This is a genomic window from Cohnella herbarum (genome assembly GCF_012849095.1).
Taxonomy (GTDB): domain Bacteria; phylum Bacillota; class Bacilli; order Paenibacillales; family Paenibacillaceae; genus Cohnella; species Cohnella herbarum.
The window spans coordinates 1903162-1960832 of sequence record NZ_CP051680.1 but is presented as its reverse complement, the minus strand read 5'-3'; the positions used below and the strand labels follow the sequence as shown (position 1 = coordinate 1960832).

Annotated in this window: 71 protein-coding genes and 2 pseudogenes (2 of these 73 only partly in view); 69 read left to right on the top strand and 4 right to left on the bottom strand. The window is 44.4% G+C overall.

What is annotated here, in order from left to right; all coding sequences use genetic code 11:
• A protein-coding gene (locus tag HH215_RS08715) for a type II toxin-antitoxin system prevent-host-death family antitoxin (protein WP_169279541.1) crosses the window boundary here: on the bottom strand, positions 1-77 show its 5' portion. It extends 208 nt beyond the left edge of the window; 77 of the gene's 285 nt are visible here — the first part of the coding sequence; it begins with the start codon at positions 75-77; its stop codon lies off the left edge, out of view.
• A gap of 142 nt (positions 78-219) precedes the next feature.
• On the opposite strand from HH215_RS08715, the gene HH215_RS08710 reads away from it, so the two are divergent.
• From HH215_RS08710 to HH215_RS08455, 51 genes and pseudogenes are all read left to right on the top strand, one after another.
• Positions 220-798, top strand: coding sequence for a histidine phosphatase family protein (locus HH215_RS08710; protein ID WP_169279540.1), 579 nt, complete (start codon positions 220-222; stop codon positions 796-798).
• Between the two features lie 683 nt (positions 799-1481).
• Complete coding sequence (locus HH215_RS08705; protein ID WP_169279539.1) at positions 1482-2822, top strand: alpha/beta fold hydrolase; 1341 nt, start codon at positions 1482-1484, stop codon at positions 2820-2822.
• Between the two features lie 212 nt (positions 2823-3034).
• Positions 3035-3373, top strand: coding sequence for an ArsR/SmtB family transcription factor (locus HH215_RS08700; RefSeq protein WP_169279538.1), 339 nt, complete (start codon positions 3035-3037; stop codon positions 3371-3373).
• A gap of 88 nt (positions 3374-3461) precedes the next feature.
• A complete protein-coding gene (locus HH215_RS08695; RefSeq protein ID WP_169279537.1) occupies positions 3462-3977 on the top strand; it encodes an SRPBCC family protein in 516 nt (171 codons plus the stop codon).
• An 83-nt stretch (positions 3978-4060) separates the two neighbouring features.
• Positions 4061-4558 (top strand): SRPBCC family protein, encoded by a 498-nt coding sequence (locus tag HH215_RS08690; protein WP_169279536.1) that lies wholly within the window; start codon positions 4061-4063, stop codon positions 4556-4558.
• A gap of 30 nt (positions 4559-4588) precedes the next feature.
• A complete protein-coding gene (locus HH215_RS08685) occupies positions 4589-4927 on the top strand; it encodes a DUF1801 domain-containing protein (protein WP_169279535.1) in 339 nt (112 codons plus the stop codon).
• Between the two features lie 173 nt (positions 4928-5100).
• Positions 5101-5385 carry an HAD hydrolase-like protein gene (locus HH215_RS08680; protein WP_169279534.1) on the top strand — a complete coding sequence of 95 codons (285 nt, stop codon included), beginning with the start codon at positions 5101-5103 and terminating at the stop codon, positions 5383-5385.
• Between the two features lie 31 nt (positions 5386-5416).
• Positions 5417-5740 (top strand): DUF3024 domain-containing protein, encoded by a 324-nt coding sequence (locus tag HH215_RS08675; RefSeq protein WP_169279533.1) that lies wholly within the window; start codon positions 5417-5419, stop codon positions 5738-5740.
• A 117-nt stretch (positions 5741-5857) separates the two neighbouring features.
• Positions 5858-6367: pseudogene (locus HH215_RS08670) on the top strand (suppressor of fused domain protein); the annotation flags it as partial.
• A gap of 80 nt (positions 6368-6447) precedes the next feature.
• Positions 6448-6909, top strand: a complete 462-nt coding sequence (locus tag HH215_RS08665) for a GyrI-like domain-containing protein (RefSeq protein ID WP_169279531.1) — start codon at positions 6448-6450, stop codon at positions 6907-6909.
• Positions 6910-7338: 429 nt separating this feature from the next.
• Complete coding sequence (locus HH215_RS37010; protein WP_217362311.1) at positions 7339-8013, top strand: class I SAM-dependent methyltransferase; 675 nt, start codon at positions 7339-7341, stop codon at positions 8011-8013.
• 98 nt (positions 8014-8111) lie between these two features.
• The gene (locus HH215_RS08655) at positions 8112-8429 is read left to right on the top strand and encodes a hypothetical protein (protein ID WP_169279530.1); all 318 of its coding nucleotides are present in this window, start codon (positions 8112-8114) and stop codon (positions 8427-8429) included.
• Positions 8430-8528: 99 nt separating this feature from the next.
• A complete protein-coding gene (locus tag HH215_RS08650) occupies positions 8529-8954 on the top strand; it encodes an NUDIX hydrolase (RefSeq protein WP_169284302.1) in 426 nt (141 codons plus the stop codon).
• 61 nt (positions 8955-9015) lie between these two features.
• On the top strand, positions 9016-9249 hold the full coding sequence (locus HH215_RS36330) for a hypothetical protein (RefSeq protein WP_254450559.1): 234 nt from the start codon (positions 9016-9018) through the stop codon (positions 9247-9249).
• A 32-nt stretch (positions 9250-9281) separates the two neighbouring features.
• Positions 9282-9803 carry a GNAT family N-acetyltransferase gene (locus HH215_RS08645; protein WP_169279529.1) on the top strand — a complete coding sequence of 174 codons (522 nt, stop codon included), beginning with the start codon at positions 9282-9284 and terminating at the stop codon, positions 9801-9803.
• A 65-nt stretch (positions 9804-9868) separates the two neighbouring features.
• Positions 9869-10249: a DUF4362 domain-containing protein gene (locus tag HH215_RS08640; protein WP_169279528.1), complete on the top strand. Its 381-nt coding sequence runs from the start codon at positions 9869-9871 to the stop codon at positions 10247-10249.
• Positions 10250-10363: 114 nt separating this feature from the next.
• Positions 10364-10843, top strand: a complete 480-nt coding sequence (locus HH215_RS08635; protein WP_169279527.1) for an immunoglobulin-like domain-containing protein — start codon at positions 10364-10366, stop codon at positions 10841-10843.
• Between the two features lie 46 nt (positions 10844-10889).
• Positions 10890-11240: a hypothetical protein gene (locus HH215_RS08630; RefSeq protein ID WP_169279526.1), complete on the top strand. Its 351-nt coding sequence runs from the start codon at positions 10890-10892 to the stop codon at positions 11238-11240.
• Between the two features lie 495 nt (positions 11241-11735).
• Entirely contained in the window at positions 11736-12086 is a 351-nt protein-coding gene (locus HH215_RS08625; protein WP_169279525.1) for a VOC family protein, read from the top strand.
• 89 nt (positions 12087-12175) lie between these two features.
• On the top strand, positions 12176-13525 hold the full coding sequence (locus HH215_RS36845) for a PhzF family phenazine biosynthesis isomerase (protein ID WP_310735573.1): 1350 nt from the start codon (positions 12176-12178) through the stop codon (positions 13523-13525).
• A gap of 68 nt (positions 13526-13593) precedes the next feature.
• Complete coding sequence (locus HH215_RS08610; RefSeq protein WP_169279524.1) at positions 13594-14100, top strand: 8-oxo-dGTP diphosphatase; 507 nt, start codon at positions 13594-13596, stop codon at positions 14098-14100.
• Positions 14101-14132: 32 nt separating this feature from the next.
• Entirely contained in the window at positions 14133-14663 is a 531-nt protein-coding gene (locus HH215_RS08605; RefSeq protein ID WP_169279523.1) for an AAA family ATPase, read from the top strand.
• Positions 14664-14848: 185 nt separating this feature from the next.
• On the top strand, positions 14849-19498 hold the full coding sequence (locus tag HH215_RS08600; protein WP_169279522.1) for a GLUG motif-containing protein: 4650 nt from the start codon (positions 14849-14851) through the stop codon (positions 19496-19498).
• 179 nt (positions 19499-19677) lie between these two features.
• Positions 19678-20238: a GNAT family N-acetyltransferase gene (locus tag HH215_RS08595; RefSeq protein WP_169279521.1), complete on the top strand. Its 561-nt coding sequence runs from the start codon at positions 19678-19680 to the stop codon at positions 20236-20238.
• Between the two features lie 445 nt (positions 20239-20683).
• Positions 20684-21264 (top strand): annotated as a pseudogene (locus HH215_RS37005) (DJ-1/PfpI family protein).
• A 75-nt stretch (positions 21265-21339) separates the two neighbouring features.
• Positions 21340-21594 (top strand): hypothetical protein, encoded by a 255-nt coding sequence (locus HH215_RS08585; protein WP_169279520.1) that lies wholly within the window; start codon positions 21340-21342, stop codon positions 21592-21594.
• Between the two features lie 547 nt (positions 21595-22141).
• Positions 22142-22351, top strand: a complete 210-nt coding sequence (locus tag HH215_RS08575; RefSeq protein WP_310735570.1) for a DUF4177 domain-containing protein — start codon at positions 22142-22144, stop codon at positions 22349-22351.
• Positions 22352-22649: 298 nt separating this feature from the next.
• Positions 22650-23090 (top strand): hypothetical protein, encoded by a 441-nt coding sequence (locus tag HH215_RS08570; protein WP_169279518.1) that lies wholly within the window; start codon positions 22650-22652, stop codon positions 23088-23090.
• A 36-nt stretch (positions 23091-23126) separates the two neighbouring features.
• Positions 23127-23657, top strand: coding sequence for a GNAT family N-acetyltransferase (locus HH215_RS08565; RefSeq protein WP_169279517.1), 531 nt, complete (start codon positions 23127-23129; stop codon positions 23655-23657).
• A gap of 325 nt (positions 23658-23982) precedes the next feature.
• On the top strand, positions 23983-25092 hold the full coding sequence (locus HH215_RS08560) for a glycoside hydrolase family 172 protein (protein WP_169279516.1): 1110 nt from the start codon (positions 23983-23985) through the stop codon (positions 25090-25092).
• Between the two features lie 78 nt (positions 25093-25170).
• Positions 25171-25476, top strand: coding sequence for a PH domain-containing protein (locus HH215_RS08555; protein ID WP_169279515.1), 306 nt, complete (start codon positions 25171-25173; stop codon positions 25474-25476).
• A gap of 106 nt (positions 25477-25582) precedes the next feature.
• Positions 25583-26053, top strand: a complete 471-nt coding sequence (locus HH215_RS08550; protein ID WP_169279514.1) for a hypothetical protein — start codon at positions 25583-25585, stop codon at positions 26051-26053.
• 29 nt (positions 26054-26082) lie between these two features.
• Positions 26083-26820, top strand: a complete 738-nt coding sequence (locus tag HH215_RS08545; protein ID WP_254450419.1) for an SDR family NAD(P)-dependent oxidoreductase — start codon at positions 26083-26085, stop codon at positions 26818-26820.
• Between the two features lie 225 nt (positions 26821-27045).
• A complete protein-coding gene (locus tag HH215_RS08540; protein ID WP_169279513.1) occupies positions 27046-27498 on the top strand; it encodes a GNAT family N-acetyltransferase in 453 nt (150 codons plus the stop codon).
• A 28-nt stretch (positions 27499-27526) separates the two neighbouring features.
• Complete coding sequence (locus HH215_RS08535) at positions 27527-28012, top strand: GyrI-like domain-containing protein (protein WP_169279512.1); 486 nt, start codon at positions 27527-27529, stop codon at positions 28010-28012.
• 31 nt (positions 28013-28043) lie between these two features.
• Positions 28044-28454 carry a DUF1801 domain-containing protein gene (locus HH215_RS08530; RefSeq protein WP_217362287.1) on the top strand — a complete coding sequence of 137 codons (411 nt, stop codon included), beginning with the start codon at positions 28044-28046 and terminating at the stop codon, positions 28452-28454.
• Positions 28455-28466: 12 nt separating this feature from the next.
• Entirely contained in the window at positions 28467-29147 is a 681-nt protein-coding gene (locus HH215_RS08525; protein WP_169279511.1) for a class I SAM-dependent methyltransferase, read from the top strand.
• 26 nt (positions 29148-29173) lie between these two features.
• The gene (locus HH215_RS08520) at positions 29174-29707 is read left to right on the top strand and encodes a hypothetical protein (protein ID WP_169279510.1); all 534 of its coding nucleotides are present in this window, start codon (positions 29174-29176) and stop codon (positions 29705-29707) included.
• A gap of 58 nt (positions 29708-29765) precedes the next feature.
• On the top strand, positions 29766-30224 hold the full coding sequence (locus tag HH215_RS08515; protein WP_169279509.1) for a RidA family protein: 459 nt from the start codon (positions 29766-29768) through the stop codon (positions 30222-30224).
• A 27-nt stretch (positions 30225-30251) separates the two neighbouring features.
• Complete coding sequence (locus HH215_RS08510; RefSeq protein ID WP_169279508.1) at positions 30252-30674, top strand: NUDIX hydrolase; 423 nt, start codon at positions 30252-30254, stop codon at positions 30672-30674.
• Between the two features lie 56 nt (positions 30675-30730).
• Positions 30731-31390 carry a hypothetical protein gene (locus HH215_RS08505; protein WP_169279507.1) on the top strand — a complete coding sequence of 220 codons (660 nt, stop codon included), beginning with the start codon at positions 30731-30733 and terminating at the stop codon, positions 31388-31390.
• 20 nt (positions 31391-31410) lie between these two features.
• Positions 31411-31938 (top strand): GNAT family N-acetyltransferase, encoded by a 528-nt coding sequence (locus HH215_RS08500; protein ID WP_169279506.1) that lies wholly within the window; start codon positions 31411-31413, stop codon positions 31936-31938.
• 41 nt (positions 31939-31979) lie between these two features.
• Entirely contained in the window at positions 31980-32525 is a 546-nt protein-coding gene (locus HH215_RS08495; protein WP_169279505.1) for a GNAT family N-acetyltransferase, read from the top strand.
• A gap of 43 nt (positions 32526-32568) precedes the next feature.
• Positions 32569-33432 (top strand): YfiT family bacillithiol transferase, encoded by an 864-nt coding sequence (locus tag HH215_RS36830; RefSeq protein ID WP_310735568.1) that lies wholly within the window; start codon positions 32569-32571, stop codon positions 33430-33432.
• A gap of 45 nt (positions 33433-33477) precedes the next feature.
• Positions 33478-33948 (top strand): GNAT family N-acetyltransferase, encoded by a 471-nt coding sequence (locus HH215_RS08485; RefSeq protein WP_169279504.1) that lies wholly within the window; start codon positions 33478-33480, stop codon positions 33946-33948.
• Positions 33949-34037: 89 nt separating this feature from the next.
• Positions 34038-34298 carry a DUF2164 domain-containing protein gene (locus tag HH215_RS08480; RefSeq protein WP_169279503.1) on the top strand — a complete coding sequence of 87 codons (261 nt, stop codon included), beginning with the start codon at positions 34038-34040 and terminating at the stop codon, positions 34296-34298.
• A 39-nt stretch (positions 34299-34337) separates the two neighbouring features.
• Entirely contained in the window at positions 34338-35219 is an 882-nt protein-coding gene (locus HH215_RS08475) for a class I SAM-dependent methyltransferase (protein ID WP_169279502.1), read from the top strand.
• 53 nt (positions 35220-35272) lie between these two features.
• Positions 35273-35977, top strand: a complete 705-nt coding sequence (locus tag HH215_RS08470) for a VOC family protein (RefSeq protein WP_169279501.1) — start codon at positions 35273-35275, stop codon at positions 35975-35977.
• A 5-nt stretch (positions 35978-35982) separates the two neighbouring features.
• A complete protein-coding gene (locus HH215_RS08465) occupies positions 35983-36711 on the top strand; it encodes a YqjF family protein (RefSeq protein ID WP_169279500.1) in 729 nt (242 codons plus the stop codon).
• 28 nt (positions 36712-36739) lie between these two features.
• The gene (locus HH215_RS08460; RefSeq protein WP_169279499.1) at positions 36740-37249 is read left to right on the top strand and encodes a hypothetical protein; all 510 of its coding nucleotides are present in this window, start codon (positions 36740-36742) and stop codon (positions 37247-37249) included.
• Positions 37233-37430, top strand: a complete 198-nt coding sequence (locus tag HH215_RS08455; protein WP_169279498.1) for a helix-hairpin-helix domain-containing protein — start codon at positions 37233-37235, stop codon at positions 37428-37430. Before HH215_RS08460 ends, HH215_RS08455 begins: the two co-directional genes overlap by 17 nt.
• On the opposite strand, the gene HH215_RS08450 is transcribed toward HH215_RS08455, so the two are convergent.
• Complete coding sequence (locus tag HH215_RS08450; RefSeq protein WP_169279497.1) at positions 37420-37866, bottom strand: hypothetical protein; 447 nt, start codon at positions 37864-37866, stop codon at positions 37420-37422. The two genes, HH215_RS08455 and HH215_RS08450, sit on opposite strands and share 11 nt — an antisense overlap.
• Before the next feature lie 76 nt (positions 37867-37942).
• On the opposite strand from HH215_RS08450, the gene HH215_RS08445 reads away from it, so the two are divergent.
• The 7 genes from HH215_RS08445 (at position 37943) to HH215_RS08415 (ending at position 43257) form a co-directional block, all read left to right on the top strand.
• The gene (locus HH215_RS08445; protein ID WP_254450556.1) at positions 37943-38419 is read left to right on the top strand and encodes a GNAT family N-acetyltransferase; all 477 of its coding nucleotides are present in this window, start codon (positions 37943-37945) and stop codon (positions 38417-38419) included.
• Positions 38420-38460: 41 nt separating this feature from the next.
• Positions 38461-39024: a GNAT family N-acetyltransferase gene (locus HH215_RS08440; RefSeq protein ID WP_169279496.1), complete on the top strand. Its 564-nt coding sequence runs from the start codon at positions 38461-38463 to the stop codon at positions 39022-39024.
• A gap of 169 nt (positions 39025-39193) precedes the next feature.
• Positions 39194-39529 carry a DUF4870 domain-containing protein gene (locus HH215_RS08435; protein ID WP_169279495.1) on the top strand — a complete coding sequence of 112 codons (336 nt, stop codon included), beginning with the start codon at positions 39194-39196 and terminating at the stop codon, positions 39527-39529.
• Positions 39530-39647: 118 nt separating this feature from the next.
• Positions 39648-40454 (top strand): GNAT family N-acetyltransferase, encoded by an 807-nt coding sequence (locus HH215_RS08430; protein ID WP_169279494.1) that lies wholly within the window; start codon positions 39648-39650, stop codon positions 40452-40454.
• A gap of 188 nt (positions 40455-40642) precedes the next feature.
• On the top strand, positions 40643-41155 hold the full coding sequence (locus HH215_RS08425; protein ID WP_169279493.1) for a hypothetical protein: 513 nt from the start codon (positions 40643-40645) through the stop codon (positions 41153-41155).
• Between the two features lie 135 nt (positions 41156-41290).
• Positions 41291-42853 (top strand): family 10 glycosylhydrolase, encoded by a 1563-nt coding sequence (locus HH215_RS08420; protein WP_169279492.1) that lies wholly within the window; start codon positions 41291-41293, stop codon positions 42851-42853.
• 23 nt (positions 42854-42876) lie between these two features.
• Positions 42877-43257, top strand: coding sequence for a hypothetical protein (locus tag HH215_RS08415; protein ID WP_169279491.1), 381 nt, complete (start codon positions 42877-42879; stop codon positions 43255-43257).
• A 101-nt stretch (positions 43258-43358) separates the two neighbouring features.
• Here HH215_RS08415 and HH215_RS08410 read toward each other — a convergent pair whose 3' ends face one another.
• Entirely contained in the window at positions 43359-44120 is a 762-nt protein-coding gene (locus HH215_RS08410) for a DeoR/GlpR family DNA-binding transcription regulator (protein ID WP_169279490.1), read from the bottom strand.
• A gap of 561 nt (positions 44121-44681) precedes the next feature.
• Between HH215_RS08410 and HH215_RS08405 the strand changes: the two genes are divergently transcribed.
• The 10 genes from HH215_RS08405 to HH215_RS08360 all read left to right on the top strand — a co-directional run bounded on the left by HH215_RS08405 (position 44682) and on the right by HH215_RS08360 (position 55782).
• Positions 44682-45719 (top strand): autoinducer 2 ABC transporter substrate-binding protein, encoded by a 1038-nt coding sequence (locus tag HH215_RS08405; RefSeq protein ID WP_169279489.1) that lies wholly within the window; start codon positions 44682-44684, stop codon positions 45717-45719.
• A gap of 120 nt (positions 45720-45839) precedes the next feature.
• Entirely contained in the window at positions 45840-47390 is a 1551-nt protein-coding gene (locus HH215_RS08400) for a sugar ABC transporter ATP-binding protein (RefSeq protein ID WP_169279488.1), read from the top strand.
• Positions 47387-48391 (top strand): ABC transporter permease, encoded by a 1005-nt coding sequence (locus HH215_RS08395; protein WP_169279487.1) that lies wholly within the window; start codon positions 47387-47389, stop codon positions 48389-48391. Before HH215_RS08400 ends, HH215_RS08395 begins: the two co-directional genes overlap by 4 nt.
• 13 nt (positions 48392-48404) lie before the next feature.
• Positions 48405-49433, top strand: a complete 1029-nt coding sequence (locus HH215_RS08390; protein ID WP_169279486.1) for an ABC transporter permease — start codon at positions 48405-48407, stop codon at positions 49431-49433.
• Positions 49434-49436: 3 nt separating this feature from the next.
• Entirely contained in the window at positions 49437-49994 is a 558-nt protein-coding gene (gene hxlB, locus HH215_RS08385; protein WP_169279485.1) for a 6-phospho-3-hexuloisomerase, read from the top strand.
• Between the two features lie 16 nt (positions 49995-50010).
• Positions 50011-51555 (top strand): FGGY-family carbohydrate kinase, encoded by a 1545-nt coding sequence (locus HH215_RS08380; RefSeq protein ID WP_169279484.1) that lies wholly within the window; start codon positions 50011-50013, stop codon positions 51553-51555.
• A 32-nt stretch (positions 51556-51587) separates the two neighbouring features.
• The gene (gene rhaD / locus HH215_RS08375; protein WP_169279483.1) at positions 51588-53639 is read left to right on the top strand and encodes a bifunctional rhamnulose-1-phosphate aldolase/short-chain dehydrogenase; all 2052 of its coding nucleotides are present in this window, start codon (positions 51588-51590) and stop codon (positions 53637-53639) included.
• A 19-nt stretch (positions 53640-53658) separates the two neighbouring features.
• Positions 53659-54321, top strand: a complete 663-nt coding sequence (dhaL, locus tag HH215_RS08370; protein WP_254450418.1) for a dihydroxyacetone kinase subunit DhaL — start codon at positions 53659-53661, stop codon at positions 54319-54321.
• On the top strand, positions 54318-54812 hold the full coding sequence (gene rpiB, locus HH215_RS08365) for a ribose 5-phosphate isomerase B (protein WP_169279482.1): 495 nt from the start codon (positions 54318-54320) through the stop codon (positions 54810-54812). The genes dhaL and rpiB overlap by 4 nt, the downstream gene beginning before the upstream one ends.
• Complete coding sequence (locus HH215_RS08360) at positions 54775-55782, top strand: dihydroxyacetone kinase subunit DhaK (RefSeq protein ID WP_169279481.1); 1008 nt, start codon at positions 54775-54777, stop codon at positions 55780-55782. The genes rpiB and HH215_RS08360 overlap by 38 nt, the downstream gene beginning before the upstream one ends.
• A 38-nt stretch (positions 55783-55820) precedes the next feature.
• Here the strand turns inward: HH215_RS08360 and HH215_RS08355 are convergent, their stop codons facing one another.
• Positions 55821-56675: an alpha/beta hydrolase gene (locus tag HH215_RS08355; RefSeq protein WP_169279480.1), complete on the bottom strand. Its 855-nt coding sequence runs from the start codon at positions 56673-56675 to the stop codon at positions 55821-55823.
• A gap of 159 nt (positions 56676-56834) precedes the next feature.
• Here HH215_RS08355 and msrB point away from each other — a divergent pair, with 159 nt between their 5' ends.
• Positions 56835-57671, top strand: partial view of a peptide-methionine (R)-S-oxide reductase MsrB gene (gene msrB / locus HH215_RS08350; RefSeq protein ID WP_169279479.1) — the 5' portion only. Its footprint extends 129 nt past the window's final position; only the first 837 of its 966 coding nucleotides appear in the window; its start codon is at positions 56835-56837; its stop codon lies beyond the right edge, outside the window.

The following is a 57671-nucleotide window of genomic DNA, read 5'->3' as shown; positions in this document are numbered from 1 at the left end:
TCACCTTCGGTATGACAAACTTCAGAAATGTAATTAAAGTTATTCCTAAGATCGGAAATCGGTTTAATAATCGGCAAAGTCCTCACTCCTTCATGAATTAATCCACTTCAATAATTTTATCATAATTATGATATTATAAACACTGGAAAAAAAGAGTTTTGTGGGTAACGTTAGCAGAAAGATCATCGACTTCATTTCAAACCAAGAAAGGAATTCATTATGACCACTATTGCGCTTATCAGACATGGCAGTACCAGTTGGAATAAAGAGGGCAGAGCACAAGGCAGTTCAGATATCTCACTAGATGAAGATGGTATTCAGCAAGCAAAACATCTAGGTATCAGATTAGGTTCTGAAAAATGGAATCATATTTACTCAAGCAGACTTGCAAGAGCCCATCAAACAGCTGTTATTATCGGAAATGCCATAGGACTTGAAATACAAATAGATGATCGACTCAAAGAAAGATCAGGAGGACAAATCGAAGGTACAACAGAGCAAGAAAGACTAAACAAGTGGGGAACAGACTGGAGAGATTTGGATCTGGGAATCGAATCCATTGAAGACGTTCAAAAAAGAGGGAATGAATTTTTAGAAGAAATAAATAGGAAACACCCAGGTGAAAAGATTCTTGTTGTTTCTCACGGAGCATTGATTCAATATAATTTTAATAATTTAGTTCCGGATTATCCCTCAAAACACTTTGATAATACATCAATAACAATCTTAAAGAAAATAGAAAATAAATGGACTTGTGAACTACATAACTGCACAAAACATCTTGAAGGTATTTATTAGGATGGCTGATTCATCCTAAGGAATTTCTGTAACAAGGTGAAGGGACCTTGTGAATACAATAGCTTTAGACGAAAGGACATATCGAGTCACGTTGGTAACACTTGTTGCAAAAGAGACCTAAAGAAGTGTAGTCGTGTGCGAATCCGAGGAAAGTGAATATTATAGTCCTATGGAGCCATTAAGTTAATGAGTGAGAGCCACTTCGTTAATAAATAGAGCCGCGATGTTAATGTACAGAGTCAGTATGGGACTGAACAGGCAGGAGAGCTTTATCTCGCGATTGAAATATTGAAAGTGCCGGTATAAATTCGAAAGTTGGTCATGATCAGTCTAAGAGAGGCCGCTCTACTTCCTGGAGCATTTCGGTGCATTCATCGAAGATATTCGCTAGGGCTTTAACCCCCTAGTTTTTTTATCAACCCGAATTACAGTAAGTACTGACGGTCAATTATTAGGAAGAAGGGATGCTTTACGGAAAATTAACCGACAAAGGCTCAGACCGCGGGAGATCGCGAGGACTTCGGATAGACGATTGCTCAGGTCAGCTTGGCCAGCTTTCTCGCTCCAGCGGACTTCATTAAAGTGGGTCAATTTCAATCCGAAACATTCCTTGACAGGAATATTCCTTTAAAGTTATATTTGAAGTATGAACCGAAAAAAATATGAGAAAGGAGTGATTTGGTTTGAAGAAGTCGGTATTCCTGATTGTTGCCTTCGTCGTGTTGTTGGGAGCATTGGTCAGTAGTCCCGTGTTTGCTTTTACAGATTTAAATGATGCTGAACGAGAAGCGATTCTTCAGCTAAAGGATCGAGGTATTGTATCCGGCATCACCAGCAGCGAGTTTGCGCCGCGTGAGAAAATCAGTGTTGCTCAAGGTGTCACTTTAATTGTGAAAGGCTTGAATCTGAAACTTGATCAAACCGGATCGAATAAAAAGCCAATCGCCACCGATTTCTTTAACACGATTTCCAAAAACGCATGGTATAGCGATTCCTTTGTCATCGCGCGTATGAATGGATTGGAGTTTTCACGCGACGTTAATCCAAATGCTGACTTGTCCAGGCAGCAATATGCGGAGCTGCTGAAAAAAGCTATTGACATCAAAGGGTTGCACTTGAGCGATCCCGCCTTCTTCGGGAACCTGAATAACGAGGCTATGACTCGGGGAGAAGCGGCATTGTGGTTACATAAAACCATTCAATTTGCCGAGTCACAGCAATCAAAAGAGAAACGCGGTCATTATGCCACAGTGAATAGGCTCAACATGTATTATGAAATCCATGGCACGGGCGGGCATCCAGTAGTGTTGCTCCATGGCGCATTTATGTCCATTGATTCCGCGTTTGGCACACTCATTCCCAAGCTTTCCGAGAGCCGACAGGTGATAGCCATCGAAATGCAAGGCCATGGACGTACGGCTGACATTGACCGTCCGTTAAGCACCGAACAGATGGCCGACGATGTGGCCGAATTACTGCATCAAATCGGGATTAAGGATGTTGATATCATCGGTCATTCCTTGGGAGGCGCGGTCGGGTTGCAAATGGCTGGACGACATGCGGACTTGGTTCGAAAGCTCGTTGTAGCTTCGTCGGCGTTTAAGAGCGACGGCATGTACGATGAGGTGAATGGAATGATGGATTTCATCACACCGGAAATTTTCGCAGGAACCCCTATCGAAGAGGAATATAAAAAGTTGGCACCGCGTCCGGAAGATTTCCCCAAGCTGGTTGAAAAAATCAAGGCGATGGGTAGCGTAAAGCTAGATTGGACGGCTCTGCTCAAATCGATTAAAGTTCCGGTGCTCACCGTTATAGGCGACTCCGACAATGTTCGTCCCGCACATGCATTGGATATGTTTAAATTGCTCGGTGGTGGTGTAGCTGGGGACCTGACCGGTCTGCCCAATGCCCAACTGGCTGTGTTGCCGGGTACGACACATGTATCCCTCTTGGGAAAAACGGATTTGCTAGTCGCCATTATCACTCCATTTCTTGACATATCAAGCCCGAAAGGGGAGTGACCGACATGATGGGTGGGTTCACTGCGGCCATGCTTCAATTGTTGCGTCAATCCTGGGATATGCAGCTTGATCGACTGGAACGCTACTTGAGTGAATGGCAGAGCAGGGATACGAAGAAAAAATAAATTTTCTCGTAGGCCTATTTTTGCTCAGAACATTCCTTGACAGGAATATTCCTTTAGTGCATTCTTGAGCTAAGGGAGGGTTATTGCATGAATACGACAACGTTGACAGCACTAGCCGAACCCAACCGGTTACACATCATCGAGCTTCTACGAGATGGCGGTTCGCTCACAATAGGAGAAATTGCCTACCGCCTCGAATTGAATCAACCTCAGACCTCCAAACATATCCGTGTACTCAACGAGGCGGGTCTTGTCGAGGTAGAGCCAGTTGCCAATCGACGAATTATCAAATTGCGCCCCGAGCCGTTTCAACAACTCGATAGCTGGCTGGAAACTTTTCGGTCGATGTGGGAAGATCGGTTGGATCGCTTGGATGATTATTTACGCCAGATACAGGCACAAGATAAAACATTCGATCAAAGCTGATTGTCAGGTGTATAAGCAATCGCCTTCTAAATGAGGAGGAGAGCTGCTTTTAACCAAATAACGTGCTTAAGTATGAGGAGGAAACAAGATGGCAAACAACCATGCGACTGAAAACGAATTGATGATTACACGTGTATTCGACGCTCCCCGTGAGCTGGTGTTTAAAGCCTGGACGGAGCCGGAGCGTTTGGCGCAATGGTGGGGGCCGAAAGGCTACGAGCTGCAAGTCTCGAAACTCGATCTGCGGCCCGGTGGCATCTTCCTTGGCAGCCAGCGCTCGCCTGAAGGCCATGTGATGTGGGGCAAATTCGTTTACCAAGAGATCCAAGCTCCGGAGAAGCTGGTCTTTATCCAATCGTTTTCCGACGAAGAAGGCAACACGATTCGGGCTCCGTTCAGCGGAACGTGGCCGCTCGAAGTGATCAATCACTTGACGTTAACCGAAAGCGAAGGAAAGACGACGCTTACGCTGAGAGGCGGTCCGTTTAACGCCACTGAGGAAGAACGCGCCACCTTCGAGAACATGCGCCCGCATGTACAGCAAGGATTCGTCGGGACATTTGATCAACTCGATGCGTTCTTGGAACAAAACCTGAACCGTTAACTACTGTGTTGGCGATATTGGAAATAATGGGATAAAATCTGAGCAGAACCCTATTACTCACCCAAATGAGGAGGAAAAACACGATGAGTCAACAGGCAAATAAAGCAACATCGCGAGTAGAAGGACAAGCATTAATCATTGAGCGTATTTTCGAAGCACCGCGCGAGTTGGTGTGGGATGCTTGGACAAAGCCGGAGCATGTGTCCCGCTGGTGGGGTCACGGCGGAGTCCCCCTTCATGCCTGCGAGATCGATTTGCAAGTGGGTGGCACCTACCGATATGTTCAGTTGGGTCCGGATGGGACCGAGTTTCCTGTCATCGGTACGTATCGCGAAATCGTGAAGCCCGAGCGACTGAACTATACGATGATTTTTGACATGGCTCCGTATAACGAGCACGAATCAGTCATTTTCGACACGTTTGAACAGCTTGAAGGCGGTAAAACCAAATTGACGATGCGCACGGAATACACCTCTGCTGAAGCCCTACAAGGCTCGCTGGCTTCCGGCGCGGAGCAAGGCGCGATTGCATCCATGGAACGTTACGCCGAATATTTGGCCAGATTGCAACAGGAAGCCTAATATCCATCGATAAGGGAGGACGTGTTGAAAATGAATCCAGAAGTATCCACATTTATTGAAAATCTGTCTTCGCCATGGCAAGTTCAATTATGCGGTCAGCTTCGGAAAATGGTCCACGAAACGATTTCCGGAGCGGAAGAGAAGATTCAATACAAGAAACCACATTTTCTGAAAAACGGGCAATTCGCTGCCGTTATTTCACCTTCGAAAGATGCAATTGCATTCATGATCATGAATACAGTCGGCATAGCGTTTCCGAAAGGCTTCGAGGGGCCGGCCGAACGGAAATGGATCAAGCTGCGCGAAGGAGATAAGCCGGACCTGGCCCAATTATCCGGTTATCTGAAGCAAGCATCCGAGTCGCTGTAATTGGATTTTTATGAAGGGCACGATAATTGAAAATTGAAAATGGGAGAGCCCTCATATTCTGATGGCTCTCTTTATTAACTTGCTGGCTCTATTTCGATAACATCATGGCTCTCACTAATTAACCAAGTGGCACTGCCGCACCGAAATATTCAGAAAGGGGATGATTCGAGGATGTGCCAAATAAAAGCTTAATATTTGATGCATATGGGACGTTGTTTGATGTTCAAGGTTCCATTGGACAAAAATTTAATACATACGAGATACTAAACAAAATGTTAATTAATACAGGCTTAAAAGAACATTTTAAGTATATTGTAAGTTCTGATGAAGTACAAAATTATAAACCATCAATGAATGTATATGAATTAGCTGAACTCAAACTAGCGATCAATAGAGATGAAATTCTGTTTGTTTCTTCAAACGCTTTGGATGTGGCAGCTGCCATGATAAAATCATAACTTACTAAATTAAACTCCCGGAGTGATAAAAATGCTAGATTCTTTTACAAAAAAGAGAATAGAAAAAATACTTGAAAGCTATATAGACCAAAAAATTCCTAAACATCTCAAAAATGAAATCCAAATCCATTATAAATTTAGGGGCAATACGATCACATTAAGTCAAGAAAGACCAGGATATATGGGAAGACGTTTTGAGTACCCTATTGCTCAGCTAAGGTTAGAGGAAAAGCATTGGAAAGTGTATTGGCAAGATAGCAAAAATAAATGGCATTTTGTAGATGATATAAAACCAGATGGACTATTTGAAAAACAGCTAATGGAAATAGATAAAAATGGTATTTTTTGGCCGTAGTCGATTCCAAACCAATCATTTACCTAAATAAGTATACAATGGTACTATTGATATAAAACCCAATGGAGGAAATATGAGCCAAGAACTCTCTCATTCTGGACATCCGATTTTCGACATTATACTTTTATCACTTGCGGTATGAGTAATTTGCCAATGAATGTACCCGAAGGTGCTGAAAATTACAAATTTGCGGAACTTATGATATGCCTGCCTAGTGATTGGCAAGTATCTCAGGAAGCTTTCGAAACTGAAGAGAATTATTGGCCTATTCATTGGTTGAATAAAATGGCAAGGCTGCCACATGAATATCAGACGTGGTTATATCTTGCGCATACTGTACCTAATGGCGATCCAGCTCAACCTTTTGCTTCAAACACGTTATTTTCAGGGATGATTTTATCCGTTCCTTCAGTAGTTGAGAACTTGAAAAGTTTCTTCACACTAAGTTTACCAAATGAAACTGAAGTACATTTTTTCAGCTTAATTCCACTTCATAAGGAAGAAATGGACTTAAAACTGAAAAATGGAGCGGAAGTTCTCTTCGAAAAATTAGAAAAAGCAGGAGTTAACGAAGTAGTTAACTTAAAGCGAAAAAATGTTGCTAAGAAAGGATTTTTGTTTTTTTAGGGAGCCAAGGGTTCCCTTTTTTATATATTGTTATTTGATAGCTATGAAAATCGATTGTTCAAATAATAGAGGTGAATGGTATGGAATGTAATATAGCTAAGCTTAATTTCTTGTTTGTTGGGTTTAAGCTCACAGGATTATTTTCAGAATATTCGAATTTGATCCCTCAAGGCTTAAGGGAAATTAAACAAAAAGATCATCTAATTAATGATCGGTTGGACAAAACTGTAATTCTATATGAACCTTGTAAAGGTGAAGATCATAAAATAGGATTCTTTTATATTGGTTACATAATAACCAAAGAACAGAGTTTATTATCTGAAGAATTAGAAGTCATAAGAATAAACGGGAATTACGTATTTTCTACAGGGATAATAGATCAAATGGCAGATATCTATTCAAACATAAATAGCTGGATTTCTGAGAATGGCTATAAGCCAATTTGGCCAGATACTTTGTATATTGAAATATATGAGAAACCATTAGAATCAGAAATAACATGGAAAGAAGCAGTACAAGTTTACTTACCAATCGTAGATTGAGCAAACGAACCTGCGATTATTTTGCTTGCATCGTATACAAAGCTCTTCCCCACGCTCCAAACAAAAGAAAATCATCATTTTCATTATTTTATCTTTATAACCAAATAATAACTTCTAATATAATGACGATCATCGTGTTGTAAAAGTTTGAAGGGGAATGGACGTCGCCGACGTCGCGATTACATAGAGATTACTGTCGCCATGATGCATGCCAATAGAGGCTTTCGCATCACGGCGTATTTTAGTTTCCGAAGAAATTTATAATGCTTTGCTTTCAATTTTGGGATACAATTCCAATTAAGTCGAGAGATTATGGAGGGTGCTCAAGATGGAAAACAAAGAGACCTTTAATTTCATCGTTAATGAATATGAAAGATACAGGCCAACATATTCCGAAGAAATGTTCGATGATATTTTGAATTATTCCAAATTAAGAAAGAAGAAAAGATCCTCGAAATCGGTTGTGGGACCGGTCAAGCAACAGGCGGCCTTGTTAATAAAGATTATAAAAACATAACCTGTATAGAACTGGGAGATAGGTTAGCGCAGTTCACCTCAGACAAGTTCAAATCTTATACTTCAATCAAAGTAATAAATACATCATTCGAAGAATGGGATGGTTTAGGAAGTCCATTTCATTTAGCTATATCTGGCACGGCATTTCATTTTATTGAACCTAAGATCGGGTATCGCAAAGTGTGGGAACTTCTCGATAGTACAGGCACTATTGGTTTCTTCTGGACTATTCATGTTCCCATGTTTGATGAAGTTCACAATGAGATCAGATCACATTATTTAGAACTTGCTCCACATTTAGATGATTCTAAGTATCGAACGCCTGAAGAAATAATCAACGAAAGAAGAATAATCACTGAATATACTGGTATTTTTACGGACTTGGTAGTCAAAGAATATAGTCGATTACTTTCATATACAAGTTGCGATTATGTAGCTTTACTAAATACGAATTCAAAGCATAGACAACTTCCCGAAACTATCAGGAATGCTCTTCTAAAAAAGATAGAGGATACTATCGACCGAGCCGGTGGAGTCATAAATAAGGAACATAGGGTCGCATTATTTTTGGGAAAGAAGTTGAATTGAGCATCAGGAGTCGATTACTTCCGCTATCACCATAATCGTGCTGCTGGCCGTTTGAACGTTATCGGAAACTTCTGCTGAATAAAATGGGGGAAATCTATGTGTCAAGACCACAAATCGATTTTTTAGAACCATGGATTCCTGAGACCTCACTGATTTTTCTTGAAGAACTCTATAACGAGTTACCTAATAACCATATTCTGTATGGAGCTGAACTTAATGTAATTGCTCGAAGATTAGATAAAGATGAAGTGCTTTTTCAATTTCAAGAGAATTCAAATAAATATGTACAAGTCCATCTGACCTGGAAACAAGATAAAGAAACGAATCCATGGCCACTCTTTATCCTATTTAATTCTTTTGACGACTGGGTAAACCAGGTAATGGTACTTGATAACAAAGAAAATTTAGTTCAGTAGAAGTTTTTTCAAATGGAAAAAGAACTAAATCAAGTGGATAAAGAGGTATCCCATGTCGAGAATAGTATGACAAATGAGGTGGTTGGGGTGGTGTTAAAAATGAATCCTCCTAAGCATATCGTTTCTGCAGCTGCGATCGTTGTAAATGATAACAACGAAATATTACTTGTTAACGGACCAAGAAGAGGCTGGGAAATGCCCGGCGGGCAAGTAGAAGAAGGAGAATCACTGAGCCAAGCTGCGATCAGAGAAACAAAAGAAGAATCAGGAGTAGACATAGAAATCGTTAAATTCTGCGGAATATTTCAAAACGTTGGGAACTCCATTTGTAACACCTTATTTTTAGCAAAACCAATAGGCGGGGAACCGGTTCGAACCTCTGAAAGTTTGGAGTCGGCGTTCTTTCCGATTGAGGAAGCACTAAATAAAGTAAAATGGAAGGACTTCAGACAAAGAATCGAATACTGTTTAAGACCTGAAATGCATCCATTTTGCATTGAATTTTATGATGATAAGAATAGTTGAAGGTAATTAAATCAGCAGAATTATAATTTTTCCCAATACTTTTAAGGATGGAAGTGATCATATTAGTAACATTGACAAACGAAATAGACTTAGTGAAGAAGTTTTCACCTATAAAACAACGAAAGATAACAAAGTCTTTATTTACTGGATGGGAAAGCAAGTTACAATTCTTACCGGTAAGGCGAGCGATAAATTTTTAAGAGCTATAGATGGTAAAGATCATAAGGAAGCCCAGTTAGTAATGGCTAAAATTACAGGAAATTTTAAACACGGCAACGAGAAAGACAATAAATAATAATTTAAGTGATGACTGAAAGAGGTTTTAAGATGACTGACAAAATAACAATAAAACAACTTTCAAACGCTGATGAAGCATATTTGTTGGATCAAGAGTTCACTAGCAAATTCCCATGGTATACATCAAGTGACTATTTTCTAAGATGCTTAGACGAAAATCTTATTGGAAAGAGAATCACTTTATTGGCTTATTATGAGGGAGTACTAGCTGGTTGCTGTCACTTATTATATGTCTCATCTTATCCCTTTTTCTCAGATCAAAATATTCCGGAAATTAATGACTTGAATGTTTTTCCGGAATTTAGACGAAAGAAAATTGCAAGTAAGATTTTTGACGAACTTGAAAAAATAGCATCAAAAACCTCGAAATCGATTGGTTTAGGCGTTGGGCTGTATCAAGATTACGGAAACGCTCAAATCATGTATAACAAACGCGGATACATCTTGGACGGAAAAGGAATTATTTATAATAACATACAAGTGAAACCAGGGAACTCGGTAAGAGTGGATGATGATTTATTAATATATTTGGTCAAAGAATTAGGTGAATGATGTTTGAAGGTGTTTAATAAAAGTTTGTGTCGACAATAGCTACAACTCGATTACAAGGAGATCTAATGAAAAAAACGATTTGGTTACTCTCGTCGGTTATAGTTGTCCTTTTTATTTGCCTCTATTACTTCATCCAATTGAATTCAGAAAATGATAAGAAGTATATACAAAGAGGGGTCTTAACAAATTTCAATAAGTTGGATTACGAAAGAATGAATATATTGTATGAAAGATTCCAAGACCGTAAAGGCGATAATTTAATGTTAATATCACCAACTATGGATAGCGGTCCAATCATTTATGATGTGAACTCTAATGTCTCGGAAATACGATTTACAATTGATGCTACAAGAGATGCTTATAGTGCGGAGAGAGAGAAAGTGACATATTTATGTGAGGAAATGAAAAAAGAAATAGGAGTAAAACGTACTTTTCACAGTCTCTAGTTGCGATGGACATGAGAGTGATGATGTAAAAGGATATTTGCAATTTAATTTAGGAAACGAACGTCGTGAGTAAAAGAAGCTTAAATGAAGCTCCCTGCGAGAGGAGTGATTTCCTTGAGATTATCAGTCCTACTTTTGTTAATAATAATCATCTTTCAGAGTGCTTGCGATTCAAGAACAACATCATCTATGCAATTACATCCGATTATGACTATAACAAACCCATCAAAAATCAAAGTTTCAGATTCCGAAAGCACTCAAATTCTGTTTGGCTTAGATAGATCAAAATATAAAAGAGGAGAGGAAATCCATTCTGTAATTACTAATAATTCCAGTAAAGAGATTCAATTTGGAGAAGATTTTATTCTTGAGAAGAAGATTAATAAGACTTGGATGTCCGTTCAAGTAGACAATTATCCTTTTCCTGCAATTGGTTATTCTTTGAAACCCAAAGGATCGAAAACGAGTTCAATGTTAAGATTGGATAGGTGGATAGAGGATGGTACATATCGAATAATTAAAGCAGTATCTTTTATAAGTGAATTAGATAATTCTGATTTTTATATAAGTAGTAATGAATTCGAAGTGAAGTAAATTAGAGGGAAGTCATTTCCGGTAAAAAGATGAGGTGATATAAAACATGACAATCATAGGAATGCTTATTGCAACCATTGTTGCAGTTTTGTCATTCTTAATAATAGGACCGTATGGAATAGGAGTTATACTTATTCTCTTGTTTGGACTGGTATTCAGTACACATCAAAAAAACAAACAAATATATGAGGACTTAAAAGCAATAAGAGAGAAACTCGGTCTATTGAGGGAAGATGAAAAATTACAAATTGAAATTAATAAAAACTTCGAAGAATACGACAAATTCAAAGAACAATCGAAGATGGCTTCTGATCGAGATAAAGAAATAGAGGATGAACTTGAGAAATACATAATCGATAATGAAGACAGCCGCAAAAGTAGTGACAAAAAAGAATGAATGCATAGAAATATGCATTTCACCGTTAACATTCTGATTGGAGACTCCTATCTATGACTGAGAAAAAACAATTTTCCTGATTACAGGCGCAAGTGGCTCAGGAAAATCTACTGTTATCCCCGAACTTCTCGAAAAGTGTTCTGAACACATGACATTGGACTTAGACGCAATCTATGGGCCGTTAAATGAATGGTATTTGATTAAAAATGGTTGGATACATTTTGCCAAACAAATATGCCTGAATGGTCGGACTAGTATATTATGCGGGACTTTTATGCCTGGAGAGTACGATCAAGTAGACTTGAAGGATTACTTTAGACCATACTATATTGGACTATACTGTGATGATAAAACTAGAGAATTAAGGTTACGAGCAAGAGGTTGGTCTGATGAACTCGTCCATGACCATAAGAAATTTAATGACTGGATATTGAATAATGTTACAACGGCTTTTTGTGGAAAACACATCCCAAAAGTAATAAATGGAGGTTAGAAATGAAGGTCAAACGAATCGTTACCAACATAGAAACGCAAGATATCAATGCTGCTAAGCGCTTTTATAATGAAATACTCGAACTCGATGTTTTGATGGATCATGGTTGGATCGCAACTTACGGTTCAAGCGAAGAGATGAGCATCCAGATTAGTTTTGCCGCGCAAGGAGGTTCAGACACCCCTGTGCCGGATCTATCGATTGAAGTCGATGATATCAATACTGTGCTTGAACGTATGAAAAATGCCGGGTTTGCGATAGAATATGGACCGATTAATGAGCCTTGGGGTGTTAGGCGTTTCTATGTCCGCGATCCATTCGGCAAGCTAATCAATATTCTTGCTCATGTGTAATCCAACTGATGGGCAAACGAAAGAGTGATAAATCGGGATTCATCGATTTGAGAATGCTAGAAAAGAGGAATTCTAAGGGAGCAACCACAATGAATATCTATATCGTCGACGCATTTACAGACACCCCCTATAAAGGAAATCCGGCAGCCGTATGTATCTTGGAATCGGAAATATCGATAGATTCGATGCAGCATATTGCCAACGAAATGAACTTATCGGAGACGGCTTTCCTTCTTAGGCAAGGTGAGGAATTTACATTAAGGTGGTTTACACCGGAAGCCGAAGTGGATCTGTGTGGCCATGCCACTCTCGCAAGCGCGCATATCTTATGGGAAGAGCAATATTTCGCAGAGAATGAAGTCAGATTTAACACAAAGAGCGGCTTATTAACCGCGAGTAAAGATCGTGATTGGATTCAATTGAATTTCCCTTTAGAGATCGAACACGAAAGCATTCCTCCAATCGAGTTAATTGATGGATTGGGAATTAACTATATATATGTGGGCAAGAACAGACTCGATTACATCGTAGAAGTAGAAGACGAAGAGGTCGTTCGAAATCTCCAACCGAATTTTGTCACTTGGAGAACAGTTAAGTCCAGAGGCATTATTGTAACAAGTAGATCTAATAGAACGGGCATTGATTTTGTTTCTAGATGCTTTTATCCAGCAATCGGGGTAGACGAGGATCCAGTGACAGGGTCTGCGCACTGTTGCTTGGGGCCGTATTGGCAAAGTAAACTCAATAAAAATGAATTGGTTGCCGTTCAAATATCCAGAAGAGAAGGTTTACTGAAGTTAAAGATTATGGAAGGGCGTATTTTAATTGTTGGACAAGCCGTAACGACTTTAAGAGGGAGGCTTACTGCAAAGAGCCCCAAGAAGATAGATCAGACTAATCATCTGACAATAAGCATGCTCACTCCGTCCGATATGGAATCGGTATTCCAGATCTATGAGATTACAATTCCCGATGCCTTTGAAAAAGACGGATTTGGTTTATTAATAGATGACATTCAGAATGAAATCGAGAATAAGAAGCAAGTCCTTCAAGCATCGCTAGATCAACCTGAACCGGATATCTTCTTCATGTGTGCTAAGCGAAACGAGGAAGTAATCGGCGTGATCTCCTTTGGACCCTGCGGCGATGATATTCGAGCATGCACAAACCATCAGTTGGATGACGTTGGTGAACTAGGTAGCTTATATGTGTTGCCGAGTTATCAGGGTCAAGGTGTGGGATCGGCCTTGATCAAGGCAATGGTAACCTATCTTGAGAAGCAAGGAATTGATCGGTTTTGCCTGGACAGCGGATATAAGGATGCTCAGAAAAGATGGTTGAGAAAATTCGGTGTACCCTATCGAGTGGCACAGAACTATTGGGGAGAAGATACGGCTCATATGGTCTGGCTTTGTAAAGTGACCGATTTTTGTGATTGAATAAACACAAAGGAATCGAGCCGAGATCTAAAACAAAACACACAAAACATCTACTAGGAGATTTTCATATGAATCCGAACCATCAACTTTTTACGATGTGCATGATTTTGAGAGAGGATAAAGTTCTTTTAATTAATCGGCCCGATAAATTAGGCTTTCCAGGTTACATCGCTCCCGGAGGCAAAGTTGATTATCCAGAAAGTATAGTGGATGGCGCTATACGTGAAGTAAGAGAAGAAACAGGCTTAATTGTTACAGATATTGTTTATAAAGGATTAGCGGAATACTGTGAACCAAAAACAGGATTGAGATCGATGGTTTTTAATTATTTAGCAACCTCTTTTGAAGGGCAACTATTAGATAACCCACCCGAAGGAGAATTACTTTGGATCGATAGAGAGAAGGCAATAGAATTACCCATGCAAGACTGGTTTAAGAGCAGATTTCCACTATTTTTCAAACAAGGAACCTTTGAAATCAGTTCAATATGGGACAAAGACAATAACATATCAATAGGGAAAACCGAGAAACACTATTTTGAGAGTGAATTCGAGCACGCCAAACCAAACAGATAACAAGAAAGTAACTTCAAACTAAGAGGGATAAAATGAAAAATACAGTCTATATTATCTCTGGACCTGCGGGCGTCGGGAAGTCGACAACATCTCAAAGACTTGTTCAACAACTAAATAAAAGTGCTTATATTTCCGGAGACGATGTTAGTCACATACCGGTGAATGGGAGAGGTATGCCTTGGCTGGATCAGGATACCTTAGACTTGACGTGGAACAATATCTCAAGCTTGACGAAGAATTTATTAGACTATGAATACAATGTAGTCATTGATTACGTAGCTTTTCCCAATGAAGTAAAATGGCTGTCGCAACAATTACGTAATAGGGAAGTACGTATTGTTTATGTCGTACTTATGGTTGATAAAGAAACGATCAAGTTCAGGGATCGTTTAAGACCGGAAGGTGAACAAATGGGGGAACGAAGTCTGATTCTACTGGAGGAGTTTGATAATGACACGGAATTAATGGATAAGAATAAGCTGTATACGCATCAATATCGAGTAGAGCAATTATCTGAAATTATTGAAGAGATCTTAAAGAATGATAAATATCTTTTTAGTTGAAGCCCAAAACGATACAAGACGAATTTTCAAAAAAAAATGGACTAACCGAAAAACCGTAAAGCCTTGGTGCTTTGCGGTTTTTGTCGTTTGTATGGCCGATCCTTTTATTATTCTTTTATTCGCTTTCAATATAATGACTACATGGATAATGATGGGAATCATTGTATCGAGGGGAGAATACGGGGATGTTTAAGGTGGAAAGAAAAGCGAGAATCTGGTTATTTGCAATAATGCTGTTGTTCGGCGAGGTGCTCGGAGGAGGAATCGGAGGGGGTAAAGCTTACGCAGCGGGTGGCGACTTCGCGGGTGGAACCGGGACGTCGGCCGATCCGTATCTGATCGGTACGGCAAATCAGTTGGACAAAGTACGGGGCGAATATTTGGAAGCGGGCACGTATTTTAAGGTTATCGCCGACATCGACCTGAGTGGATATGCGAGTTGGGTTTCAATCGGAGATAGCGATTTTCTATTTGGCGGCCACTTCGACGGGAACGACCATACGATCAGCGGGCTAACGAGCCGGGACTTGGCAGGGTTTGGACTTTTCGGATTGATGGATTCCGGAAGCTGGATCGGAAACCTCAATTTGACCGACGTCTCCATTATCGTCCCGGATTCACTTGCGGGCGGACTTGCTGGAGCGAACTACCAAGGGACGATCGAGAACGTCTCGGTGACCGGGGAGATCGAGGCAGGCGATTACGTCGGCGGACTGGTCGGCCAGAATTACGAGGGAACGATTCTTAACAGCAACGCTTCCGTAAACGTCACCGGAGTAAGAAACATAGGCGGGCTGGTCGGGGATCAAGTGGGGACGATCACCGACAGCTATGCGACGGGCGACGTGAACGGGGATAGAAACGTAGGAGGTTTGATCGGATACGCCGAGGAGACCGAGGTCCGTCGCAGTCATGCTTCCGGAGACGTCGTCGGCACCAATGAAGTAGGCGGGCTGATCGGTCGGATTGACGAAGGGGTAATCGAACAAAGCCATGCTTCCGGGAATGTTACGGGGAATATGGATGTCGGGGGATTAACCGGCACGCAGATTAAAGTGACCCTTAGCGACAGCTATGCGACGGGAGACGTCTATGGAACCGCGGACGGCACTTCCATCGGCGGTTTGGTCGGCTATAACAACGACGGGAAGATTTTGTCCAGCTACGCTCTGGGCTCGGTATCCGGACAAGCCGACATCGATAATATGGGTGGTTTGGCAGGCGTGAATTCCTTCGTAGGAATCGGAGGAGAAATCCGCGATAGCTACGCTGCAGGCGACGTGGACGGGGGGGAGAATGGCTTTTACGTGGGCGGTTTGGTCGGACTTAACATGGAGAACGGATTGATCAGCAATAGCTTCGCTCTGGGCAATATTAACGCAAGTCAGATTTCCGGCGAAAGCGGCTTGTATGCCGGAGGACTCGTCGGAGCAAATACCTACGGGATAATTCAAGATAGTTACGCTACGGGCAAGGTGCGGGGCAATTATGCGATCGGGGGGTTCATCGGAGAAAATACGAATTATTTGGGAGGAGCTATCCATCGGAGTTTTGCCGTCGGGGACGTGGAAGGAGGCGGTCTCGATAATCAGATTATCGGAGGTTTTGCCGGCTATAACGCTTGGGGGAATATTTACGATAGTTACGCTTCCGGGAAGGTGAGCGGTGGCTCCTTCGTAGGCGGTTTGGCCGGGGAGAACGGTTCGGGACTGATTCAGAAAAGTTACTCGAAGGGAGAAGTCACGGGAAGCACGGACGTAGGCGGTTTGGTCGGGAGCGGCAACTTCGCTACGTTCGTCAATAGCTTTTACGATATAGATACTAGCGGCCATAGCACATCTATCTGGGGCACGGGTCAAAACAGCAGCCAGATGCAAAGTCAGAGTTCTTACGAAGCTGACGTCCCCAATGCGTGGGATTTTGTCTCCGTATGGGGAATTGATCCCGGTATGAACGGAGGATACCCGTATTTAAGGTCCAGTCTTGTCGAACTGAAATACGAGGATAACGGCAGTAACGGCGGTTCGGCACCGGCTAGCGAATCCTACGTCCCAGTCACTGCAGCGATCGTATCGGGCGAGCTGGATCTCGTCAAAACGGGGTATACGTTCGCGGGATGGAACGATAAAGCCGACGGCAGCGGGGCGGCGTACGTTGCGGGCGATAACCTTAAAGTAAAGATGGATACGACGCTGTATGCGCAATGGAACGCGATTTCATTAAGCAACGATGCGACGTTGAATTCGACGATTGGAACGGTGAGCGTTGGAGGCACGACGAGTGAGACAATCACTGGCGTTCCGTATGGTACGTCGTTGGCGACAATCAAAGCGGCGATCACGCCAGCGGTTGGAGCTACGTTCGAAGTCTATGAGGCGGACGGTGTGACAGTGGCAACGGGATTGGCTTCCGGCTATAAAGTCATCGTCACCGCGCAAGATGGCACGACGCAAGTGATATACACGGTCACGGTAAGTGCGGCGCCCGCGAGCACGGATGCGACGCTGACGTCGACGATCGGAACGGTGAGCACGGGCGGCACGGCGAGTGAGACAATCACTGGTGTTCCGCATAGTACCACGTTGGCGGTTTTCAAGGCTGCAATCACGCCAGCAGTTGGGGCGACGTTCGAGGTGTATGAAGCCGATGGAGTGACTGTAGCAGCGACCCTAGCTTCCGGCTATAAAGTTATCGTCACCGCACAAAATGGCACGACTCAAGTAACGTACACCGTCACGGTAAACGTGGCGCCGCCGAGCACGGATGCGACGCTGACGTCGACGATCGGAACGGTGAGCACGGGCGGAACCGTGAGCGAGACGATCACAGGAGTTCCATATGGTACGACATTGGCAGCGTTCAAAGCGGCGATAACGTCAGCAGCTGGATCGACGTTCGTGGTCTATGAGGCGGACGGAGTGACAGTGGCAGCAGTATTGGCCTCCGGCTATAAAGTTATCGTCACCGCACAAAATGGCACGACTCAAGTGACGTACACTGTCACGGTAAGCGCGGCTCCACCAAACAACGATGCGACGATGACGTCTACGATCGGAACGGTGAGCGTAGGCGGAACCGTGAGCGAGACGATAACAAACGTGCCGTATGGTACGTCGTTGGCGACAATCAAAGCCGCGATCACGCCAGCGGTTGGAGCTACGTTCGAAGTCTATGAGGCGGACGGTGTGACAGTGGCAACGGGATTGGCTTCCGGCAATAAAGTCATCGTCACCGCGCAAGATGGCACGACGCAAGTGATATACACGGTCACGGTAAGTGCGGCGCCCGCGAGCACGGATGCGACGCTGACGTCGACGATCGGAACGGTGAGCACGGGCGGAACCGTGAGCGAGACGATAACAAACGTGCCGTATGGTACGTCGTTGGCGACAATCAAAGCGGCGATCACGCCAGCGGTTGGAGCGACGTTCGAAGTCTATGAGGCGGACGGAGTGACAGTGGCTACGGGATTGGCCTCCGGCCATAAAGTTATCGTCACCGCACAAAATGGCACGACTCAAGTGACGTACACGGTCACGGTAAACGCGGCGCCACCGAGCACGGATGCGACGCTGACGTCGACGATCGGAACGGTGAGCACGGGCGGAACCGTGAGCGAGACGATCACAGGAGTTCCGTATGGTACGACGTTGGCAACGTTCAAAGCGGCGATCACACCAGTGGTTGGAGCTACGTTTGAGGTGTATGAAGCGGATGGTGTGACTGTAGCGACGGGATTGGCTTCCGGCTATAAAGTCATCGTCACCGCACAAAATGGCACGACTCAAGTGACGTACACCGTAACGGTAAACGCGGCGTCGCCTTCTAGTACGGGAAATAGCGGAGGTGCAGTAGGCCCCGCGACATTTATCAACAAACTGACACTTCCAGCCGGCAAAGCCGGAGTGCTGAGCTTTCTAGATGAGATCACAGTAACCGTACCAGCTAACGCTACGGATAAAGAAGTCATCATCACGATTGACAAGTTAACGGAACCGTTGAAGCTGCTTTCAAATCAAGAGGTACTCTTAAGCGCGATATTCGAAGTTCTCAAGAACTTCCCGGATCATTTTAAGAATCCCGTTACGGTTACGATCAAGTACAATTCCGCAAACCTGCTGGAAGGACAAGCTCCCGCCATATTTTCATATGATGAGATAAAGAAAGCTTGGGTGGAGGTGGCGGACAGTAAGATAACCGGAGATCGCATTTCCGTGCGAGTGAATTCCTTGGCAAAGTACGCCGTCTTCGCGGTTCAACGTCCTGCCGAGCCAACGAAGGAAAACGAGCCTTCTACGAATTTTCACGATATCGCCGGGCACTGGGCAGAAGCGAATATCGTACAAGCATTAAAAGCGGGAATTGTCTCGGGCTACTCGGACGGCTCGTTTAAGCCTAACCGGATCATCACGCGCGCGGAGTTCGCAGTGATGTTAATGAATGCCTTGAAGCGAACGGACGAGGGAGTCGAGTTGCCGTTCACGGATGCGGTGAAGATCGGGGATTGGGCGAAAAAAGCCGTGGCACTCGCGGCGCAAGCGGGTTATATTAATGGCTATCAGGATGGAACCTTCCGTCCGGGCTCGGCCATTACCCGGGCCGAGATGGCGAAGATAGTCGCCAATGTCTTAGGTCTGTCGCAGAAGGCCGGTTCGTTAACGGTCTTCACGGATGACCAAGCCATACCCTCATGGGCGAAGGGCGCGATTGCGGCTATTCAAGGCAAGGACATTATGAAAGGCAAGCCGTCCGGGCAATTCGATCCCGCTGCCGAGGCGACGAGGGCCGAAGCCGTAACCGTTTTATTGAAGTTATTGGACGCAAAGAACGAGTAAGCAATGAAAGGGCGATTCTTGGATCGGCGAACGCGTCGGTTTAAGAATCGTTCTTTTTTATCGCCCGGTTCTAAAGAATAATTCCTTATTTTTCAATAAATTCACTATTGTAATTTGGGCTAGAATTTTCATACTTATTAATAAGATCAAAAATCAGGTAGAAACTGGAGTGATACGTTTTGAATCCATTATTATTAGATTTTCCAAGTCAATTTCATACGGACAGATTACTCATAAGAATGCCGATGCCAGGGGATGGACGTATTGTTTATAATGCGATACAAGAATCAATTCATGAGTTCAAGGAATGGCTACCGTTTGCTCAAGGCGAGCAGTCGGAACAAAATACAGAAGTAAATATTAGAGAAGCACATATTAGATTTATCAAAAGAGAGGATTTACGACTCTTAATATTCCTTAAGGAAACAAATCAGTTTATTGGATCATTCGGGTTACATAACCCTAACTGGGGTTTACCGAAATTCGAGATTGGATATTGGATAGATACTCGATATAGCGGCAAAGGGTATATGACCGAAGCCGTACAAGGGATTTCCGATTTCGCATTTAATGAGTTAAAGGCACGAAGACTAGAAATACGGTGTGACAATTTAAATGCAAAGAGTAAAGCAGTGGCCGTAAGATCAGGTTTTTCATTAGAAGGTATCTTAAGAAACGAGGATAGATCCGTAAAAGGCAACCAATTAAGAGATACATGCATTTATGCGAAAATCAGATAATAGTTCCAAGCAGCGCAAAAAACTAAACTTCCATCTAATGGATATTGTCTAATTGGTATTCGACAAACGGCGGTGACCGTATGAAGTCAGCTTGCTTAACAGTACTTTTATTTCTGTTTTACTTGGGTGTCATAGTAATAAAAACGAAGTTAGTCCAATATTTGCGATGCCCAACAAAATTACTTTTTCTTTCACCCATTGGAAATGAATGAGCTACAGTACCATTTGGACGAATAGAAGATTCCAAAGTAGTATTAGAGATATACGAAATCAAGGCATCTAATGAGAATCTCACTAATCAAATAAAAGGATTATTATAATTTAGAGACAATCATTACATTCTTTCAAATTTACCTTCCTCATTAATTGAGGGTGAGGGAAATGTTTGCCCACAGGTATGCATGTTTCAACGTTATTTTTAGCGCGTTAATCTAGGGGGATTTATATGAAGATTGGGCTTATTGCTTTTGACGGGATCACATTTTTAGACTTGATAGGATTTTACGATGTGATATATCGTTTGAATTTGTTCGAAGAAGGTAAGGGGACAACATGGGATTTTTGTGGAATGACAGAAGAAATAACCGATGAATTAGGATTAACGATTAAAGTGAACAAGATCAAGCCTGATCTATCAAATTATGATCTCATCTTTGTTCCCGGGGGATGGGGACAAGAAAGCTTAGATTCGATGATGAATTTATTACTTGGCTTAAACAAGCTGCGAATGTCGAATACCTTGTATCCGTTTGTACGGGGTCTTTATTACTAGGAGCTGCGGGATTTCTAAAGCATACGAAAGCAACAACACATCCCAATGCATATGAGCTGCTGGAGCCCTATTGTAAAGAAGTCGTTAAAACAAGAATAATTAAAGACGGGAACATAATAACGGCTGGAGGGGTATCAACTTCAATAGATCTGGCATTATACATAGTTGAACTTTTTGTAAATAAGGAAGCGGCTGAAATCATCAAAAAACAAATTGATTACCCCTATGAAGTACAAGGCATAATTGAAGTGTAGAGAACACTCGGCCCGAATCAGCTGACCTTTTGTGAACGGAGTGAAATTGAAATAACTTTCGGGAGGTGGTGTGAAATGGATAATAAATATAATCCATATGATGATAAAACAATTCATACAACCCAACCTGATAGTAATTTTGATTTATCCGAAAGACAAGGATTTAATGATGTAATTAAACATTATGATGCAGTTAACGGATTTCAAAATCCTAAACAACTTAACCATTTTCCAAGATCGCTAAGACAAATAATTAGATGGGCAATAATAATAAATATTTCAATATTTTTGGGATTTGAAATCTATCAATTTCTAAAAAGTACTCTTTAATAAGGGGTTCAAGGCCATAGCTATTATGAAGGAGTGTCATTGGATGAAAATAGGCTTCTTAATTATTGATATGCAACCCGTATTTTGCAGGAGGATCCACTGGAAAAGAAGATCTTAGATCATGCAAGTTTGTACATAAATCATGTTTCAGAATTAATTCGTTCTAAAGATCATTTAGTGATACATATTCAAGATATAGAAGGTATGCAAGAATCGAATAAAGAGAGGTATGACGTAATTCCGGAAGTCCAAATCAAGGATAATGACCTAAGATTGACTAAAGAGCATTCGAATGCCTTTTGGAAAACGGATCTAGAACGGGTTTTAAGGAGTCATGAAGTTGAATTAGTTATTATTTCAAGGCTTTGCTGCAGAGCATTGCGTCCTATTTACCTATAATGGAGCAAGCGAAAGAGGATTCAAACCTGTATTATTACAAAATGCGATTTTAAGCACGAAAAGCGATGTAATAACTTTAACATACAGAGATAGGAATCTGATCTCTTATCCCGTTATCGATTATTTAGTAAATAAATGAATTCAACAAATGAACCGGAGGTATTCAAGTATGTATGAATATAGGTTTGTTGAGACTTCTCTAGGCGGATTCTTCACTTCGGCTACACATCAGGAAACGATTGCCGATTACGCAAATCAAGGATGGAGATTAGTTCAAGTATTGCCTACCAATTATAATGGTCATGGGAAACCAACCCATTACGAGATCATTTTTGAAAGACCTCTAAAGGATCAATAGGTGGTCAAATTAACGAATATTTCTAAGTTAGTCATCCAAGAACGTTATTAGTCGCATGCAAATTGAGGAACTGTATCCTCCTTGACGCTGCGGCTTTTTTTTATAAATAAACCAATAATTAATGATAAATTGAAGAGCAGAAACAGATATGCTGGGTTATAATACCATTTAAGGGACTTTGGAAGACGATCTGCTTAGGATATATTTAAGATACGTGAAGAGATACATCATCAGCTTTGTATAAATCGAATCTTAGAAGCGAGCAAATTCAAAGCATAAAGAGATAGGAGTTCTCAAATTGAAGATGTATAAACATTCAATGCTAGTAGTATCACTGTTCTCGATTCTTGCTCTGAGTGGATGTCAATTTAGTGGTGATAAAAAGGATGGCATAGTAGATGATGGACTAATAATAAATTCGATCTCCATCGGTCTAGGGGGATCTGAAGATTTGGCTGAAACCGTAGTAAATTACAATTTTAATTTATGGAACCGAACAGATAGAACATTTTTGATAAAAACAGTTGAACCCATAATAACGATTGATCTTCAGGATCGATTAATAGATAAAAATATTAGATTAGATATAAACAAGAATGTTCATGGTAATACGTCGAAAGCCCTATCAGGTACATTCAGATTAAATACAAAAGGACTTGATAAAGAAGGGATAATGAAATTAGAGATAAATGTTAAGGAGTTTAAGGTGACGACAGAACAAGTAATTGGAGTTGAATAAAGTAAAAGTAAATTCAAATCGATATCTGGAGGATTTATGATTAGATTATGTAATAACACGGATACGGATACAATCTATCAAATCATTAATGATGCAGCGCAGGCATATAAAGGAGTTATTCCTGAAGATAGGTATCATGAACCTTATATGTCCATTAGTGAATTGAATCATGAGATACACGACGGAGTCGTATTTTGGGGATTTGAAGAAAATCATGAATTGTTGGGAGTTATGGGAATTCAAGATAAAGGGGAAGTATCTTTAATTAGGCATGCTTATGTAAGAACAAACCAGCGTAATAGTGGGCTGGGTACAAAACTATTGTCTCATATCATAGCTTTAACAGATAAACCAATCTTGATTGGGACATGGAGCAGTGCGGAATGGGCTATAAAATTTTACTTGAAAAACGGCTTTTCCCTTACTTCACCGAATGAGAAGAAGATGTTACTACGAACATATTGGGATATTCCGGAAAGACAAGTAGAGACATCGGTAGTTTTATGTGATTCGAAATGGACTCTTAGGGAGGGTCTTGCCATCCCAAGAAAGGTGCGAAGGAAATGAATACCGGAAGTATAGCGGCTAAGCTAAGTAGTTCATTTATTTCCTCATTAATCATTTCTGTATATTCTTTTCTTAAACCACACGCAACATCCCCTTGATTATTTTATTCTATATTGGAATAGGAATAGCAGCTTTAGCAATAATAACAGTGCTACTGATATTGATAGGATTCAATGTTAACCAAATCTTAATGGAATACGCTTTAATTTCATTATTTCTATTTTTAATGCTCGATTTTTTATTTGGTTTCTTAGAGATGAAAACAAGAACGACTATAGAGGTATAGAGAATCCGACTACGAACCTAGATGGAGAAGAGGATAAGTATGCTATTCAAACTATCGCACTTAACCAGTAGGGCCGCAACTGCGGAGAACACCACAGCTGAAGCGGGGAAAGGCGGAATCCGCAACAACGGCCGTAAAGGAGCGCCATGTATTTGGCCTTTCAAAAAAGGGGAGAAGCATGTCCTCCTCGACGTAGAAGGACCCGGGATCGTCCGGCACATATGGTGTACGTTACCGCCTGGGAACATCGAACATATGCGCAACGTGATCATTCGCATGTATTGGGATGGACAAACCTGGCCCAGCGTCGAAGTTCCGATCGGGGATTTTTTTGGAATAGCGCACGGCAGGCAGAAAAATCTTCTATCCGAATGCGTCGCGATGCAGATGGGGAAAGGGTTGAACTGCTGGATACCGATGCCTTTTCGAGAACGGGCTCTTATAACTATCGAAAATGATTCGGATCAAGATGTCGAGATGCTGTTTTATCAAATCGACTTTACGCTCGGAGATCAACTCGATGAGGACTCCGGCTACTTTCATGCCCAGTTCCGCAGGTTGAACCCTTGTCCTCTCCAAGTGGATTATACGATTCTGGACGGAATTCAGGGTCGAGGAGTTTATCTTGGTACTGTGCTAGGAGTGCGAAGCATTTTTCGCGACGGATGGTGGGGGGAAGGGGAAGTCAAATTTTTCATCGACGAGGATGACGATTACCCGACGATCTGCGGCACCGGCACCGAAGATTATATGGGGTCTGCTTGGGGTTTGGAGGAGGTAGTGACACCTTATCAAGGAGCACCTCTTGTAGATCATGCAAACAGTTTGTTTTCGCTTTATCGGTTTCATGTAAAGGATCCGATCTACTTTCAGTCGAGGCTGAAAGTGACGGTTCAGCAAATCGGTTATGGTTCAGCCGAAAAAGCGAGTGATTTTTATGGAGATCGGTTTATACGGTATACTGCCGCCGGTGCGCCCGCAGATGACAGCAATTGTTACTTCGAGCGAAGCGATGACTATTGCAGCGTTGCATACTGGTATCAGAATCTGCCGACGGTGCTCTTTCCGCTACTTCCGGACCGAAAAAGTCGAACGGCAAACTTGGTTGATATTTCGGAACAAGATCGGATAAAGAGAACAGATATTTAATCAACTGCTCGCAAACGTTACTTGAATAAGTTTACAAATACAAATGTACGATTAAATAATCCTTCTGGAGGAATCAATGTGAGTCAAACGGGAAATGTACACTTCGATGTCGTTGCAAATCTATTTAGAGGAATAGAATCGGTTGGTGGGCGTATTAGGATATCAGACAAAAGCGTTCTATTTACTGCACACGCGATTAATATTCAAACCCAGATTACCGAGATCGCCTTTGATCAGATTTCTACAATTACTAAACGGAATACCCTTGGATTAATACCAAACGGAATGACGATTGAAACACGTGACGGAAAAAAATATAAATTCGTCCTTTGGAACAGGCAGAAAATAATTGATTTTGTATCAAGCAGAATAGTAAAGAATTAGTATATAAGTAAAAGTTATCGTAGCCGCGCGTGAATCAGAGGAGGTGTGCCCCCTATCGCCGCGGCTTCATTTTTTTGCTGTATCGGAAGGAGGAGCAGCAATTGATATGAAATTACTAATAAGATGCATTGTTTTCTGTTTGCTTATTATGTTAATGGGAAGTTCAAAAAGCGAGTACCCTAAAGACTTTAATTTTATATTTAGGTATGGAGTAATGACCAAAAACCTAGTGGATACATTTAGCGATAAATACACGAAAGATCTAGTTCAGGATGGTGTGGTTACAACTGGTTTAACGCTGAGTAATGATGAGAAGAAAAGAATATATGAATACATGAAGAAAATAGATTTCTTTCATTATCCTGAAGAAATAGAAGGAATGAATCTAATTCCAAGCTCGGGATACATTTTAGAAATACAATATAACGGGAAAGTTAAGGTCTTTAAGTGGACTGGAGAATTTAATGAGGATAAGAAACACCAAGAATTCCGAGGACTTACAAAACTAATAATAGAGATCCTAGAATCCAAAGAGTCATATCAATCCTTGCCTGATAGTAAGGGAGGATATTTATAAATGAACGAGATCAAGGAGGCACAGACATCATGCCAAGTCATTTTATTATTACGGGTACATCAAGGGGCATCGGCGAGCAAGTAGCTAGAATGTTGCTAGAGAAGGACCACTTGGTCTACGGCATTTCAAGAGGAAAATCCAATGTCTTATTAAACTACAGCAACTTTAAACCAATCCATTTTGATTTAAGTCATATATTGGGGATTGAAGGCTTGCTGAAAGACATCTTCAATCAGATGGACATAGATGATTCGGAAATGATTTGTCTCATCAACAATGCAGCCATGATTGAACCTTTGAAATCGATAGAGTTATGTCAACCTGAAGAGATTAATGAAAACTTACAAATTAGTTTAATTGCTCCTATGGTTTTGGCTTCTTCCTTTATTAAGTTAACTGAAAATATTACCTCGATCAGACGAAAAATTATGAATATTTCTTCGGGATCCGGAACCTATCCTGCTCCTGCAATGAGCGTGTATTGTACTGCAAAAGCCGGTATAAATATGTTTACGCAATGTGTGGGCGCAGAGCAGGCGAAGCAACATAACCCGATCGAAATCATTGCAGTCGACCCGGGAATGGTAGAAACCGAAATGCAGAGAATCGCAAGAGGAAAGAGTGCTCAACAATTCGAAATGGCGAAGTTTTTTGAACATGCGCATCAGTCGGGACAATTGCAATCAACAGAACGTCTAGGAAGTCACTTATTAAACCTTATTGATAAGAAGTTTGAGCCAGGTCGATTAGTAAATTACTCCGATTAATATTTGCTAATAGCGCGAAGAACTTGAAAGGACTGATTTAATGGCAGAACCGATAATATTCCATTACAAAAGATCAGAAACCTAGTTTGTACAACTATTCTTGCGGAATATCGCCCTTTAGAAATCGAAGGACTATTTTTACCAATCGAAGCTTAAAGAATTACGGAAACATGGAAAAAAATTTTAAGAGAAATAGATATTCTGGGGAGAGAGAGGTGAATTCATATGGAACTTCAAATCATAGGCGCATCTGAAGAAGATCTGATCATTCTAACGGAGATGAATCGTCAACTCATTGCAGACGAGGGCAGCGAAAATCCAATGAACGATGAACAACTAAGGCAACGAATGCAGGATTGGATCTTAGGTGACTGGAATGTTGATTTATTACTGTTCGACAATACAGTGATCGGGTACGCTTTATATCAATTCAGAAGTAACCCTTACCATATGGAGTTAAAAGATGTCTACTTGCGGCAGTATTTTATTAAGCGGGAATACAGAAATAATGGACACGGGATAACAGGTATCGAGAAATTAAAGCAAGAAAGATTTAAGGGGATTCAAAACCTCGAGATTGATGTACTGCAATGTAATATGAAAGGTCAGAACTTCTGGAGAAAAGCTGGATTCATGCCTCACTACGTAAATATGAGAATGAATTTGAAGAATAGTTGAACGGACAATGAGCAGAGGAGCTAATTCAATGAAAATTGAAATCGTTCAAACCAGCGCTATTACTTCCTACATCGGTGTAAGGGCATCCGGTACAATGGCTACTTTAGAGGCTCCGGTAAGAGATGCTTTTCATGAATTAATAAGTAGACGAGAAGAGATAAAGAATATCATAAATCAAGAAATTACTTACGGCATCACACCGCCGAATTACAAAAGCAGTAATGGAATGCTTGATTTTTATTGCTGCTATGAAGTGAGCCAGATTGGGAATTTGCCGCCAGGTATGGTCCATATTCATTTATTGCCTCGTACATACTCCTTGACTCATTATCGGGGACCTTCAAGCTCGAACTATTTGGCCTATGATTTTACGACGAAGTGGCTTGAAGAAAACGGTTATGAGTATGATGATACTGCATATTATTTGGAGAAATATGAAGAGAGCAGACTTAAAGATGCAGATGACGAGAGCAATGATGTTATGATCTATTGTCCCATTAAGATGAGGCAATGAATATCCCCGCTCGGATTGGAGGGTGAATACCATGAAAGCTAATCAGAAACTTTCCGGTCATCAACAAGTCGTTGAATTTATGAACAACCTTGAACATCCCCTGAAGCGGGAAATAGAAGAGGTTCGAAAAATTATTTTAAGCGTGGAGGATAACATCACAGAACAGATTAAATGGAACGCGCCGAGTTTTTGTTACAATGGTGAGGATAAAGTGACGTTTAATCTCCAAGGGAAAGACTTTTTTCGTCTTATCTTTCATCGTGGCGCAAAAGTAAAAGAGCAATTTGAGGGGACGTTGTTCGAAGATTCAACAGGCTTATTAGATTGGGTTTCAGGCGATAGAGCAGTAGTGAAGTTAACCGATATGACAGATGTAAATGCGAAGAAGGACAAGCTTATTAAACTCGTCGTCAAGTGGATCGAAGTAACGAGCATGCAATAAGGGAGGTTTCACATGGGAATGGATTGGTACAATGCAATAGCCCTTCGGAATGGCGGATACAAAAGTAACGCGATGTTTACCATAGAAGGGGTATCAGCCGAAGAAATTTTCGAACAGGAATTAATAAAGATGTTACCTAACTATCAATCCGTGTTGGACGCTGGGTGTGGGCACGGAGATTTTACGATGAAAATGTCTCAGCATTCCAAATCCCTAATTGGATTCGATAATTCCATTGAAATGATTACAATTGCAAATAAGAGTTTGCTGGAAACGGAAATCTCTAATGTCAGGTTCATTGAGGCTACAACGAAAAGCGAGCTTCCATTCGCAGACGCTCAATTCGATTTGATTTATGATCGAAGAGGCCCGACGTCAATCCTTAATCATAGTCGAATTCTAACTTCCGGAGGGACTGTTTATGGAATACACTCAGGGGCTCTTAATTTAGTTAAGGAAAGACTGATTAATAACCATTTTGAAAATATACAAATACGCGAGTTCAATCGTGCAAAGTACTGCTTTCCTAATGACGCCGAGTTTACTAAGTTCCTATCGGGAATACCGGGCAATCCTGACTACTCCCTACCCGAGTATAAGGAAGAGCTTGACAAGAAAATCGAACAACATAAGATTAACGGGAAAATCGAACTTATAGAATACAAATACATTTGGAAAGCAACTAAACCTTGAGAGAGACATAGAGGGAGGTGACATGCATGACGGATCAACTAACAAGAGCTAAACAATTGTTCACTTCCTTCGATGGAAATACATTTCAGATGTACCGTGAAGGACGATATGAAGAATATCAACAATACAATGTTCCTAAAGAAACGGAAACGGATTGGTTTAAGGAAATGGTTGATCATTGTTCAAGAGAGCTGTCGATTAGGGACTGGCAAGCCGTACATCGTTTAGCATCCATAGCCAGTCATTATCAAGACGTTTCGATACTCAGATGCGTCCTGTCTTTTGCAACAAGAAACGTTATGAGTTCAGACAGCATTGTTAAGCTTATGTACGCGGAAGGGATACTTGAAATCATAACGAAAACCCGCAAACAATTGGATAACGACCTTGTAAATGAAGCCTATAAATCAACCTACGTGATTCTTGAAACGATTATCAAAGAACCCTTAATTATCGATCCGGGTCATGAACTTGAAAATTACAACTTAAAAGACAAAAAAACATTAAACGATCGAGCCAGAAAAAGTATTGAAAAAATAAGAAGCGATCTTAACGGTTGACCATTTGGGATTGTAGGAGTAAACTCTTTCCAATATTTATAATATTGGAGGTTTTAGTATGTCATCCTATTTTGCTGAAGATAGATTAAAGGAATTAAACATCGTTCTTCCATCCGCAAGCGATCCAGCTGCTAAATATGCTAATTATGTCATTGTAAATGGGTTAATGTTCGTCTCCGGGAAAGGGCCTGCCGGCAATCCCAAAGGGAAATTAGGAATCGTTTATTCTACTCAAGAGGGATATCAATTTGCAAGGCAAACCGGTATTGAGGTGCTTTCCGTATTAAAGTCGGCTTTAGGGTCGCTAGATAAAGTAGTGAGAGCCGTGAAAGTTCAAGGCTTCGTTAATGCTAGCGCGCAGTTCGAAGAGCATCATAAAGTATTGAACGGTTTTTCGGATTTAATGATAGATGTGTTCGGAGATAAGGGAATACACGCAAGATCCGTTTTCGGAGCCGTATCGGTTAGAGATAATTTGCCAATCATTGTGGATTCTATTTTTCAGGTCGAGGAATAGTTCAATGGAAGAGAGGAAGACGGTCAGATGAGAAGAGTCGATGTCACGTATTCCTTAATCACGGATAGGACAAAATCGAAAGTGTTAATGGTCAAAAATACGGGTAGAGATAGTTGGTCGCTTCCCGGAGGAGCTGTTGAAAAAGGCGAATCTCTAGAAGAAGCAGCGATAAGAGAAGCGAAAGAAGAAACCGGACTCGATGTTAAAATTCACGGCATAGTGGCGGTAAATGAACGTAAGTTCGAGAGTATTGATGAACATGTTATCTTCATCACTTTCAGAGCAGAGATCATTGGAGGGAATGAAGGCATTGATAGGCCCGATGAAATCTCTGAGCTGGCATGGATGGATGTGGAAACAGCAGAACGATTAATGCCCTATTACCAAGGCGGAATAAGAAAATTAATCGCTGGAAATGAAGTTGCTTATCATAACGAAGGAATCAAGTGAACAATAGGGAAAATATCGTTAGCATGATTCATCAGACAGGAGTGAATACTCGCATCGTGAAGAAGTTATTAATTATCCCACTACTATTCTTGCTCGCAGGTTGCGGGAAAGAGACGGTTCTCCAATCCGCGCAAGCAACCGTGAACGATAGCAACTCTAACTCCATCACGGTTACGGGACCGATGACGATTTCAACCAACGATTTATATTCGGTCACTCATAAGAACGATAAGTTAAATCTTCAATTGGTTAAAGGAAGATACTATGAAGACTGGTCGCCAAGCCCCTTTTACGGAAGAGGCTGGTCGGGTGATTTTCAGATTGTAATAACCGATGAATATGGAGAGGTCAAAAGTACGTTTCCATTAAACGAACACTTTACTAATGACCTCATCTTTAATGACTTCTTTCAAATCGAATTCGATGATTACAATGGGGATGGCCAAGCTGATTTTACAATCGGACAGTATGGGACTAGCAATGGATATTTCTTTAAAATATTTTCAATAACGGATGATGACCATATCAAGGAACTACCAGTGAGCGGAAATCCGGAACTATTCATAAGCGCGGGAAACGGCAGGTATTCAACGAAATTAGAAAAGATAGACGAAATCACCATTAAGAAATCAAGTTACGATAACTCAATTGGGAAAGACGTTGAGGTAACTTTAAGATGGGATGGGACGGAGTTCGTAAGATTAGACAGTCGATAACAAGGAGATATTGGTCGGTTATGATTACCTATCGAACGATGACGCAAGATCAAGTAAATAAGCTTAAAGAAATCGACAGGTCGGAACATATCGATCTTATCTATAAGATGCAAAACGGAAACTTATTGGAGATCGGCGCGAACCATGAATGTCCCAATTGGAATGTAGAGATGATTGAGGAATTGCAAGAACGTTATCTATTCGAGTTAAGCCATGGAGGAACGGCGATCGGAGCTTTCGATGGCGATATGTTGATTGCGTTCGGAGTTCTAGCTCACAAATTCAGAGGCGCTAATCAAGATCAACTCCAAGTGGATTTAATGTACGTATCAAGAAATTATAGAAGACAGGGAGTTGGCACCCAAATCTTAAATCAGCTTGCGGATGAGGCAAGAAGCAGGGGCGCCAAGTATTTGTATATTTCGTCAACGGAAACGAGGTCTGCCGTCTCTTTCTATAGAAGCAATGGAAGTCGGTTAACCGATGGCATCGATGAAGAGCTGTTTAATAAAGAACCGGAAGATATCCATATGATTAAAGAACTGTAATCTACTGAACCCGCCAGAAGAACAAGATCGGAGAATCCCTTATGATCATTTATCAAAGCAATGAAATTTCCCTTAGAAGTCTTGAACCGGAGGATGCGCCCTTGCTAGTAAGATGGCTCTCGGACCCTGTGGTCTTAGAATATTATGAAGGTCGTGATCGACCTCATGATATGGACTTGGTAAGGCAGCATTTTTATGAGGATTGCGAAGGAGTCACCCCTTGTATTATTCAATACAACCAAGTCGACATCGGATACCTGCAGTTTTATCTCATTGATGAAGATGAATTAGAGCAATATGACCTTAAGGATTACCAAGGCAACATCTATGGGATGGATCAATTTATCGGCGAAAGCGAATATTGGAACAGAGGAATCGGCTCGCGGCTTATTCAAGAAACCGTTAAATACCTGATAGATCATCAAGCGGCAACGAAAATCGTGATGGACCCTCAGGCATGGAACACTAGAGCCTTAAGAGTCTATGAGAAATGTGGATTCAGAAAGAAGATGTATCTGGAAAAGCACGAGATGCATGAAGGACAGTTACGAGATTGTTGGCTGATAGAGTATGATGCGAAAGTTTAGTGCCAGCTAAGCAAGTATTCCGATCCCAAGAGGAGTGATCGTATTGGAACTTAATCGTTATGCCGGACAATATGTTAAGATCATTACCAAAAATCAAGAATGGATGGTTTGCGAGATTCTCGAACTGCCAGACAACGAAAGTCTACCTGACGGTCACAGCATGATCAACATCTTTGATCGATCCAATCGGAACATCAAATCCTCCAAAGGGCGAATGGTTCTTATGCATGAAGACGTGGTTCGGATAGAGGAGTTGGAGCCGGAAATACTTCAAGGGATTCATTTAACGTTGACCCGTGTGCCTGATATCGTTGAGGTTTACAAATCTCTAAACAGAGAAGAATTACCCAGTAGAGTTTCCTTCGGAAAGATAGGGGAACTGGATCAAACGCGTTTTCCGATAGGAAAGTTCGAACCGATTCCGTTACCCTCGTCCGAAGAGCGTCAAAGCTTTATCAATCAGATTCCGGATATTACGATAACGCTTAGACATACGTTGACGAACCTCACGCTTGATCAGCTTCAAACCCCATATCGTCACGAGGGCTGGACCATTCAGCAAGTCGTTCATCACCTGGCTGATAATGATATGAACGCTTATTTACGCTTTAAGAGGGCGCTAACCGAAGATGAACCTCTGGTTCATTCCTATCGCGAAGATTTATGGGCTGAACTCAACGATTACAAAGACGTCCCTATCGAAACGTCAATTCTACTTCTTGAATCCCTCCATAGCCGCTTCTTAAGCGTACTTAACGGTATGAACTCAGATGATTATCATAGAAAATTAAGGACCCAATTACTAGGCAACATTACGTTGGACATAGCGCTTCAAAGGTTCGTATGGCATAATCGTCATCACATTGCGCAAATCACGTCATTAATCAGAAGGAACGGATGGTCTTGAAGCTTTTGGATTGGTTTAGATAAAATTTTCCGGGAGTGATTGAAATTGGAGCTTGAAATCATTCAAACTACGGATCACGAATTGATCGCGCGGCTGAATAAGGACGTCCATGACTTGCATGTGAGCTTATACCCGGAATACTTCAAACCTTATAACTACGCGGCAATGAACGACTTCTATCAGCACATCATGGGCAATTCGAAGTTCCGCTTTTATATAATAATGGATCAAGAACAATCGCTTGGATATGTATGGATTGAGATCAAGGATTACGAAGAAAATGCGTTTAGAAATTCGTACAAAGTCGTTTACGTGCACCAACTGAGCGTTGCGGAAGAGTTTCGGCATAAGGGACTCGGCTATCAATTAATGAGTAAGGTTGAACAAATCGCTAAAGAAAACAGCATACATAAAATAGAACTGGACTATTGGGTCGATAATAAAATGGCTTCAAGCTTTTACGAGAAGCTCGACTATAAGAAATACAGGGAATTCGTATTTAAAGGGGTGGAGTGAGTAACCAGCCTCGCGATGCGATCGCAGCAGGTCGTGCTTGGGTTCGAGGCGAACCGGCGATCGGCGATGACAAATAAAGGAGGGTCCATATGACCATTATATTAAAGCTGCCAAGAGAAGAAAAAGACGAAATCGTTCGGAGCGTGCAAGCTTATTTCGAAGACGAGCGATCGGAAACGATCGGAGCATTGGGAGCGGAGCAACTCATCGACTTTATGATTAAAGAACTCGGGCCCTATTTGTACAATAAGGCGTTAGCGGACGCAAGAACGGTAATCAACGAAAAATACAATCAATTGGACGATGAATTATATACGCTGGAGAAACCGACTTACAACGGAAGAAAATAAGATGAAGTAACGGCACTGATGACTATAGGAGCGTGTAGAATGTCCGACTATTATTGGGACACGCAAATCGAATATCTTAGAAACACGCGATGGCTATACTACAATGATGATTATCTTGAATTTCTGGTAACCAAAGTCTGGAAAATCCATAAGCCGGTTAACATTATTGATTATGGATGCGGATATGGTTATCTTGGAATTAAACTGCTTCCGCTCCTTCCCGAAGGATCGACCTATACGGGCATTGACAAGGGTGAAGAGTTGATCCGGAAAGCCAAGGACATCTTTCATAATCTTCCGTATCAGACTGAATTCATCGCCGAAGATATCGAACGTTTCGAAGTCGGTACCAAGTATGACATTGCGATGTGTCATGCTTTTTTATTACATATGAACGACCCGACATCCATATTGGGGAAAATGAAGGATAGCGTGCGGGATAAGGGGAAAGTCATTTGTTTCGAAACTCACTGGATCGCGAATATGGCGAACTACGGCTTTGATGATCTCGAACCCTCCCAAGTTATTCGCTTGGGAATTCTTCAGAAGCTGTTTGAAGCAGATGCGAAGTCGGGAGGGAAACAAGGGAATATCGGGATACGAATACCGATCATATTAAGCCAATTGGGATTAAACCACGTAGAGTGCAGAGTCAGCGATAAGGTTAATTTTCTAGATCGAAATATGGATAGGGACAGCAAATATAAGCTCTTTCGCTCGTTACGGGAGGATGGGATCGGGCAAGAACCTGGCGATGAGATGGAAATTATAGATAACCTTATGTCGAGGGGATTAACTGAAGAAGAAGCCAAGGCTCAATATGAAGCAGAATTGAAATTTTCTAAGGAATTCGGGGAGGACTTTTGGCTAACTTGCGCTCCGAATATGAAGATAACTTTTGGAACGGTCGTGCATAAGTGAGGTTCATATCCGATATTCTGGTGTAATGAAATGGCATTCGGGAGGGGATAAATATGTTCATTCAAGAAATCAAATTGTTCGCGAACAATTTGGAATCTATAGTCGACTTTTATAATCGGGTGTTAGAGCTGCCAATAGTCAAGCGTTCCGAGAGACGGGTTTCTTTCGAAGTCGGGGAATCGAGATTAACGTTCGAACGATGCGATGCCGAGCTCAAACCGTATTATCACTTTGCGTTTAACGTGACGGAAAGCAAAGCCGATCAAATCGTTCCCTGGCTGAAGGCCAGAGGAATCGTGATTAACCTCACCAATGAAAAAGAAGTCAACTTCTTTAAGGATTGGAATGCCCATTCTGCTTATTTTTACGATCCCGCTGGCAATATCGTTGAATTCATCGCGAGACATAACACGAAGCAAGAGTCGGATCAACCTTTCAATCCGGAAGATTTGTTAAACATAAGCGAGATCGGCATGCCGGCGCTCGACGTGATCTCGCTGTCAGAATTGTTGATCGAACGATACGATGAGCAAATTTATCTCTCCGGGGACGACATGTTTACGCCGATCGGTGACGAGCAAGGCTTGTTAATCCTTTCCTCCTTAGATCGCATCTGGTTAGGATCGGATAAGAAAGTCGAAATTTACCCATTGGAAATCGTCATCGCTAACGCTTGGGAAGACACTGTTCAGCTTGAAAACTATCCCTATCGGATCACCTCGAGAGCCGTATCCGGAAAATCTAACAAGGGAGACTGAATGCGATGAGATCGGATCATCGACCTTGGCCCGTACCTTCCAAGCCTTGGAGAATGAAGCAAATCTGGCATAACCTGTTGTTCGCTCATTGGCCGATTGCCGTGGAGAAATTACGACCGTTTATCCCAAGTCCGCTGAAGCTCGATGTTCACGAGGGGCAGGCTTGGATCGGGGTTATCCCTTTTCGTATGAGCGGAATACGGTTACGTTACTTGCCGCCGATCCCGTTGACATCGAAATTTGCCGAGATCAATGTTAGGACTTACGTGACGATAGACGACAAACCGGGCGTCTACTTCTTTAGCTTGGATGCGACTCATCTTCTTGCCGTCAAAGGCGCGAAAGCCTTGTATCATTTGCCTTATTATTGGGCGGATATCAAGGTCAACGATTTAAACGGAACTTTCATGTATGAGTCCAAGCGGCGAGGCACGGGGGAGAATGCTCTTTTTCATGGGATATACAAGCCCGTTTCTACTCCCTATGCGACACAAAAAGGCGCGTTAGATCATTGGCTTACGGAAAGATACTGTTTATACTCAAGTTACGGAGACCGAATCTTTAGATGCGAGATTCTTCATCACCCTTGGCCGTTACAGCATGCGGAAGCAGAGATTTACGCCAATACGATGACCGCCGGCTACGGAATCCAGCTTCCCGCCGGACCTCCCATTCTACACTATTCCGAGCGTTTAGAAGTTTTAACATGGGGACTGGAAGAAGTAAAGCATTAATTCGGGAGCAAGCAGGGAGCGAAGATCATTGAAATCAACTCTTTTGCTCTTATTGAATCTCGTCAGCTTACTATCCATCTTTCTGTTCATCGAACACGCGATGACGGTTAGTCCGGGGCAAGTGTCCGGAAACGGTAACCCGGCATTACTATTCGTGATACCGATCGTTGTTCTATTCCTTGTGCTAGTGTATCAATGGTGCAGATGGATTAAGCTTAAGCTGATCCCGTTAAAATGGACGATTATTGCAAGTATGGCGGTCATATTCCATTGGGTGGTAGGTATTTCTTATCAACAGACGAGCTTCCAGCGGTACAAACAACACATCGCCCAAGCCAATAAGAGCATTTCGGGAGAAATCGATTGGGCGTATATCGATTCCATAACGTCGGGTTTATCTATTCATATCAACAACCAAATCTTTAATCTTAATACTTACTTGATGATGGTCACGCTATCTTTAATGCTTGCAATACTCTTAGTCGTGCTAAAACGCAAAATAGAGGAGGCACTACAAGTCCATGACAGAAGCGAATGATCTACCAACCGGATTGTCCAAGCCCGCGCAAAGAGCGCTGCACAACGCAGGGATCACGCGCTTGGAGCAGATCTCGAAGCTTAACGAGAATGAAATCAAGCAATTGCACGGCATTGGACCGAATGCCATTAAACAGCTGCGCGCAGCTCTCGAGACGAAAGGCTTGTCGTTTATTGACTAAGCTGCCACGCTGTCTCTAATCGGTTGTTTCGGATAAACAATTCCGTATCGTAATCCAATTCCACGACCATCGTCTTAGGTTGATTGGACGTCAGGAACAACAGCGCTTTAGGCTTAGTTTGCGGTTCTAAGAACAAGTAGAGCTCTTTGATTCGACTTGTATAGAACCGGTTCGCGGGCCGAATCGGGGACTCGAATACGAAGTGCAGGACAAGCCCATTTCGGGGATTCAAAGAAAATCCTCCGAACATTGCGGGGGAAGATTGTAGTACCTCGACGATTGATTGTTCTAAAACCGCATCGAACGGAATCACTTTAGTTACTTTTTCCTGTTTTACATCGAAAATAGCGACATTCGGAGCTTCCGAAGCGGGAACGGCGCGATTGTTGAATGCGAAGAAGAAAACAACCGCAATACATAGGATTCTCATAAGCATGTGCATTAGTTCACCTCAAGAAAATGATTCCCAAGAGGAGATCATTTTAATAATCATATTGGAGTCGTAGACGATGATGAATCAATTGGATAACGCTAACCTTATCATTAAACCAATGGGTCCTGATCAAGCCCCCCCTTGGGACCTTCTATTGCTGGCTGATCCATCTAGAAACTTAGTCGAAGAATACGTGAGCAGAGGGATTTGCTATTTGGCTTATTTGGATGAAGAGTTAGTAGGCGAATTCGTCCTCATCCGTACGCATCCTGGGACGATCGAGATCGTGAACGTCGCCGTTGGAGAAAATTTTCAAGGACGAGGAATCGGAAAGGCGTTAGTGTTACGCGCGATCGAGGAGTCGAAATTGCTCCATGCCAAGACGATCGAGATCGGAACGGGAAGCACCGGAGTAAAGCAACTGAAGCTTTACCAGAAGTGCGGATTCAGAATGTTTGCGGTGGACACCGATTTCTTCGTCAAACATTACGAGGAAGAAATCTTCGAAGAAGGCATGCGGCTCAGAGACATGGTCAGGTTGCGATTGGAGATTTAGCACCATTTTCATCAATCGAGGTAGAAGCGAGGGGGAGCCATTTGTTCCAGTTTACCGGGTTAGAAGGAGATAGAGTCAAGTTAATTCCTTTGGAAGCTAAGCACGCCAAATCCTTATACGATTGTTCGAGGGATCCCGAAATTTGGGCTAACTACCCGATCAAGATTCATTCGCTCGACGACATGAACCGTTTTATTGATAAAGCGATAGATGGTCGTGAACGTAAAGAGCAATATCCATACGCTGTATTCGATAAACAGCTCAATGAGTTCGTCGGCTCGACGCGTTTCCTGAGAATTTCGGAGGAGCATCATAATCTCAACATCGGATCTACATGGTATTCTTCTAAGGTCTGGAGAACAAGAGTAAATACGGAAACAAAATACTTGATGCTAAAGCATGGCTTTGAGAAGTTGGAGACGAATCGGATCGAGATCATTACCTCTACGGAGAACGTAAGATCGCAACGAGCAATCGAAAGATTGGGAGCGACTAAAGAAGGCATTTTGAGAAAAAAATATTACGATATGGACTATGTGATCTATAGCATAATTAGGAGTGAATGGAACGATGTAAAGCGCAGGCTAGAGGGGTATCTTTCCTAACTCTCCATCCTAATTACGTCCCTGCAAGCGACGAATAGTTCTTGAAGACTAGTCCTTCGAAAGTCCGATTACCTGTAATGACCCAAAAAGATGACGGAAGTAACTAGCGTACCCTTCTTAATCTGGAATATAATAGGTGTATTACATTCCATTGGATGAGGTGTTATTCATGCAACGTCATGAAGAGTTCAATACAACGGTAAGCGAATCCGATATTCGGCAAAATAAAGGAATCACTATCGTTGCTTACATTCTGTTCTTTATTCCTTTACTTGCGGCCAAAGAATCACCCTTCGCGCAATTTCATGCGAAACAAGGATTTAATCTGTTCCTGCTTGCTCTAGCAGTCAATATCGTGCTTGGAATTATTCCGATTATCGGGTGGCTTTTATTGCCGCTAGCTAATCTTGGCGTTCTCGTCCTGGCGATTATCGGTATTCTCAATGTCGTTAACGGACAAGTAAAGCGACTTCCTTTAATCGGAGATATCGTCATCTTGAAATAAAGGTATGAGCTTTCAATTATTCAAACAAGCCCCGTCAGCCATTAGGGTGATGGGGTTTGTTCACATTTCAGAGGGGTTGCAATGCTATGAACAAACAACAATCGGCGGGTGGCGGCTTATGATCACTATCCCGTCCGCTCAGCTCATTGAGGAGATCGAACGATCCGAAGTCGATTACATGCGGGATCGCATGATCGCTATCCAGAGCAGGCAAGGCAACCCGGAAGGCATAGAGGTCGCAAGGTTCGGCAATGCCACTTGTTATTACAGCAAGACGATGCCGTGGGCCTCGTTCAATACGGTGAAAGGCTTCAGAAGCAACGACTTGGATGCCATCGATGCCATCTTGGATTTCTATCGATCGAACAATCGGAAACCGCTATTCGAAATCGTGCCTTCGCTTGTCGATGCGAATGCGTTGAAACGTTTGTCCGAGCGCGGATTCTACCCGTCTGGATTTCATACATCGCTTTACATAGAACCATCGTCATTAATCGAGGGCTTAAGCGATGATATTCGTATTAGAGAGTTACGAGAAGAAGAGTTCGATAGCTATGCAAGCATCCATTGTAGAGGTACTGGATTATCGGATGACGGAATTCCGTACGTAGCTGCGAACAATCGGGTTCTGTACGACCGTCCAGGCTGGAAGTTCTATTTGGCCTTATATCGGGAAACCCCGGCTGCCGTCGGAGTCATGTACATGAAGGAACGAATAGCGTCATTGACTTTCGCGGCAACGTTACCCGAATTCAGGAATCAGGGGTTGCAGCAAAGCTTATTGCTTCGAAGGATCAGGGAAGCGGCAATTCAAAATTGCAGTCTCGTCGTGGGCCAGTGCTCTTTTTTGTCCCAGAGCCACCGCAACATGGAACGTATCGGAATGAAGATCGGTTACGTGAGAACGTCTTGGGTTGAAGGGTAGGCAAGTTTAGTCAGACTAAAAACCGCTCGAGCGCATATGTTTGACGTATAGGCATGAATAGGTACGGTATCGGATTAAAAAAAATTAATTTTTACTCCGAAGAAGTGAAACCTAATGATTGGCTCCAACGTCTAATGGGTATAAGTAAGTGAAGGCTGCTATACGCCCCAGAAGGAGAGAATGCGGTTATGATCAACAAAATACTAGTCAGCTTTGTCGCCGTATTATTGGGGTTCACGTCTTTCGGATTTATTCAAGCCAATACGAACGATTACACGCCAGTCCCTCAAGACTCGCACACGAAGGCCGCTTATATCGATCGACTCTATCAGAACGACGGCCGAACGTATTTGGATGTCGATTTCATAGAGTGGTATGAAGGCGAAGATGCGAACCGTGTATTCCGCGAGAGAGAGCAGGATCCCGAGATGACAGAGGCTCCGGACGGCTATTACATCGTGAACGATGATACTGTATTGCAATCGTTGGAAATCGCAGCCGATGCGAAAGTGTTTATGCAAATCTACAATCGAACAGGTCATATCGAAGAAGCGGATACCGTATGGAACGAACAGATCAGCGTCGACAAATTCATTTCCTTGTTCACGGAACCGTCCGAGATGGACATGAAGGATTTTCCTTATCACTTCACGATAGAGAACAATCGAATCGTTAAGATCACCCAGCAATTCATTCCATGATTTTCTCTATAGATTAAGCGCCTCCGTTTTGATGGAGTCGCTTTTTTTGCGTTTCTCTGCAACTACTTCCCTCTATTAACGTCTAACTTATACAATGTTTTAACAACATGAGTAAAGTTTTGGAGGCAATCTTCTATGCGGTTAGGCAACCGGCTTTTTTTGTTCGCGCTCAGTTTCGCTCTCATTCTATCATTAATCGGAAATGCTTCCATCACTCATGCACAACCTCAGTCCGCTATTAGCATTTACCTCGATGACAACAAAATCAATGCCGACGTACCTCCGTACATTATCCCTAAATTAAACGTTACGATGGTTCCGCTTAGCGTCATCAGCAAAAACCTTGGAGCGGGAGTATCTTGGTCGCAAAGTACGAGAACGGTCACGATTAGGCATGAAGGCACGACGTTAAGCATGAAAATCGGACAAAAGTTCGCGCTCGTGAATGGAACGGAAGTCGGCTTGGATGCAACCGTTCAAGCCATCAACGGACGGGTTATGGTTCCGCTTCGGTTCGTAAGCAAGCAGATGAATTTGCTTGTTACATGGTATCAATCCGCGCAAACGATTAAACTTCAGACGCAAGGGGGCTTGACGGATATGTCTCTCAAAGGCGCTTGGATTTCCACCGTGTATAACCTTGATTGGCCTTCCGACAAATCGTACGCAAATTCGGAACAGCAGCGACAAGAATACATACGATTATTGGATGATTTGCAGGGTATGGGTTTGAACAGCGTATTCGTACAAGTAAGGCCGTCGGCGGACAGCTTCTACCCCTCTAAGCTCGTACCTTGGTCTAGATTCGTGACAGGGAAGCAGGGGCAAGCACCGGACTATGATCCGCTTGCGTTCATGATCGAAGAAACCCATCGACGCGGGATGGAGTTCCATGCGTGGTTTAACCCGTTCAGGGCAAACACGGATGCGAAGACGGATAATTTAGCCTCGAATCATGTCGCGATCGAGCACCCGGATTGGATCGTGAAATCGGGCACCCTAATGTATATTAACCCAGGCATACCGGAAGCCCGACAGCATATTATCGATGTCATCATAGAAGTCGTAAACGGGTATGAGATTGACGGCGTTCATTTAGACGATTATTTCTACCCTTCGAACGGTGTATTCCCGGACGATGCCACCTATACGCAATATAATGCAGATCCGCTATTGAATAAATCGGATTGGCGCAGAGATAACATTAATCGATTTGTCGAGGATTTAGGTAAGTCCATACAGCAGGCGAAACCGCAGGTCAGATTCGGAATCAGTCCTTTCGGCGTATGGCGCAATCAAGAAGTAGATCCGACCGGATCGGCCACGAAAGCCGGCGTAACGGCCTACGACAATATGTATGCCGACGTGCGTAAATGGATCAAGGAAGAGTGGATCGACTATGTCGCACCCCAAATTTACTGGAGCATGACTCTCAAGATTGCCCAGTACAATACGTTAGTCGATTGGTGGACGAACGAAGTTCGAGGTACGAAAGTTGACCTCTATATTGGACATGCGCCATATAAGCTCGGTACGCCGGAGATCGGATGGAACAATGCCCAGGAGATTATCGATCAATTAAAGTACAACCAGCAATATTTCGAGATCAAAGGCGATATTTTTTTCAGCGCCCAGCATTTGCGGAAAAATCCGCTAGGTCTTGTGCCGCTCTTGAAAGCTTATTATAATGCGAAATAAGTTGCTAATCGAAGAGGTGTCGGATGTTGGAGGATGTCGTTAAGAAGCTGAAGTACAAATCCGGACGAGCGATCGTATTGTTCCCTCCGGAAGGGTTTCGACTTGGAATCGAAACCGACGAACGCTTGGAAGGAAAGTTCGAATTCGTTCTGCTATTCGTGAACGATGCGAAAGAGACGATCGAGAGGCTGAAGCAAGTCATCCCTCATCTGGCCGATGACGCCGTATTCTGGATAACGTATCCGAAGCAAAGCTCCAAGGTGAAGACGGATATCAACCGCGACATCCTGTGGAAGCTCATTCAGGAACATTCCGAGTATACGTTGGTAAGTAACGTATCGATCGATGAGAAGTGGTCCACGGTACGGGCTCGGCATATTAGCAAAACGAGTAGGAAATCATAGATATTTTTGAGAAAAAGGAACCCCCTGAAAGGCGTCGCGAGGACGTCATTCAGGGGGTATTTTTTTTCAAGATTTGATTACATAAGACACCGCAATATGAACTATTCCGCGATGATGACTTCTACATCCTCGATCTGAGCTAGAAACTCTGAGTTCGCCGCAGAGTCGGTAATCAACGTATCGATCTGCGATAAGTTTGCGAAAGTAGCCGTCGATCGTTTACCGAGCTTCGTATGGTCGACCATGGCGACAACCTTGTTTGCATTGCTGGCCATTAACTTCTTCAATTCGGCTTCATATACATCAAAAACGGTCATACCTTCCGTTATCGTAAAGCCATGAGCGGAGGTAAAGAAGATATCGGCATGAATTTGGGACAGCAAATCTTTGCCGAGCAGCCCTTCCAAGTTGCTGGAACCGGACCGCAGCACGCCGCCGATGACGATGACGTTAATGTGCGGATTGCGGTTTAACTCCTGCGCCGTGATAAGCCCGTTCGTAACGACGGTCAGCGACTCCATATGCATCAGATTACGTACGAGCTCCAATCCCGTCGTGCTAGCGTCAAGAATGATGCATTGGCCGTTCTGGATTAGCTCCGCCGCGGCTTTGCCGATTGCCATTTTCTCCGCAACGTTTACTTCCTGACGGAAAGATCTGTTGGAAGCGTCAGTGAGCTGCTGCTTCGGTAGCACGGCTCCTCCATGGGTTCTTTCGAGTATGCCTTCCTCTTCTAATGACTTCAAGTCGTTTCGTAATGTTCCCTCCGACACCTTCAAATCGATCGATAATTGCTTGATCGAGATTTGTTTTTGTTTATTGATGATTTGTACGATCTTATTTCTCCGCTCTAGAGCTAACATATGACCTCCTGCGATATGGGATATATACAATGAATAGGTGAGATGTATTTTGGATTCAACAAAAGTATAAAAAAAATATCAATAAACGTCAAATGAAATAAAAAATGAACGGAAAGCATTGAGGAATTTTACGATAAAAACCTATAATTTACAAGGGTTATCAGGCAAAGATTTTTTGATGGTTTTTAAAGATAAATTACTATATATTTTGGATTTATCTGCATATTCTTCTTTGGAATGGATGGATTGTGATAGGTGTAATCGGAGTTTTATTCATTTTTTGATGATATTCAACAATAAAACTCAAAAATACTCAATAAATAAGCGATTAAACCGCAAGTAAATCTTTAAAAAACATTAAATTATATTAAAATAACAATAAAAATCGTTGACAATATATAAAATTGTGTAATATGATGATGAAAATTCGAAATGAAAGCGCTCTATATCAAAGTGCCTTGAACGTTTCGATGGAGGTGATTGCGACATAAGGCTGTCGACTAGAAAAGCAACACGAAAATAAGCTCCAAATCAAATCATCTTATAAGGGGATAGTGAAACATGAAGCTTAAACGTTGGTCGATTCTACTTAGCGCAGTTGTTGCAGTGACGACAGTATTATCCGGTTGTGCTTCGAATTCTAAAGAAGAAGGTTCCGGCAACTCCGGCGAAGGCAGCAACGATAAGAACTATAAGATTGTAATGGTAGCCAAGCATGAAGGGATTTCATGGTTTGACGATATGCGTACCGGAGTCGACGATTTCGATAAGGAGTATGCGGACGTAGACGCTTCTCAGATTGCTCCGGAAGGCGGAGATCCTGCCAAACAAGTGCAGATGGTCGAAGATCTGATTGCACAAGGAGTCGATGCGATTCTCGTCGTTCCTAACGATCCGACCGCAATGGCTCCCGTTCTGAAGAAAGCGAAGGAAAAGGGGATCGTTGTTATCAGCCACGAAGCCGAAGGGCTTGCGGATATCGTGGACTACGATTTGGAAGCGTTTAACAATGAAGACTTCGGCGAAGCGATGTTCGAGGCTATGGCCAAGTCGATGAACTATGAAGGCAAATTTACGGGTTTCGTCGGCGCTTTGACGATGGAAACGCATATGCAGTGGTTTAATGCAGGCTTGAAATACGTGCAGGAGAAATATCCGAAAATGGAATTTGTCTCGAAACAGCCTTACGAAGATCGCAACGATGAGAAAGTGGCGTACGAGAAAGCTCAAGAAGTTCTGAAGGCCTATCCGGATCTTAAAGGCATTTTTAATACATCCGTATCTTCAGGCGCTTCCTCTTCTCTCGTTCTGCAAGAGAAGAGCAATAAGAACCTTGCCGTAACGGGCATTGGCTTGCCTTCGGTTTCCGGCAACTACCTGAAGGAAGGGTATATGTATCAAGCGCTCTGCTGGAGACCTGCGGATGCTGGATATGCGGCAACATTGCTCGCTTACAAAATTCTTAAAGGCGAGGAAATTAAGAGCGGAATTGATCTGAAGCGCCCTGGTTATGAAAGCGTAACGCTGGAAGGTAAAGTGTTTAAAGCGAACGCAACGTTGATACTTGACAAAAATAACGTAGACCAATATCCGTTCTAATTGTAATCATTTCGAGGAATTAGAGGGACAACCCTGGCGGGAGTGCTTCTAATTCTTCGCCTCCAAGCATTAACTAACGTTCTAATGGCCAAGGTAGAGAAGGAGGGTTATCTCAATCATATGTTTCCTCCCATTGTTAGCGCGAATAATATTACGAAATCCTACATGGGTGTCAAAGCACTCGATGACGTATCCGTAACGATCAATCAGGGGGAGATTCTCTGTCTGGCCGGGGAGAACGGATCGGGAAAATCGACATTCGTCAAGACAGTCTCCGGTGTCATAACGCCTGATTCCGGGGAGATCGTTTTCGGCGGTACGTCCTATCGGAAGGTGACCCCCATTCAAGCGATCGATTTGGGCGTTCAAGTCATCTATCAGGATTTGTCCTTGTTTCCACATATGACGGTAGCGGAGAACATCGCGATGAACAAGATGATAGCCACTCGCAAACGTCTGGTGAACTGGAGAGAAATGAACCGGATCGCAGAGGAGCAATTAGAGAGAATTCAACTCTCTCTCGATCTGAAATCGAAAGTAGAGTCGTTGTCCGTCGCCAACCGCCAATTAGTGGCGATATGCAGAGCGCTGAGCCAGAACGCCAAAGTGCTGTTCATGGACGAGCCGACGACTGCGCTAACGAAGAAAGAGGTGGACAGACTGTTGTCCATTGTCATGGATTTGAAGCGCAATGGGCTGTCTGTCGTCTTCATTAGCCACAAATTCGATGAAATTTTCGAGATTTCGGACCAAATTACGATTTTCCGAGAAGGCAAGAAAACAGGCGATTATGCGGCTAAGGAATTGGATCATAAGAGCCTTTCTTTCCATATGACGGGCAGACAAGTAGAGTTTCCGCGTTACAAGAGAACTGCGAAAGACGATTCGCCTCTACTGGAAGTTCGTAATTTGAAGAAGAGCGGTCACTACGACAATATTAATTTCACCGTTAGACGCGGAGATATTATGGGCATTATCGGACTGTTAGGATCGGGACGAACGGAGCTTGCATTATCCTTGTTCGGACTCAACCCGAGCGATTCCGGACAGTTGTGGATGAAAGGCAAACCGTGCACGATCAACTCTCCCGTAGACGCCGTTAATCAGGGCATCGCGCTTCTTCCGGAAGATCGGCATTCCCAAGGGCTTTTTATGAGACAAAGCGTGAAGGAAAACATTACCTCCACTATCCATGAGCAGCTTAGATCGCCAACGGGGTTTATCGATAGAGCCAAGCAGAACGATATTGCCGAGGATTTCGTGAGAAAGTTAAGAATTCGCACTCACAATGTAGACACGCCGATACGTAATCTATCCGGCGGCAATCAACAGAAAGGCGTCATTTCTAAATGGGTTGCCACGACTCCAGAGTTGTTTATTTTGGATACGCCAACGGTAGGCGTCGATATCGGCTCTAAGAGCGAAATCTACGAGCAGATTCATCGTTTTACGGCCGAGAATATGGGTGTCATTTTGATCACGGACGAGTTGGACGAAATCATGGCGAACTGCAACAAACTGCTCATTATGTACGACGGCCGCATCGTCGAAGCTTTGACGGAAGACGATCTGGACAAGCCTGACGTGCGGGAGCATATCATGAGCGTGATGAGCAGTCCAGGACAAGTAGAAGGCCAAGGAAATTCCGAGGAAAAGGAGAGGGTCTCTTGAAACGGCTCGCTCTAAACAAAATGGAGCTCTATTTGCTCCTCATCATTGTTGCCTACTCAACGGTCGTGTCCATCGTAAATCCCGCGTTTCTTAGCTTGGAGACGCTGCTGGATATGATGAGAGCATCTTCAGGGATGCTGATTCTCGCGCTTGGAGTGCTTGTCGTCCTCATCTCCAGAGGAATTGACGTTTCTTTCACGGCGGTAGCCATCATCGGCGGTTATTCGTCGGCGCGGGCGATGCTCGCGATCGGGATCGACAACTTGTTTTTCGCATTCGCGGTGTCTGGGCTTATCGGTTTGCTGCTCGGCTCGGTTAATGCATTGATCATCCATCAATTCAAGCTGCCAACGCTCATAGTGACGCTCGGAACGTCAAGCGTGTTTTATGGACTAATGACGACTTTCCTTGGGACGAAGAGCATTACTCCGAGTCAGATGCCTTCTTCTCTTAAGGAATTCGGCTCGCAGAGGCTGATTGAATTATCAACTTCGAATGGCACGGTTTACGGCTTATCCGTCTTTATCATCCCAGTCGTTCTCGTCATTATAGCGACATGGTTTCTTCTATATAAGACGATGATCGGCAGAGGTATTTTTGCAATGGGAAACTCCGAGGAAGCGGCAGTTCGCGCGGGATTTAATTTGTTTGTTCTGCGACTCGTTATCTACGCATTCGTAGGCGTGCTCTCGGGTATCATGGGCGTCATCTACGTATCCGAGGTGAAAATGGTGAATCCCGTATCTCTCGTTGGAACGGAACTGTCCATCATTGCAGCGGCCGCTATCGGCGGTGCCAAGCTAACAGGAGGGCAGGGGACGATATTCGGGACCATACTTGGAGTCACGATCATTCAATTACTGAATTCGACGCTTGTGTTCCTGAAGCTCTCAACCTCTTGGAATAGCTTGTTTATCGGCATCGTACTGGTCGTGAGCGTTTCGATTACTTCTTATCAGGAACGAGTCAAAAACGAGAAAAATCTTATTTTTAACAGCTAGGGGGTCGGGAAAAGTGAACGAGCTGTCCAAGTTATTGCGTAAGGATCCCCATATGTCCGTTCTGTCGGTCATCACGTTCGTGGTGATTGCGTTTCTGATCCTCATGCTGGGAGATCAATTTCTATCCTTGAACAATTTGCAATCGATGGCCTACCAAATTCCAGAGTTCGGGTTATTGGCTATCGCGATGGCACTCACGATGCTTACCGGCGGAATCGATCTTTCTCTCATTGCGAACGCAGGCTTATCGGGGATTGTGGCAGCTTATTTTCTGTCGGGAGCAATCATTTCGGCAGATTCAGGGGTTTCCACATCTATGATCGTAGTAATTGCGGTAATCGCCGCACTCGTCGTGTCGACGATATGCGGCGCGATTAACGGGCTACTCATCGCGAAGCTGTCGGTTCCGCCGATTCTGGCGACGCTAGGCACGATGATTCTCTTTACCGGTATCGGCATGGGCATTACTTCGGGACAAGGGGTCGTAGGATTTCCGGAAACGTTTTTGAAGCTCGGTTCGGGTAGCGTGCTGAACGTCCCTTACGTATTTATCGTGTTCATGGTCGTAGCGATCATCGCATCTGTCGTACTCACAAGAACGAAATTAGGCACGAGAATTTATTTGTACGGCGAGAATCAAGTCGCACTGAAATTTAGTGGAATTCGTTCGGAGCGCTTGATTGTTCAAGTGTATATGATTTCCGGTCTGCTTGCGGGAATCGCGGCTATTATTATCATTTCCAGAGTGAATTCCGCTAAGGTCGGTTACGGCGATACGTATTTGCTGCAAGCGATATTGGTCGCGGTATTGGGCGGCGTTCATCCGGACGGCGGCAAAGGCAAAATCATGGGCGTGCTTCTCGGTTTGTTCCTGCTGCAATTTCTGCAAAGCGCTTTTACGTTGTTCAGCTTCACGCCATACGCCAAGAAGCTTATCTGGGGCTGTATGCTTCTGCTCGTAATGATTATTAACTACTATATGGAAAAGTGGAGAACGGGAGAGTCCAAGTTCGGATTTAAGACGCTGCTCATGAGGAGGTAGACGATGGAATTCAAGAAGCTGACGGGCACGATCGTGCAAGAGCTGGCTGCAGTATTCAATCGAATCGATCCCGAGCAATGGGAGCAAGTCGTCGAATGCATCAAACGAACCAAGCGCATCTTCCTTATCGGCGTTGGACGGGAAGGGCTTGCCGCGCGAGGACTGGCGATGAGGCTTATGCATCTAGGCAAAGAAGCGCACTGGATGTGGGATGACACGACACCGGCCATTCGTGAAGGCGATTTGTTGATCGCCACTTCCGGTTCCGGAGAGATCGGCCATATTCATTATGTGGCGGAACAAGCAAAGCTAAGAGGCGCGGAGTTGATTGTCATAACCGGGATGCCGGACAGAATGACGCCTCGCATCGCGGACGCAGTGCTGTGGGTGCCCGCTACGGTCTATCTGGGCCAAGGAGATCTTGTCCCTTCGGTTCAACCGATGGGTAATTTGTTCGAGCAGTCAATCGGAATCCTCTTCGATGTGCTTGTCATGACGCTGCAGAGCAGTATGGACGTTAACGGGGAACAGATGGAAGCCCGCCATAGAAATGTAGAATGAGGAGGAGAACAAGCGAATGGCTAAAGGTTACCTCATAGGCTGCGATATCGGAACAGGCGGAACGAAGTCGGTCGTTATGGACCTAGACGGTAAGGTGCTTGGTACGCATTACATCGAGTACCCGATGATCGCTTCTCGCCCGGGCTGGGCGGAGCATCATCCGGATACGTATTGGAACGCCGTTGCGCAGACGATCAAGAAGTCATTGGAAGCTTCGAAAATATCTCCGACGGACGTTCTTGGAGTCGGATTAAGCGCGATGTCTCCGGCTTGCATTCTGGTCGATCGCGATCTGAATCCGTTGCAATTGTCGCATTTCTGGATGGATCGCCGGGGAACCGCGGAATGTGGACAGATTCAAGCGCTTCTCGGTGAGGATGCCGTATTTAAACTCTCCGGCAATCCGATCGATTCATACTACGCCACTGTAAAGCTGCTGTGGGAGAAGAATAATCGTCCTGAAATCTACAATAAGGCGTACAAAATGCTCACGGCGAAAGATTATCCCCTCATGAAGCTGACGGGGAAGTGCGTAACCGATTATAGTAACGCAAGTTTGATTGGAGTCGCTTTCGATATCGTCAACAAACGTTGGGACGAGCAGATGTTGCGGGAAATCGGCTTAAACGCCGAGAAGATGCCGGATGTGTTCCCTTGCGACGAAGTCGTTGGCCATGTGACCCGGGAAGCGGCCGCGTTAACCGGACTTATGGAGGGAACGCCGGTCGTCGCAGGAACCGTCGATTGTAACGCGGCTTGGGTGTCCACGGGCGTTCTGAACAATGGGGATAACAGTATAACGCTCGGTACGGCGGGCGTATGGGGAGCCATTCACGATGAGCCGACGTTCGCCAAGAACATGATTACGATCGTTCATGCGGCAGACTCCAGAACGAAGTACTCGACGGTCGGCGCGCTTGTTTGCGCGGGAGCGCTGATCCGTTACTTCCGCGATACGTTCGGGCAGGTCGAAGTGGATACGGCGAATCGGTTGAACATCAGCCCTTATGACATTATGAATTTGGAGGCGGAGAAAGTTCCTCCGGGATCGGACGGAATGCTCGTGCTGCCTTATTTCATGGGAGAAAGAACTCCGATGTGGGACCCGCTGGCGCGCGGAGTGATTTTCGGAACTTCGCTGTATCATACTCGGGGGCATTATATTCGCGCCTTCATGGAAGGCGTCGCGTACGGCATCAAGCAGAATGTGGAAAATGCGAAGCAAGCGGGTACGAGGGTGAATCCTCTGGTGACGATGGTCGAGGGCGGCGCGAACAGCCGGCTGTGGCGGCAAATTATGGCGGATACGCTCGGCGTTCCGACGCAGCACGTCAGAAATTCGTTAGGCGCTCCGGTCGGAGATGCAATCGTTGCCGGGGTAGGAGTAGGAGCGTTCCGAAATTACGATATCGTGCATGATTGGGTATCCATCTCCGAACGGCATGAACCGAACGCCGCGAACAGTCAATTGTACGAACGGATGTATGGCTTGTTCGCCGGTCTATATCCGAAGCTGAAGGACGATTATGCGCATTTGGCTGAAATTACGGGTTTCAAATAAATCATATATAGATAATACCTGGAGGGAAAACTATGAAAAACTTATGGTCCAAAGAAACGGCAAAAAAGATGAGCGACATGGAGCAGCTCGTCTATGTATCTAATCTGCTAGGTTCGGATACTTCGCTTGTGCAAGGCGGAGGCGGGAACACATCCGTTAAGAGGTTGGAACAGGACTTTATGGGGAAAGAAGTAAATGTTCTGCGAGTCAAGGCGAGCGGACATCAGCTTTCAACTATTAAACAACAAGGCTTCGCGGGCGTAAAATTAAACGATGTGCTGCCTCTGTTCGAACGTGAAGATATGACGGATGACGAGATGGTTCGCTATATTTCTCATGCCCTTATGTCCCCGGATTCTCCTAGACCTTCTATTGAAACGTTACTGCACGGATTTATTCCGTTTCGTTGGGTTCTTCACTCCCACTCGGACGCTATTCTGAGTATCGCTAATAATGCTCAATCCGAGCAATTGGTCAGAGAAGCACTGAGCGAAGACGCTCTGATTGTTCCATACAACCGACCAGGTTTCCTCGTTGCCAAGCAAGTCGGGGCGGCGGTTCAAGGAAACCTGAATGCACCGGGGCTCGTTCTGCTTCACCATGGCTTAGTAACGTGGTCGGACGACTGCGAGGAAGCTTACGAGCGGCATATCGAGCTCGTTGATCGAGCCGAGCAGCGCATTCGCAAAGCGCTCGAAGTGAAAGTCGCATTCCCCCACAAGAATGGTGTACCTTCGCTTGATCGCGATACCCGCCGGGCAATTGCCGCGCAAGTCGCTCCGTCGTTGCGCGGGGCGGTAAGCTCGGAACTGCCGATGCTTCTGACGTTCGACGACTCCGAGGAAGCTCTGCGTTTCGCTAACGCTGATAATTTGCTGGAGCTGTCGCAGACCGGTCCTGCTACGCCGGAACATGTGTTAAGCACGAAGCCATCACCGCTTGTCGTTGAGGTAGCGGATCCTTGCAACGTTGAAGAACTGAAGGAAGCTCTTCGGCAGGGCGTGAAAAGGTACGAAGAGAACTATTTAAGTTATTTCGCTAAGCACCACAAGTCGGATTTCACTCCGCACAACCCGTCGCCTCGGCTTGTCATCGTCCCCGGCGTCGGTCTGTGGGGCGTAGGTACGGATGTTGCGGACTCGCAAGCGCCTGTAGACATTTACAAGCATACGGTGCAAATTATCGAAGGCGCGGAAGCGATAGGCAAGTTCAAGACGATGCCGGAAGCGGAAGCGTTTAATGCGGAGTACTGGCCGATGGAGCTATACAAGCTCAGTCTGCGACCGAAACCGAAAGAGCTGAACGGCAAAGTCGCCATCGTGACTGGAGCGGCGCGGGGTATCGGATTTGCCATCGGGGAGCTGCTGCTTCAGGAAGGCGCTTGCGTCGTCCTGACCGACATCAATCCGGCAGGGCTGGCTGAAGCGGAGAAGAAGTTGGCCGTATACGGCAGTAAAGTGAGGACGGCGGTCGTCGACGTCACAAGCGAGCAATCCGTGAACGAAGGCATCGCTAGCAGTTCTCTTGCATTCGGGGGCGTAGATATTCTCGTATCGAACGCAGGTATAGCTATCGTCGGTTCGATAATCGACATGCCTGCGAAAGATTGGGAGAAAAGCTTCGCCGTCAATACGACAGGACATTTTTTCTCTTCCCGTGCTGTCGTTCGGGCTTTGCTGGATCAAGGACAAGGCGGAAGCCTCGTTTTCGTAAATACGAAAAACGCGCTCGCTCCCGGCAAAGATTTCGGCGCGTACAGCTGCGCTAAAGCTGCAGAAGCGCAATTGTGCCGAATGTTGGCCATCGAGCACGGCAAGGACAAAATACGCTCCAACATGATTAATCCGGACGGAGTATTCACCGACCTGTGGTCTCCGGAGATGGTCGCTAATCGTGCCAAAGCATATGGTGTCGAAGCTGACAGGTATGAAGACTTTCTACGCGACCGTACTTTATTGAAAGAATCGATCACGGTTGAGGATGTTGCCCAGGCGGCGCTATTCCTCGCAAGCGAGAAGTCCAGAGTGACAACGGGATGTATTATTTCGGTTGACGGGGGCGCAAGGGAAGCTTTCCCAAGATAACCGTCAGGGAGGGAACAGCGTGCAATTGACAGTTAATCAACTAAAAACGATTATGCTTACGATTGCGTATACGATCGATCGCGATAAAGACTATTTGTCCGAGCTCGACAGGAAGACGGGAGACGGCGATCACGGCATTACGATGTCGCTCGGATGGCGGGCGATCAAGGAAACGATGCACGACTTGCCGGAGGAAGCGGATTGCGGAACGTTATGCAAGACGGCTGGGATGAAATTTCTGAATGCGGTTGGTTCCTCCGTCGGACCGCTCTACGCCACGGCGTTCATGCGAGCGGGAGCAGCCGTAAATGGAAAAAAGTTTTTGACGGAATCCGATTTGCTTTCCTTTTGGACGGCGTTTGTTAATGGTATCGTCGAACGTGGCCAAGCGGTTGTCGGAGACAAAACGATGGTGGATGTATGGGCGCCGGCGCTGGACAGCCTCCGGGAACATTACGCGCTTGGCAACGATGTGCACGCTTGTTTTCGGGCTGCGGTAAGCGCAGGCCAAGCGGGAATGATCGCAACGGCGGATATGGTGTCCCGGAAGGGACGCTCTAGCCGCCTCGGCGACCGGTCGTTATCTCATCAGGATCCCGGAGCTGCATCTGCTTATCTCATCTTATCCGTGTTCGCGGATATGCTGGAAACGTTGAATACGAAGGAGGGCGACCTCGTATGAAAGTCGGAATCGGCAGCGATCATCATGGCTATGAGATGAAGGAAGCGATCAAGGAAATATTGAACGGCGCTGGTCTGGACGTGACAGACTATGGCTGCCACGACAAAACGGACAGCGACTATCCCGATGTAGCGTTCGCCGTAGCGGATCGAATACGCGAAGGGGAACTGGAGCGAGGCATTCTCATTTGCGGAACGGGCATCGGCGTGGCAATCGCTGCGGGCAAGGTACCCGGCATTCGCGCTGCGTTATGCCATGACACGTATTCCGCGGAACGGGCCCAGAAAAGCAACAACGCGCAAATCTTGACGATGGGAGCGAAGGTCATCGGTTTGGAGGCGGCCAAAAAGGTAGTAAACGCTTGGCTATCTTCTTCCTTCGAAGGAGGTAATTCTGCCCGAAAAATCGAGAGAATCATGGAGCAGGAGCAGATTTACTTGAGGAGGAGCGGGAATGAAGAAGCTGATCAATCACCCGGATGCGGTTGTTGACGAGATGGTCGAGGGGTATGTCGCGGCTTACCCGCAATATGTCGCCGTATTGCCAACTAATAAACGTGCGCTGATCGGTACTCACGAGCGTACACAAGGGAAAGTCGGCGTCGTCATAGGAGGAGGCTCCGGTCACGAGCCTGCGTTCATGGGCTTGATTGGTAAGGGAATGGCCGACGGAGTACCGGTCGGCAACATTTTCGCTTCTCCGCCGCCCCATCCCATCGTGGAAGTGACAAAGGCGATCCATAGCGGCGCTGGCGTGATCTATATGTACGGAAATTATGCCGGCGATTGCATGAATTTCGACATGGCTGCCGAACTGGCCGATCTAGAAGAGGGAATTCGCGTTGAGACGGTGCTCGTTACGGACGACATCGCTTCCGCTTCCGAGAACGAGATGCACAGGCGGCGCGGCATTGCCGGAGGATTCCTCGTATTCAAGACGGCGGGAGCCGCTGCCGAGCGCGGCTACGCGTTGGATGAAGTCGTCCGCGTAACCCGCAAAGCCAACGATCGATTGAGGACGATGGGCGTTGCTTTGGCGCCTTGCCGAATTCCACAGACGGGACAGCCTAGCTTTACTCTCGAAGAGGGAGAGATGGAAATCGGCTTAGGCATACACGGCGAACCGGGAATTCAGCGCGGCCTTATAGCTACGGCAGACGAGACGGCGGACATTTTGCTGGATGCGATTATACAAGAACTGCGTCTCGTACAAGGTGATCGAGTGGTCGTGCTGGTGAACGGTTTAGGTTCGACGACTCGAATGGAGCTTCTAATCACATACCGCAGAGTGGATACCCGGCTTAAGGCTCTTGAAGTCGAGATTGCCCGTTCCTACGTAGGGGAGTATGTCACTTCGTTGGAAATGGGCGGATGTTCTCTTTCTATAATGAAGCTAGATGATGAGCTAGAAGATCTCATTCAGGATGCGGCAGATACTCCGATGTTCGTACAGATGAGATAAATCCAAAAGTCCCGGTGCGCATTCGCGCATCGGGACTTTTAGGTCTTCATTCCGACCAACTGTCCCTCTAACCAATCGAGCATAACCTTGAACACTTCTTCGCGTCGGGTTTCGTTATGTAGTTCATGCTTAAACTCCGGCCATTCCTTCCAAGTAATCAGAGATGGCGATTCTGCCGCGAATTGCTTGCTGGCATGGATGGAAGTCACCTTGTCATCGCCGCCGTGCATGAGGAGCAAGGGGAGCGATAGCTCCTTGGCGTGTTTCAACGCCCAGAGTCCGGCCGTTTGAACGCCGAAGAAGAACCGCGCCGTTATTTGCCCGTGTCCTAGCTTATCCGTGACATACCGTTCGATCATCGCGGGGTCCGTCGTCAAGCTTTCCGCGACCATAGGCCGATTGTTCGTGTATTTCGGATAGATCTTCTCGATGAACTTCCCGATCGTAGTCTGCAGGGAAGGGGGCTTGAAAGCGAGCTTCAGCCATGGCCCCGTCACGATCGCTCCTGCTATGCTCGGTTGTCTTCGTAACAAGTAATTAAGGACGACGTTACCCCCCATGCTATGTCCGAATAAGAATACGGGAGTGTTCGGGTAATCGCGGTTCACCGCCTCGATAAGGGAGTCTACGCCCTCCAACAGCGCCTCGTATTGGGGAATATGCCCTCGTTTGCCTTCCGTAAGTCCGTGACCTCGCTGATCGAAGCCAATGACCGCATAACCTTCCGCGCCGAACATTTCGGCAACGTGGGCGTACCGCCCCACATGCTCGCCCATCCCGTGGACGATTCCGATAACCGCCTTAATCTCGTTTTCCGTCCGCTCAGGGCTCCATTCGCAAGCGTGCATCCGGGTACCGTCGCGGCAAATCCATTCCATGTTTCTATATTCCATGCGTTGATCCTCCTTAGCGAATGTCGTCAAACACATGTATCGATACTCTTATCATAAACGATTATCGCGATGATGGATCGCCTGATTGGAATAGGCAGCGATTATTGTTTACAATAGAACCATAAGCTTTGCCGATATTGAGATGAGGAGTGATTCAAGATGACTACGGAAAATAACGACTCTTTACGATTAGCGACATTCGCGGGCGGGTGCTTCTGGTGCATGGTTACTCCGTTCGAAGAGCTGCCGGGTATTCATGGTATCGTATCCGGATATACGGGCGGCCATACCGTTAACCCGACCTATGAAGAAGTATGCTCGGAAACGACCGGCCATGCCGAAGCCGTTCAAATCACATACGATCCCGAAATTTTTCCCTACGGGAAACTTCTCGATATTTTCTGGCGCTCCGTCGATCCTACCGATGCGGGAGGTCAATTTCACGACAGAGGCTCTTCGTACCGGCCCGCGATCTTCTACCATAACGAGGAGCAACGCGAGGAAGCGCAAGCCGCGAAGGATGCGCTTCAGTCAAGCGGAAGATTCAATGCGCCGATCGCGGTCACGATAGAACCAGCGGACGTATTCTATCCCGCCGAAGAGTACCATCAAGATTATCACCAGAAGAATCCGCTTAGATATAAATATTATCGCCAAGGATCGGGACGCGATTCCTTCCTGCAACAGCATTGGAACACTCCGAAGGATAAGGAGGAGCTTCGCAAGCGACTGACCCCGATGCAATTCGAGGTCACGCAGAACAAGGGGACGGAGCCTCCATTCCGTAATGAATTTTACAATAATACGGAGCCGGGACTGTATGTAGACATCGTCTCGGGCGAACCCCTATTCAGCTCGCGGGATCAATTCGACGCAGGATGCGGGTGGCCGAGTTTCTCTAAGCCGCTTCACGATCGCAACGTTCAAGAGCATCAAGACTTCTCCCACGGCATGTTCCGCGTCGAAGTCAGAAGCCGGGAAGCGGATTCCCACCTC

What these genes read in the sequence shown, in the direction of transcription:
- HH215_RS08710 (WP_169279540.1), top strand. Translation starts at nt 220, where the DNA reads ATGACCACTATTGCGCTTATCAGACATGGCAGTACCAGTTGGAATAAA.
- HH215_RS08700 (WP_169279538.1), top strand. Translation starts at nt 3,035, where the DNA reads ATGAATACGACAACGTTGACAGCACTAGCCGAACCCAACCGGTTACAC.
- HH215_RS08695 (WP_169279537.1), top strand. Translation starts at nt 3,462, where the DNA reads ATGGCAAACAACCATGCGACTGAAAACGAATTGATGATTACACGTGTA.
- HH215_RS08690 (WP_169279536.1), top strand. Translation starts at nt 4,061, where the DNA reads ATGAGTCAACAGGCAAATAAAGCAACATCGCGAGTAGAAGGACAAGCA.
- HH215_RS08685 (WP_169279535.1), top strand. Translation starts at nt 4,589, where the DNA reads ATGAATCCAGAAGTATCCACATTTATTGAAAATCTGTCTTCGCCATGG.
- HH215_RS08675 (WP_169279533.1), top strand. Translation starts at nt 5,417, where the DNA reads ATGCTAGATTCTTTTACAAAAAAGAGAATAGAAAAAATACTTGAAAGC.
- HH215_RS08665 (WP_169279531.1), top strand. Translation starts at nt 6,448, where the DNA reads ATGGAATGTAATATAGCTAAGCTTAATTTCTTGTTTGTTGGGTTTAAG.
- HH215_RS08650 (WP_169284302.1), top strand. Translation starts at nt 8,529, where the DNA reads ATGAATCCTCCTAAGCATATCGTTTCTGCAGCTGCGATCGTTGTAAAT.
- HH215_RS08645 (WP_169279529.1), top strand. Translation starts at nt 9,282, where the DNA reads ATGACTGACAAAATAACAATAAAACAACTTTCAAACGCTGATGAAGCA.
- HH215_RS08640 (WP_169279528.1), top strand. Translation starts at nt 9,869, where the DNA reads ATGAAAAAAACGATTTGGTTACTCTCGTCGGTTATAGTTGTCCTTTTT.
- HH215_RS08630 (WP_169279526.1), top strand. Translation starts at nt 10,890, where the DNA reads ATGACAATCATAGGAATGCTTATTGCAACCATTGTTGCAGTTTTGTCA.
- HH215_RS08625 (WP_169279525.1), top strand. Translation starts at nt 11,736, where the DNA reads ATGAAGGTCAAACGAATCGTTACCAACATAGAAACGCAAGATATCAAT.
- HH215_RS36845 (WP_310735573.1), top strand. Translation starts at nt 12,176, where the DNA reads ATGAATATCTATATCGTCGACGCATTTACAGACACCCCCTATAAAGGA.
- HH215_RS08610 (WP_169279524.1), top strand. Translation starts at nt 13,594, where the DNA reads ATGAATCCGAACCATCAACTTTTTACGATGTGCATGATTTTGAGAGAG.
- HH215_RS08605 (WP_169279523.1), top strand. Translation starts at nt 14,133, where the DNA reads ATGAAAAATACAGTCTATATTATCTCTGGACCTGCGGGCGTCGGGAAG.
- HH215_RS08600 (WP_169279522.1), top strand. Translation starts at nt 14,849, where the DNA reads ATGTTTAAGGTGGAAAGAAAAGCGAGAATCTGGTTATTTGCAATAATG.
- HH215_RS08585 (WP_169279520.1), top strand. Translation starts at nt 21,340, where the DNA reads ATGGATAATAAATATAATCCATATGATGATAAAACAATTCATACAACC.
- HH215_RS08575 (WP_310735570.1), top strand. Translation starts at nt 22,142, where the DNA reads ATGAACCGGAGGTATTCAAGTATGTATGAATATAGGTTTGTTGAGACT.
- HH215_RS08565 (WP_169279517.1), top strand. Translation starts at nt 23,127, where the DNA reads ATGATTAGATTATGTAATAACACGGATACGGATACAATCTATCAAATC.
- HH215_RS08560 (WP_169279516.1), top strand. Translation starts at nt 23,983, where the DNA reads ATGCTATTCAAACTATCGCACTTAACCAGTAGGGCCGCAACTGCGGAG.
- HH215_RS08550 (WP_169279514.1), top strand. Translation starts at nt 25,583, where the DNA reads ATGAAATTACTAATAAGATGCATTGTTTTCTGTTTGCTTATTATGTTA.
- HH215_RS08545 (WP_254450419.1), top strand. Translation starts at nt 26,083, where the DNA reads ATGCCAAGTCATTTTATTATTACGGGTACATCAAGGGGCATCGGCGAG.
- HH215_RS08540 (WP_169279513.1), top strand. Translation starts at nt 27,046, where the DNA reads ATGGAACTTCAAATCATAGGCGCATCTGAAGAAGATCTGATCATTCTA.
- HH215_RS08535 (WP_169279512.1), top strand. Translation starts at nt 27,527, where the DNA reads ATGAAAATTGAAATCGTTCAAACCAGCGCTATTACTTCCTACATCGGT.
- HH215_RS08530 (WP_217362287.1), top strand. Translation starts at nt 28,044, where the DNA reads ATGAAAGCTAATCAGAAACTTTCCGGTCATCAACAAGTCGTTGAATTT.
- HH215_RS08525 (WP_169279511.1), top strand. Translation starts at nt 28,467, where the DNA reads ATGGGAATGGATTGGTACAATGCAATAGCCCTTCGGAATGGCGGATAC.
- HH215_RS08520 (WP_169279510.1), top strand. Translation starts at nt 29,174, where the DNA reads ATGACGGATCAACTAACAAGAGCTAAACAATTGTTCACTTCCTTCGAT.
- HH215_RS08515 (WP_169279509.1), top strand. Translation starts at nt 29,766, where the DNA reads ATGTCATCCTATTTTGCTGAAGATAGATTAAAGGAATTAAACATCGTT.
- HH215_RS08510 (WP_169279508.1), top strand. Translation starts at nt 30,252, where the DNA reads ATGAGAAGAGTCGATGTCACGTATTCCTTAATCACGGATAGGACAAAA.
- HH215_RS08500 (WP_169279506.1), top strand. Translation starts at nt 31,411, where the DNA reads ATGATTACCTATCGAACGATGACGCAAGATCAAGTAAATAAGCTTAAA.
- HH215_RS08495 (WP_169279505.1), top strand. Translation starts at nt 31,980, where the DNA reads ATGATCATTTATCAAAGCAATGAAATTTCCCTTAGAAGTCTTGAACCG.
- HH215_RS08480 (WP_169279503.1), top strand. Translation starts at nt 34,038, where the DNA reads ATGACCATTATATTAAAGCTGCCAAGAGAAGAAAAAGACGAAATCGTT.
- HH215_RS08475 (WP_169279502.1), top strand. Translation starts at nt 34,338, where the DNA reads ATGTCCGACTATTATTGGGACACGCAAATCGAATATCTTAGAAACACG.
- HH215_RS08470 (WP_169279501.1), top strand. Translation starts at nt 35,273, where the DNA reads ATGTTCATTCAAGAAATCAAATTGTTCGCGAACAATTTGGAATCTATA.
- HH215_RS08465 (WP_169279500.1), top strand. Translation starts at nt 35,983, where the DNA reads ATGAGATCGGATCATCGACCTTGGCCCGTACCTTCCAAGCCTTGGAGA.
- HH215_RS08455 (WP_169279498.1), top strand. Translation starts at nt 37,233, where the DNA reads ATGACAGAAGCGAATGATCTACCAACCGGATTGTCCAAGCCCGCGCAA.
- HH215_RS08450 (WP_169279497.1), bottom strand. Translation starts at nt 37,866, where the DNA reads ATGCTTATGAGAATCCTATGTATTGCGGTTGTTTTCTTCTTCGCATTC.
- HH215_RS08445 (WP_254450556.1), top strand. Translation starts at nt 37,943, where the DNA reads ATGAATCAATTGGATAACGCTAACCTTATCATTAAACCAATGGGTCCT.
- HH215_RS08435 (WP_169279495.1), top strand. Translation starts at nt 39,194, where the DNA reads ATGCAACGTCATGAAGAGTTCAATACAACGGTAAGCGAATCCGATATT.
- HH215_RS08430 (WP_169279494.1), top strand. Translation starts at nt 39,648, where the DNA reads ATGATCACTATCCCGTCCGCTCAGCTCATTGAGGAGATCGAACGATCC.
- HH215_RS08425 (WP_169279493.1), top strand. Translation starts at nt 40,643, where the DNA reads ATGATCAACAAAATACTAGTCAGCTTTGTCGCCGTATTATTGGGGTTC.
- HH215_RS08420 (WP_169279492.1), top strand. Translation starts at nt 41,291, where the DNA reads ATGCGGTTAGGCAACCGGCTTTTTTTGTTCGCGCTCAGTTTCGCTCTC.
- HH215_RS08415 (WP_169279491.1), top strand. Translation starts at nt 42,877, where the DNA reads ATGTTGGAGGATGTCGTTAAGAAGCTGAAGTACAAATCCGGACGAGCG.
- HH215_RS08410 (WP_169279490.1), bottom strand. Translation starts at nt 44,120, where the DNA reads ATGTTAGCTCTAGAGCGGAGAAATAAGATCGTACAAATCATCAATAAA.
- HH215_RS08405 (WP_169279489.1), top strand. Translation starts at nt 44,682, where the DNA reads ATGAAGCTTAAACGTTGGTCGATTCTACTTAGCGCAGTTGTTGCAGTG.
- HH215_RS08400 (WP_169279488.1), top strand. Translation starts at nt 45,840, where the DNA reads ATGTTTCCTCCCATTGTTAGCGCGAATAATATTACGAAATCCTACATG.
- hxlB (WP_169279485.1), top strand. Translation starts at nt 49,437, where the DNA reads ATGGAATTCAAGAAGCTGACGGGCACGATCGTGCAAGAGCTGGCTGCA.
- HH215_RS08380 (WP_169279484.1), top strand. Translation starts at nt 50,011, where the DNA reads ATGGCTAAAGGTTACCTCATAGGCTGCGATATCGGAACAGGCGGAACG.
- rhaD (WP_169279483.1), top strand. Translation starts at nt 51,588, where the DNA reads ATGAAAAACTTATGGTCCAAAGAAACGGCAAAAAAGATGAGCGACATG.
- rpiB (WP_169279482.1), top strand. Translation starts at nt 54,318, where the DNA reads ATGAAAGTCGGAATCGGCAGCGATCATCATGGCTATGAGATGAAGGAA.
- HH215_RS08360 (WP_169279481.1), top strand. Translation starts at nt 54,775, where the DNA reads ATGAAGAAGCTGATCAATCACCCGGATGCGGTTGTTGACGAGATGGTC.
- HH215_RS08355 (WP_169279480.1), bottom strand. Translation starts at nt 56,675, where the DNA reads ATGGAATATAGAAACATGGAATGGATTTGCCGCGACGGTACCCGGATG.